General features: G+C 70.2%; 37 protein-coding genes, 1 tRNA gene and 1 rRNA gene. 14 read left to right on the forward strand and 25 right to left on the reverse strand.

Features of this window, described 5'->3' with window-relative positions:
- Positions 1-163 precede the first annotated feature (163 nt).
- The 3 genes from ACFXC1_RS36845 to ACFXC1_RS36855 form a co-directional block, all read right to left on the reverse strand.
- The gene (locus tag ACFXC1_RS36845; protein ID WP_381251243.1) at positions 164-877 is read right to left on the reverse strand and encodes a class III extradiol dioxygenase subunit B-like domain-containing protein; all 714 of its coding nucleotides are present in this window, start codon (positions 875-877) and stop codon (positions 164-166) included.
- Positions 878-977: 100 nt separating this feature from the next.
- The gene (gene miaB / locus ACFXC1_RS36850; protein ID WP_381251245.1) at positions 978-2,495 is read right to left on the reverse strand and encodes a tRNA (N6-isopentenyl adenosine(37)-C2)-methylthiotransferase MiaB; all 1,518 of its coding nucleotides are present in this window, start codon (positions 2,493-2,495) and stop codon (positions 978-980) included.
- 63 nt (positions 2,496-2,558) lie between these two features.
- Positions 2,559-2,984 carry a pyrophosphohydrolase domain-containing protein gene (locus ACFXC1_RS36855; RefSeq protein ID WP_381251247.1) on the reverse strand — a complete coding sequence of 142 codons (426 nt, stop codon included), beginning with the start codon at positions 2,982-2,984 and terminating at the stop codon, positions 2,559-2,561.
- Between the two features lie 88 nt (positions 2,985-3,072).
- On the opposite strand from ACFXC1_RS36855, the gene ACFXC1_RS36860 reads away from it, so the two are divergent.
- The gene (locus ACFXC1_RS36860; RefSeq protein ID WP_381251249.1) at positions 3,073-4,071 is read left to right on the forward strand and encodes a TAXI family TRAP transporter solute-binding subunit; all 999 of its coding nucleotides are present in this window, start codon (positions 3,073-3,075) and stop codon (positions 4,069-4,071) included.
- Positions 4,072-4,096: 25 nt separating this feature from the next.
- On the opposite strand, the gene ACFXC1_RS36865 is transcribed toward ACFXC1_RS36860, so the two are convergent.
- Positions 4,097-5,509, reverse strand: a complete 1,413-nt coding sequence (locus tag ACFXC1_RS36865; protein WP_381251251.1) for a sensor histidine kinase — start codon at positions 5,507-5,509, stop codon at positions 4,097-4,099.
- Between the two features lie 9 nt (positions 5,510-5,518).
- The gene (locus ACFXC1_RS36870; RefSeq protein ID WP_381251252.1) at positions 5,519-6,205 is read right to left on the reverse strand and encodes a response regulator transcription factor; all 687 of its coding nucleotides are present in this window, start codon (positions 6,203-6,205) and stop codon (positions 5,519-5,521) included.
- 288 nt (positions 6,206-6,493) lie between these two features.
- Between ACFXC1_RS36870 and ACFXC1_RS36875 the strand changes: the two genes are divergently transcribed.
- From ACFXC1_RS36875 to ACFXC1_RS36905, 7 genes are all read left to right on the forward strand, one after another.
- A complete protein-coding gene (locus ACFXC1_RS36875) occupies positions 6,494-7,270 on the forward strand; it encodes an amino acid ABC transporter ATP-binding protein (RefSeq protein WP_019072880.1) in 777 nt (258 codons plus the stop codon).
- Between the two features lie 199 nt (positions 7,271-7,469).
- Entirely contained in the window at positions 7,470-8,312 is an 843-nt protein-coding gene (locus ACFXC1_RS36880) for a glutamate ABC transporter substrate-binding protein (protein WP_381251254.1), read from the forward strand.
- 51 nt (positions 8,313-8,363) lie between these two features.
- A complete protein-coding gene (locus ACFXC1_RS36885; RefSeq protein ID WP_381251256.1) occupies positions 8,364-9,032 on the forward strand; it encodes an amino acid ABC transporter permease in 669 nt (222 codons plus the stop codon).
- On the forward strand, positions 9,029-9,937 hold the full coding sequence (locus tag ACFXC1_RS36890) for an amino acid ABC transporter permease (protein ID WP_381251258.1): 909 nt from the start codon (positions 9,029-9,031) through the stop codon (positions 9,935-9,937). The genes ACFXC1_RS36885 and ACFXC1_RS36890 overlap by 4 nt, the downstream gene beginning before the upstream one ends.
- 175 nt (positions 9,938-10,112) lie before the next feature.
- Positions 10,113-11,708, forward strand: a complete 1,596-nt coding sequence (locus ACFXC1_RS36895) for an FAD-dependent monooxygenase (RefSeq protein ID WP_381251260.1) — start codon at positions 10,113-10,115, stop codon at positions 11,706-11,708.
- Positions 11,709-11,948: 240 nt separating this feature from the next.
- Positions 11,949-12,488, forward strand: coding sequence for a cupin domain-containing protein (locus tag ACFXC1_RS36900; RefSeq protein WP_381251262.1), 540 nt, complete (start codon positions 11,949-11,951; stop codon positions 12,486-12,488).
- The gene (locus tag ACFXC1_RS36905; RefSeq protein WP_381251264.1) at positions 12,485-12,886 is read left to right on the forward strand and encodes a rhodanese-like domain-containing protein; all 402 of its coding nucleotides are present in this window, start codon (positions 12,485-12,487) and stop codon (positions 12,884-12,886) included. The genes ACFXC1_RS36900 and ACFXC1_RS36905 overlap by 4 nt, the downstream gene beginning before the upstream one ends.
- Positions 12,887-12,924: 38 nt before the next feature.
- Here ACFXC1_RS36905 and ACFXC1_RS36910 read toward each other — a convergent pair whose 3' ends face one another.
- The 3 genes from ACFXC1_RS36910 to recA all read right to left on the reverse strand — a co-directional run bounded on the left by ACFXC1_RS36910 (position 12,925) and on the right by recA (position 16,533).
- Complete coding sequence (locus ACFXC1_RS36910; RefSeq protein WP_381251302.1) at positions 12,925-13,854, reverse strand: sugar ABC transporter substrate-binding protein; 930 nt, start codon at positions 13,852-13,854, stop codon at positions 12,925-12,927.
- Between the two features lie 552 nt (positions 13,855-14,406).
- Positions 14,407-15,393: a recombination regulator RecX gene (gene recX / locus ACFXC1_RS36915; protein ID WP_381251265.1), complete on the reverse strand. Its 987-nt coding sequence runs from the start codon at positions 15,391-15,393 to the stop codon at positions 14,407-14,409.
- A 3-nt stretch (positions 15,394-15,396) separates the two neighbouring features.
- A complete protein-coding gene (gene recA / locus ACFXC1_RS36920; RefSeq protein ID WP_381251267.1) occupies positions 15,397-16,533 on the reverse strand; it encodes a recombinase RecA in 1,137 nt (378 codons plus the stop codon).
- 549 nt (positions 16,534-17,082) lie between these two features.
- Between recA and ACFXC1_RS36925 the strand changes: the two genes are divergently transcribed.
- Positions 17,083-17,841: a hypothetical protein gene (locus tag ACFXC1_RS36925; protein ID WP_381251269.1), complete on the forward strand. Its 759-nt coding sequence runs from the start codon at positions 17,083-17,085 to the stop codon at positions 17,839-17,841.
- A 32-nt stretch (positions 17,842-17,873) separates the two neighbouring features.
- Here ACFXC1_RS36925 and ACFXC1_RS36930 read toward each other — a convergent pair whose 3' ends face one another.
- A complete protein-coding gene (locus tag ACFXC1_RS36930) occupies positions 17,874-19,280 on the reverse strand; it encodes an AI-2E family transporter (protein WP_381251270.1) in 1,407 nt (468 codons plus the stop codon).
- Positions 19,281-19,339: 59 nt separating this feature from the next.
- Positions 19,340-19,534, reverse strand: coding sequence for a DUF3046 domain-containing protein (locus ACFXC1_RS36935; RefSeq protein ID WP_019075591.1), 195 nt, complete (start codon positions 19,532-19,534; stop codon positions 19,340-19,342).
- A gap of 80 nt (positions 19,535-19,614) precedes the next feature.
- Between ACFXC1_RS36935 and ACFXC1_RS36940 the strand changes: the two genes are divergently transcribed.
- Positions 19,615-20,550 carry a hypothetical protein gene (locus ACFXC1_RS36940; RefSeq protein WP_381251272.1) on the forward strand — a complete coding sequence of 312 codons (936 nt, stop codon included), beginning with the start codon at positions 19,615-19,617 and terminating at the stop codon, positions 20,548-20,550.
- A 13-nt stretch (positions 20,551-20,563) separates the two neighbouring features.
- Here the strand turns inward: ACFXC1_RS36940 and ACFXC1_RS36945 are convergent, their stop codons facing one another.
- Genes ACFXC1_RS36945 through ACFXC1_RS36955 form a run of 3 tightly spaced genes read right to left on the reverse strand, consistent with a single transcriptional unit; the run spans position 20,564 to position 22,502 of the window.
- Positions 20,564-20,872 carry an AzlD domain-containing protein gene (locus ACFXC1_RS36945; protein WP_381251274.1) on the reverse strand — a complete coding sequence of 103 codons (309 nt, stop codon included), beginning with the start codon at positions 20,870-20,872 and terminating at the stop codon, positions 20,564-20,566.
- The gene (locus tag ACFXC1_RS36950) at positions 20,869-21,612 is read right to left on the reverse strand and encodes an AzlC family ABC transporter permease (RefSeq protein WP_381251303.1); all 744 of its coding nucleotides are present in this window, start codon (positions 21,610-21,612) and stop codon (positions 20,869-20,871) included. The genes ACFXC1_RS36945 and ACFXC1_RS36950 overlap by 4 nt, the downstream gene beginning before the upstream one ends.
- Positions 21,516-22,502, reverse strand: a complete 987-nt coding sequence (locus tag ACFXC1_RS36955) for an AraC family transcriptional regulator (protein ID WP_381251276.1) — start codon at positions 22,500-22,502, stop codon at positions 21,516-21,518. Before ACFXC1_RS36955 ends, ACFXC1_RS36950 begins: the two co-directional genes overlap by 97 nt.
- Before the next feature lie 113 nt (positions 22,503-22,615).
- Here ACFXC1_RS36955 and ACFXC1_RS36960 point away from each other — a divergent pair, with 113 nt between their 5' ends.
- From ACFXC1_RS36960 to ACFXC1_RS36970, 3 genes are read left to right on the forward strand one after another with little or no spacing between them, the layout of a single operon-like run.
- Complete coding sequence (locus ACFXC1_RS36960) at positions 22,616-27,607, forward strand: ATP-dependent helicase (protein ID WP_381251278.1); 4,992 nt, start codon at positions 22,616-22,618, stop codon at positions 27,605-27,607.
- Positions 27,608-27,646: 39 nt separating this feature from the next.
- Complete coding sequence (locus ACFXC1_RS36965; RefSeq protein ID WP_381251280.1) at positions 27,647-28,525, forward strand: Fpg/Nei family DNA glycosylase; 879 nt, start codon at positions 27,647-27,649, stop codon at positions 28,523-28,525.
- 32 nt (positions 28,526-28,557) lie between these two features.
- Positions 28,558-29,322 (forward strand): SDR family NAD(P)-dependent oxidoreductase, encoded by a 765-nt coding sequence (locus ACFXC1_RS36970; RefSeq protein ID WP_381251282.1) that lies wholly within the window; start codon positions 28,558-28,560, stop codon positions 29,320-29,322.
- Here ACFXC1_RS36970 and ACFXC1_RS36975 read toward each other — a convergent pair.
- From ACFXC1_RS36975 to ACFXC1_RS37015, 9 genes are all read right to left on the reverse strand, one after another.
- Positions 29,270-29,548 carry a hypothetical protein gene (locus tag ACFXC1_RS36975; RefSeq protein WP_381251284.1) on the reverse strand — a complete coding sequence of 93 codons (279 nt, stop codon included), beginning with the start codon at positions 29,546-29,548 and terminating at the stop codon, positions 29,270-29,272. The two genes, ACFXC1_RS36970 and ACFXC1_RS36975, sit on opposite strands and share 53 nt — an antisense overlap.
- Positions 29,549-29,826: 278 nt before the next feature.
- Complete coding sequence (locus tag ACFXC1_RS36980; RefSeq protein WP_019075583.1) at positions 29,827-30,201, reverse strand: helix-turn-helix domain-containing protein; 375 nt, start codon at positions 30,199-30,201, stop codon at positions 29,827-29,829.
- Between the two features lie 109 nt (positions 30,202-30,310).
- Positions 30,311-30,856 (reverse strand): CinA family protein, encoded by a 546-nt coding sequence (locus ACFXC1_RS36985; RefSeq protein WP_381251286.1) that lies wholly within the window; start codon positions 30,854-30,856, stop codon positions 30,311-30,313.
- The gene (gene pgsA, locus ACFXC1_RS36990; RefSeq protein ID WP_381251288.1) at positions 30,853-31,680 is read right to left on the reverse strand and encodes a CDP-diacylglycerol--glycerol-3-phosphate 3-phosphatidyltransferase; all 828 of its coding nucleotides are present in this window, start codon (positions 31,678-31,680) and stop codon (positions 30,853-30,855) included. The genes ACFXC1_RS36985 and pgsA overlap by 4 nt, the downstream gene beginning before the upstream one ends.
- Positions 31,677-33,149, reverse strand: coding sequence for a 30S ribosomal protein S12 methylthiotransferase RimO (gene rimO, locus ACFXC1_RS36995; RefSeq protein ID WP_381251290.1), 1,473 nt, complete (start codon positions 33,147-33,149; stop codon positions 31,677-31,679). The genes pgsA and rimO overlap by 4 nt, the downstream gene beginning before the upstream one ends.
- 91 nt (positions 33,150-33,240) lie before the next feature.
- A complete protein-coding gene (locus tag ACFXC1_RS37000) occupies positions 33,241-34,101 on the reverse strand; it encodes a helix-turn-helix domain-containing protein (protein ID WP_381251292.1) in 861 nt (286 codons plus the stop codon).
- A gap of 266 nt (positions 34,102-34,367) precedes the next feature.
- Positions 34,368-37,073 (reverse strand): DNA translocase FtsK, encoded by a 2,706-nt coding sequence (locus ACFXC1_RS37005; RefSeq protein ID WP_381251294.1) that lies wholly within the window; start codon positions 37,071-37,073, stop codon positions 34,368-34,370.
- 123 nt (positions 37,074-37,196) lie between these two features.
- Complete coding sequence (locus ACFXC1_RS37010) at positions 37,197-37,880, reverse strand: response regulator (RefSeq protein ID WP_200714639.1); 684 nt, start codon at positions 37,878-37,880, stop codon at positions 37,197-37,199.
- A 286-nt stretch (positions 37,881-38,166) separates the two neighbouring features.
- On the reverse strand, positions 38,167-43,635 hold the full coding sequence (locus tag ACFXC1_RS37015; protein WP_381251296.1) for a HAMP domain-containing protein: 5,469 nt from the start codon (positions 43,633-43,635) through the stop codon (positions 38,167-38,169).
- Positions 43,636-44,015: 380 nt separating this feature from the next.
- Here ACFXC1_RS37015 and ACFXC1_RS37020 point away from each other — a divergent pair, with 380 nt between their 5' ends.
- A complete protein-coding gene (locus ACFXC1_RS37020; protein ID WP_381251298.1) occupies positions 44,016-46,766 on the forward strand; it encodes a SpoIIE family protein phosphatase in 2,751 nt (916 codons plus the stop codon).
- 51 nt (positions 46,767-46,817) lie between these two features.
- On the opposite strand, the gene ACFXC1_RS37025 is transcribed toward ACFXC1_RS37020, so the two are convergent.
- From ACFXC1_RS37025 to rrf, 3 genes are all read right to left on the reverse strand, one after another.
- Positions 46,818-46,893: transfer RNA gene (locus ACFXC1_RS37025), tRNA-Thr, on the reverse strand.
- 95 nt (positions 46,894-46,988) lie between these two features.
- Complete coding sequence (locus tag ACFXC1_RS37030) at positions 46,989-47,651, reverse strand: DegT/DnrJ/EryC1/StrS family aminotransferase (RefSeq protein WP_381251305.1); 663 nt, start codon at positions 47,649-47,651, stop codon at positions 46,989-46,991.
- 113 nt (positions 47,652-47,764) lie between these two features.
- Positions 47,765-47,851 (reverse strand): 5S ribosomal RNA (rrf, locus tag ACFXC1_RS37035); the annotation flags it as partial.

A 47,851-nucleotide genomic window follows, 5' to 3' on the forward strand; every position in this document is an offset into this window, starting at 1 on the left:
GGCGCCCCCCCCGGGCGGCCGCCCTCGCCCCGGCCGGCCACCCCCCCCCCCCCCCCCCCCCGGGGGGCGGGGGCGGCCGGCCCCCGCGCCCCCCCGCCCCCCCCCCGTTTCGCGGCGGCACCAGGTTCATGGCTGCACCACGATCAGGAGTGCACCACCGCGCCTACGACCAGGCCGCGACCACGTATCCGACGCCGTACGGCGCGTCCTCGTACAGCAGCGCGCCGCCGAGATCCGCGCCCTCCGCCGCGCCCGCGAGGACCTGCCAGGGGGCACGGCCGGAGGCCTTCAGCTCGTACGCCAGCTCGGCGTCCAGCGCCTTGAGGGCGGCCACGTCCGCCGCTCCCAGCGCACGCGCGACCTCGGCGTCGAAGGGTGCCGCGCGCTCGTCGAGATAGCCCGGCGCCTTCAGCGTCCGGCACGCGCTGGCGTCGCCCATCACCAGAAGGGCCACCCGCTCGGCGTGCGCGACGATGTCCCTCCCTACTTCGATACACCGCTCGGCCGCGAGAGGTTCCCCCACACCGAGTCCCTCGATCGGGGCGTCGGACCAGCCGGTCCGCTCCAGCAGCCACGCGGCGACGGCGAGCGAGGGGGGAAGCGCCCCCTCCGGGACGGCGGCCGTGTCCCTCCCGAGTCGTACGTCGAGGTTCACTCCGAAGCCGCGGAAGGAACCCCGGGTGCCTTCGGGATGCGGTCCGCGCCCGCTCTGCTCGGCGGGCCCGACGACCACCAGACGGTCGGGCCGGGCGGCGGCGAGCACCCCGAGCGCGTCGCTGCACGCGGCACGCGCGGCGTCCATCTCGGAGGCGGCACCGGCGGCGACGTCGGGGACGAGCAGCGGGGGGCAGGGGCAGACGGCGGCGGCTACGAGCATGGCCGGAACACTAACAAGGAGCACCGACAGTCCACTTGACCACGCCGTCGGGCGTGCTGACAGCCGTGCGGCGCGGGAGCCTCGCCCCCGCGCCCTCGGCTCAGTCGCAGCCGCAGCCGCTCCCCGTGGCGACCGGCAGCGGCGCCGGGGCGCCGATCTTCGGGAGGCCCAGCATCACGCCGGCCGGCTTGGCGGCCTCGGCCGCGTTCCGCTTCTCCCAGGCGTCGCCCGCGCGCGTGGGACGCACGTTCAGGGTGGGGCCCTCGGCGAGGAGGTGGTGCGGGGCGGCGTAGGTGATGTCGACGGTCACCACGTCACCGGGGCGGACCTCCTGGTCCGGCTTGGTGAAGTGGACGAGGCGGTTGTCGGGGGCGCGGCCGGAGAGGCGGTGGGTGGCGCCGTCCTTACGGCCCTCGCCCTCGGCGACCATCAGCTCCAGGGTGCGGCCGACCTGCTTCTTGTTCTCGTCCCAGGAGATCTCCTCCTGGAGGGCGACCAGACGCATGTAGCGCTCCTGGACGACCTCCTTGGGGATCTGGTTCTCCATGGTCGCGGCCGGGGTACCGGGCCGCTTGGAGTACTGGAACGTAAACGCTTGCGCGAAGCGGGCCTCGCGGACCGCGTGCATCGTCTGCTCGAAGTCCTCCTCGGTCTCCCCGGGGAAGCCCACGATGATGTCGGTGGTGATGGCGGCGTGCGGGATGGCCGCGCGGACCTTCTCGATGATCCCCAGGTAGCGCTCCTGGCGGTAGGAGCGGCGCATGGCCTTGAGGATCGGGTCGGAGCCGGACTGCATCGGCATGTGCAGCTGCGGCATCACGTTCGGCGTCTCGGCCATCGCGGCGATGACGTCGTCGGTGAAGTCACGGGGGTGCGGGGACGTGAACCGGACGCGCTCCAGGCCGTCGATGGTCCCGCAGGCCCGCAGCAGCTTGCTGAAGGCCTCGCGGTCGCCGATGTCGGAGCCGTACGCGTTGACGTTCTGGCCGAGCAGGGTGATCTCGGAGACGCCCTCGCCGACCAGGGCCTCGATCTCGGCGAGGATGTCGCCGGTGCGGCGGTCCTTCTCCTTGCCGCGCAGCGCCGGGACGATGCAGAAGGTGCAGGTGTTGTTGCAGCCGACGGAGATCGACACCCAGGCCGCATAGGCGCTCTCGCGCCGGGTCGGCAGCGTCGAGGGGAAGGCCTCCAGGGACTCCGCGATCTCGACCTGCGCCTCTTCCTGGACGCGCGCGCGTTCCAGCAGGACGGGCAGCTTGCCGATGTTGTGCGTGCCGAAGACGACGTCCACCCAGGGCGCCTTCTTCACGATGGTGTCGCGGTCCTTCTGGGCAAGGCAGCCGCCCACGGCGATCTGCATCCCGGGGCGCTTGGTCTTCATCGGGGCAAGGCGGCCGAGGTTGCCGTAGAGCCGGTTGTCGGCGTTCTCGCGCACGGCGCAGGTGTTGAAGACGACGACGTCGGCGTCGCCGTCCGACCCTTCGGGCGCGCGGACGTAACCGGCGCCCTCCAGGAGCCCGGAGAGCCGCTCGGAATCGTGGACGTTCATCTGGCACCCGTAGGTGCGCACTTCGTACGTTTTGACGTCCACTGCCTCGCTCCGGTCACCGCTGCTCATGCGACAAGGGTAGGCGGTGCCGGGAGTGACTCCTTCTGCGGCTGAGAACCGCCGTGGCTCAGGTCACCCGGAGCGACGGCCGGAATCCGGGGTTCCGCCGCTCCACCCCTGCTTGCGCAGCACCCCATGCACATCCGGCGTCTCGTAGTGCTCGCCCTTGAGGACCTTGCCGTCGGCCCGGCGGGCGATCTCGCCGTCGGGACCGATCTTGGTCATGTTGGAACGGTGGACCTCGGCGATCACCGCGTCGAGGTCTATGCCGTGGACGAGGGCCGTGCCGTAGGCGACGTAGACGACGTCGGCCAGTTCGTGCGCCAGTCGGTCGAGGGGGCCGCTCACCGAGACCTCGGCGACCTCCGCGGCCTCCTCGGCGAGCAGTTCGCCGCGGTGGGCGGCGAGGGCGGGGGCGACCTCGGTGGGTGTGCTGCGGGCGTCGAGCCCGAAGGCGAGGTGGAATTCGCGGACCAGGTCGGCGGGCGAAGAACTCATGCCACGACCCTAACGGCCGCCACTGACACCACCGGCCCGCGAGCCCCGCCCTGGTCAGTACCGCTCAACGGCTGGCAGGATCGCGCGCATGCTCAAGGTGTTCTCCCGAATCAGCAGGCGCCGGGCCCTGGAGGGCGCGGCGGCCGGCTTCGTCGTGTTCGGGCTGCTGCTGTGGTGGCTGCTGCCCCTGGGCGACGACCCGCCGACCGGGACGATCACCTTCAGCACCGGGACACCGCTCGGGGTCTACCAGGAGTACGGCAAGCTGCTGCGCGCCGAGCTCGACAAGGACATGCCGGGCCTCACGGTGAAGCTGGTGAATAGCGACGGGTCGCAGGAGAACGTCGCGCGCGTGGCGACCGGGCACGCCGACTTCACCATCGCAGCGGCCGACGCGGTGGAGACGTACGAGGCGGACGGCAAGCCCGGTGCCGCCGGACTGCGCGGGATCGCGCGGCTGTACGACGACTACGTCCAGCTCATCGTCCCGCGCGACTCGGACATCAACTCGGTCGCCGATCTGCGGAACAAGCGGGTGGCCATAGGGCCGGACCGCTCGGGTGTGCGACTGATCGCGAACCGGGTGCTCACGGCGGCCGGCATCGACCCGAAGACGGGCGTCGAGCCGGTGGCGGCCGGCATCGACACCGGACCGGACCTGCTCAAGAAGGGCAAGCTCGACGCCTTCTTCTGGTCCGGCGGGCTGCCGACGGACGGCCTGAAGGACCTGGCCGCCCACTACGCGTTCCGGTTCGTACCGATAGAGGCAAGCCTTGTCGCGAAGATGCACGAGGAGGGCGACTCCACCCGCTACTACCGCGCCACCAACATGCCGGAGTCGGCCTACCCCGACATCCAGCGGGGGTCCACGGTGCCCACCATCGCCGTCTCCAACCTGCTGATGACCCGCAAGGACCTGAACCCCCGGCTCACGGAGTGGATCACCAGGACCGTGATCAAGAGCCGGGACGGCATCGGCGCGCATGTGCACTCCGCGCAGCTCGTGGACCTGCGCACGGCGATCTACACCGACCCCCTGGTGCTGCACGAGGGCGCCCGGCGCTACTACCGCTCCGTCAAACCGTAGGCGCGCAGAGGCCGTTGACGCCCGCTCAGGCCGCCGGCGCGCTCCTGGGCACCGTCACGGTCACCTCGAGGCCGTGCGGCTCGTGGTGGGCGTACGTGAGGGAGCCGCCGCCCGCGGCCAGCAGGACCTGGGAGATGGACAGGCCGAGGCCGGAGCCCTTGATGTTCTGGTGCCGGCCGCTGCGCCAGAAGCGGTCGCCGACGCGGGCGAGTTCCTCCTCTGTGAGACCCGGGCCGTGGTCCGTGACGACGACCGTGGAGGTCTCGCCGTTCGACGCGACCGTCACCTCGACGCACTGGTCCTCGGGCGTGAACTTCACCGCGTTGTCGATCACCGCGTCCAGGGCGCTGGAGAGCGTGACCGGGTCGGCCCAGGCGGTGGTGGGCGGACAACTGCCCACCAGGCGCACGCCCTTGGCCTCGGCGGTCGGTGACCAGGCGGCGACGCGCTCGGCGGTCAGTGCGCCGATGTCGGTGATCCTGAGGTCGGCTTCCGCGTGTTCGGCCAGGGCCAGGTCGAGCAGGTCGTCCAGAACCTGGGTCAGGCGTTTGCCCTCGGTGCGGACCGAGGCGATCTCGTCATTGTCCTCCGGCAGTTCGAGCGCGAGCAGTTCGATGCGCAGCAGCAGCGCCGAGAGCGGGTTGCGCAACTGGTGCGAGGCGTCGGCGACGAAGGCGCGCTGCTGCTCCAGCACGTCCTCGACGTTGTCCGCCATCTCGTTGAACGATCGGGCCAGGCGTCGGAGTTCCGGCGGGCCGCCGGCCGCGGCGACCCGGGACTTGAGGCGTCCGGTGGCGATGTCGTGGGTGGTGGCGTCGAGCACGCGTACGGGCCGCAGGACCCAGCCGGTCAGCCGCAGGGCCGCGCCGACGGCCAGCAGCATGGCGCCGATCTCCCCTGCGCCGATCGTCAGCCAGCCGCGCAGGGTCCGTGAACGCATCGGCCCGGTGGGCGAGTCGGTGACCACGACCGCTATGACGTCGCCGTCCCGGATGACCGGCGAGGCGACGACCAGGCGGTGGCGCTGCCAGGGCCAGACCTGTTCCGGGTCGTGGCTGCGGCGGCTGAGCAGGGCCTCGTCGAAGGCGTCGCGGACCTCGCCGGTCTTGGGGAGCAGGAAGTCGTCCGGCGCGTTCGCCATGGAGGTGTCGGTGCGGTAGAAGACGCCCGCGCGGATGCCGTAGACCTCGTAGTAGCTGGCGAGTTCGCGGTCCAGGGTCTGCTGGCGTTCGTCCGGGACCATGTCGGCGGGGCGGCTGCCCGTGGGCGCGTCGGTGACGAACTGGGCGAGCGCCGCGAACCGCGCGGTGTCGTCGATACGGTCGACGATCACCTTCTGCTGCTGGGCCGCGGCGACGCTGACGGCGAGCGGGACGCCCAGGGCGAGCAGAACGGCCGCCATCAGGACGATGAGCAGCGGGAGGAGACGTGTGCGCACCCGTGCCCGCTACGTGGCCGGGGCGACGAGCCGGTAGCCGACGCCTCGTACGGTCTCGATCAGCGCGGGCATCCGCAGTTTGGCGCGCAGGGACGCGACATGCACCTCCAGGGTGCGTCCCGTGCCCTCCCAACTGGTGCGCCACACCTCGCTGATGATCTGCTCCCGTCGGAACACCACCCCGGGACGCTGTGCCAGCAGGGCCAGCAGGTCGAACTCCTTGCGGGTCAGCTGGACGACCGAACCGTCCACGCTGACCTGGCGGGTGGGCAGTTCGATGCGCACCGGGCCGAGCCGCAGCGCGGTGTCGCCGCCCGCGGTCGCGTCCTCGTGGACGCTGCGCCGGCTGACGGCGTGGATGCGGGCCAACAGCTCCCCGGTGTCGTAGGGCTTCACCACGTAGTCGTCGGCTCCGAGGTTGAGGCCGTGGATGCGGGAGCGTACGTCGGACCGCGCGGTCACCATGATCACCGGGGTGCCGGTGCGCTTGCGGATCTTGCCGCAGACCTCGTAGCCGTCCTGGTCGGGCAGGCCGAGGTCGAGGAGGACGACTCCGAAGACATCGCCCTCGGGGACGAGCGCCTGGAGGGCCTCCTCGCCGCTGCGGGCATGGGTGACCTCGAAGCCGTGCCGCGCCAGGACCGCGGACAGAGCGGCGGCGACATGGTTGTCGTCCTCGACGAGGAGCAGTCTCATCCCGGCCCCCTCCGGTTCATCGTTCGTATGGTCTCGGCCTGTACGAAAGCACGTCTCACGCGCGCGTGCACCCAGGCAGTCACGCTGATGGACGAAGACGCCGTCAAGGGGGTTCCGGTTGCGGGCGGTTTCCGTTACGCAGCCGGTACGCGGCCTTACGACAAGTGCTACAAGACGTGTCCGATTGCTATCCGATCGTGATGCTCAGATCTCGCTCAGATGTGATGACGCTGGTCGCGAGGCCTCACTACTGTCCTCCGCAACCGACGAGGACGGAGCCAGCAAGCGATGACCAAGGTATCGGTGGCCAAGGAAGACGCGGTCCCGACGGGCGAACTGGTCGTCCTGAAGAGCGTCAACAAGCACTTCGGCGCGTTGCACGTACTCCAGGACATCGATCTGTCGATCGCCCGCGGTGAGGTCGTCGTGGTGATCGGCCCCTCCGGGTCCGGAAAGTCCACGCTGTGCCGCACCATCAACCGCCTGGAGACGATCGATTCGGGCGCCATCGCGATCGACGGCAAGCCCTTGCCCCAGGAGGGCAGGGAGCTGGCCCGGCTGCGTGCCGACGTCGGGATGGTCTTCCAGTCCTTCAACCTCTTCGCGCACAAGACCGTGCTCGAGAACGTGATGCTGGGCCAGGTCAAGGTCCGCAAGGCCGACAAGAAGCAGGCCGAGGAGAAGGCCCGGGCGCTGCTCGACAGAGTCGGAGTGGCCACCCAGGCGGACAAGTACCCGGCGCAGCTGTCCGGCGGTCAGCAACAGCGTGTCGCCATCGCGCGGGCGCTGGCCATGGACCCCAAGGTGATGCTCTTCGACGAGCCCACCTCGGCGCTCGACCCGGAGATGATCAACGAGGTCCTCGAGGTCATGCAGCAGCTGGCCCGGGACGGGATGACGATGATCGTCGTCACCCATGAGATGGGCTTCGCGCGTTCGGCCGCCAACCGCGTGGTGTTCATGGCCGACGGCCGCATCGTCGAAGAGGCCGTGCCCGACCAGTTCTTCAGCAACCCGCGCAGCGACCGGGCCAAGGACTTCCTGTCGAAGATCCTGCACCACTGACGACCACCCGAGAACGCCCAAGAGCCCCGAAGAACAACGGCAGAACCCAAGAAGACCGAAGAACGGCGCCAGCCGGCCGCTGACGGCCCGTCGACGACGGGCGGCCGCCGACTGCCGCCGGTGATCCCGCACGCCCTCAGAGCCACCGCCACGCGCCCTGACGGGTCCTCATCTCCCCACCACCCAAAGGATGTTCATCATGAAGCTTCGCAAGGTCACCGCCGTCGCAGCCACCGCGCTCGTCCTCTCGCTCGCCGCGACGGCCTGCGGCAGCAGCGACAAGGACGACTCCGGTTCGGGTTCCGGTGGCGGCGGCAAGATCAAGGTCGGCATCAAGTTCGATCAGCCGGGCCTCGGCCTGAAGCAGCCGGACGGGAGCTTCGCCGGCTTCGACGTGGACGTGGCGACCTATGTGGCCGGGCAGCTCGGCTACAAGCCCGCCCAGATCGAGTGGGTCGAGACCAAGAGCGCCGACCGCGAGAACGCGCTGGCGCGTGGTGACGTCAAGTTCATCGCGGCCTCGTACTCCATCAACGACGAACGCAAGCAGAAGGTCGACTTCGCCGGCCCCTACCTGCTGGCCCACCAGGACCTGCTGATCAAGAAGGACTCGACGATCGCCAAGGGCACGGACCTCAACGGCAAGAAGCTGTGTTCCGTGACCGGCTCGACCTCGGCGCAGAACATCCACGACACGATCGCCCCGAAGGCCAACCTCCGTGAGTACAGCGGCTACTCGGAGTGCATCGCGGGCCTGCAGAGCGGCGCCGTGGACGCGGTGACCACCGACGACTCGATCCTCGCGGGCTTCGCCTCGCAGGACAAGTACAAGGGTCAGTTCAAGCTCGCCGGCCTCAAGCTCAGCAACGAGAACTACGGCATCGGCGTCAAGAAGGGCGACTCCGCGACCGTCACCAAGATCAACACCGCGCTGGAGAAGATGGTCAGCAGCGGCGCCTGGCAGACGGCGGTCACCAAGAACTTCGGCCCGGCCGGCTACAAGAACGAGCCCGCCCCGAAGATCGGCAACATCGTCAAGTAGCCCTGGAAACCGCCCGTAAGGCAGGCCCCATACCCGGAAGCGCGGGAGATCGTGTTCGACTTTCTTCAAGGTTATGACGTCCTAGGGGCGTTCTGGATGACGGTGAAACTCACCGTCATCTCCGCCCTCGGCTCCCTGGTCTGGGGCACTCTGCTGGCCGGAATGCGGGTCAGCCCCGTCCCCCTGATGCGTGGCTTCGCCACCTTCTACGTCAACACCGTCCGGAACATCCCCCTGACGGTCATCATCGTCTTCACCTCGCTCGGTCTCGCCGACATCTTCGGCGTGACGATGGGCGCGTCCGACGACTTCAAGGTGCAGGGTTTCCGACTCGCACTGCTGGGTCTCATCGCCTACCACGCGGCCTTCGTCTGCGAAGCGGTGCGCTCCGGTATAAACACCGTGCCCGTCGGACAGGCCGAGGCGGCCCGCGCCATCGGGCTGAGCTTCAGTCAGGTACTGCGGATCATCATCCTTCCGCAGGCGTTCCGCGCGGTCATCACACCGCTGGCCAACGTACTGATCGCCCTCACCAAGAACACGACCGTGGCGGCGGCGATCGGTGTCGCCGAGGCGGCCGCCCTGATGAAGACGATGATCGAGAACGAGGCCCAGACGGTCGCCATCGGTGCGGTCTTCGCGTTCGGCTTCGTGGTACTGACCCTGCCCACCGGCCTCTTCCTCGGCTGGCTGGGCAAGCGAATGGCGGTGAAGCGATGACCTCCGTCCTCTACGACGCGCCCGGCCCCCGCGCCAAGCGGCGCAACGTGCTCCTGACCGTCGTCTTCGTGGTCCTGCTCGCCGCGTTCCTGTGGTGGATCTGGCGGACGATGGACGACAAGGGGCAGCTGAAGTGGGCCCTGTGGCAGCCGTTCACCACGTCGGACGCCTGGACGACGTATCTGCTGCCCGGCCTGGGCACCACCCTGAAGGCCGCCGCGCTCTCCATGGTGATCGCCCTCCCCCTGGGCGCGCTGTTCGGCATCGCCCGGCTGTCCGACCACCGGTGGGTGCGCATACCGGCCGGCGTGGTGGTCGAGTTCTTCCGGTCGATCCCGGTCCTGCTGATGATGCTGTTCGCGAACGAGTTCTACGTCCGCTCCACGAACATCGGCAGCGAGGACCGGCCCCTGTACGCCGTCGTCACCGGCCTGGTGCTCTACAACGCCTCGGTGCTCGCCGAGATCGTCAGGGCGGGCATCCTGTCCCTTCCCAAGGGGCAGACGGAGGCCGCGTACGCGGTCGGACTGCGCAAGGGCCAGACGATGACGAGCATCCTGCTCCCGCAGTCCGTCACCGTCATGCTGCCGGCGATCGTCAGCCAGCTCGTGGTGATCGTGAAGGACACCGCCCTGGGCGGCGTGATGCTGGGCCTCACCGAGCTGCTCAACTCGCGCAGCACCCTCGCGGCCAACTACGCCAACGTGGTGGCGAGTTTCATCGTCGTCGGGATCATCTACATCCTGCTGAACCTCGTTCTCACCACCTTCGCGAGCTGGTTGGAGCGCAGGCTGCGGCGCAGCAAGAAGAGCACGGGCGCGACCGTCGCCCTCGAAGACGCCACCGGGCTCAACCCCGCGCAGGTGGCGGGCGGCTTCGGGACCGGCGCGGGCGGGACGATCTGATGATCGGTCATATGGCATGAACGACACGGAGGCAGTGGCATGATCGCCACTGCCTCCGTCACTTGACGCAAGCACCGGCAATGGGTTGCATACGTTCTGTGATCGTGCACCCTGCTCCAACTTCCTGTTCACATGCGTCCCTGAGGACACCGTCACGGGCAGGGGGCGCCGCACCGTGGACCCGGTGATCATCGTCGGCGCGGGGCCCGTGGGGCTCACGCTCGCCCTGGCGCTGGCGCGGCAGGAGGTGCCCTCCGTCGTCCTCGACGAGGGCCCGGGCAAGGACGAACCGCGTCCCGCGCGGACCGTCGTCCTGCGCGAGGACACCGAGGCGCTGCTGGAGCGGCTGACCGGTGTTCCGCTCGCCAAGGGCGGTGCGCACTGGGCCGGATGGCGGTCGATGCGGCGCAAGCAGGTGATGCGCGAGATCACGTTCGACGACACCGAGCCCGCCCCCCTGCACATCGCCCAGCACGTGCTGACCGGCGCCCTGCGCCAGGCCCTCGCGGGCGAGCGCCTGGTGAAGCTCGCCGTGGACAACCGCCTCGACGCGATCGAACAGGAACCCTCGGGCGTCACCGCCCACACCCGCGGCCCCAAGGGCACCTGGTGGCGCGGCAGTTACCTGGTCGGCTGCGACGGCCCGCGCTCCACCGTGCGCAAGCTCCTGGACATCCGCTTCCCCGGCCGTACGGCGGTGGAACGACACGCCGTGGCCGCGCTGCGCACGGAACTTCCGTGGCCCGACCAGGCGTTGTTGCACCGGGTGCCGCCGTGGCGGACGTCCGGACCCTCGGCCGGGGAGGTCACCGGACGCCCCCTCCCGGACGGCGTGTGGCGCCTGGACTGGCTGCTGCCCCCGGGCAAGGACCTGGTCACGCCCGAGCTGCTGCTCACCCGTATCCGGGAGACCCTCGCGGGCTGGACCGAGGGCCCGACACCGCCGTACGAGCTGCTCGACACCGGCGTGCACACCGTGCACCACCGGCTCGCGCGCCGGTGGCGGGTGGGGCGGGTGTTCCTCGCCGGGGACGCGGCACATCTGCTGGGGGCGCTCGGGACGCAGGGACTGGACGAGGGGCTGCGCGACGCCGACAACCTCGCCTGGAAGCTGGCACCCGCCTGGCACCACGGGCCGCACGAGGCGCTGCTCGACAGCTACCAGGCGGAGCGGAGGGCGGTCGTCGCGGCCCGGCTGCGCGCCGCCGACCAGGCGCTGCCGTTGGTACGCGGCGGCGCCGGGCTGCGCGCGGTCGTGCCCGGCTCGGCCCGCGGCCACGACTCGCTGCTCACGGACGGTCACTTGGGGCGCGGCCCGCTCGGTGCGCCGGGGGCGTACGCCGACTCGCCGCTCGCGCCCCGGCACATCGAGGGCGAGGTCGACGTCGACACCCCGCCCGGTGCGCCCGTCACCGATGTCCGGGTGACCGCCGAGGACGGCTCCTTCGTACGGCTGCGGGACCGCCTCGGGCGCGGTGCCCTGCTGGTGGTACTGGTCGCACCGGGGACGGGCGTGTGGGAGCGCAAACACTGGGTGACCGCCGGTGTCATGCCACGTCTGGCGGCCGCGGTGACGGCACTGCCGCACCCGGCCGAGCTGCTGGTCGCCGAGAGCTACCCGGGCGCCGCCGCCCACACGGTCCTGCTCGTACGGCCCGACGGACACCTGGTCACCGCCCTGAGCGGGGTGCGGCCGGCCGATCTGTACGCGGCGGCCGAGGCGACCCTGGGCGGCCCGGCGAAGACGGAGGCCACGGCCGGCTCACGCTGAGGCCCCCATATCCGAACTGTCCACATAGTGACGCTGAGTTGACCGGCCCGCACCGTCGTGCTGTACTCCGGATCATGACCGACACCTCTGTCCACCTCTGGCGGAAGGTCCATCTGGACCTCGTCCGCTACGTGGGCTGCGTCTGTCACGTCTCCTGCTGAATTCGCATCTCTCTCACTCGCGCGCGCCCTTTCTGTGGGCCCGTGCGCGCCCTCGCGAACACTCATCAGGACGGTGCACGTGTCTGTATCCCCCTCTGCCTCCGTGTCCCCCGCCGCGCCCGCCCAGGCTCCGACACAGGCGGACCTGCTCGACTTCGTACGGCGTACGGCCGCCGACGCCGAACTCATCGCCTCGCTCCCCCTCGATCCCGAGGGCCGCACCTGGGTGCGGCTCGAAGGCCCCGGCGGCAGCGAGGCCTGGCTGATCGGTTGGCCGCCCGGCAGCGGCACGGGCTGGCACGACCACGCCGACTCGGTGGGCGCCTTCCTCACCGCCGCCGGCGAACTCAAGGAGAACTCCCTCGCCGCCCGGCTCCCGAGCCACGGCTGGAAGACCCTCGAACTGGAGGAGGGCGTGGACCGCGAGCGACGGCTGCCGACCGGCAAGGGCCGCGCCTTCGGTCATCACCACGTCCACGAAGTGCTCAACGAGTCCACCGAAGAGCACGCGATCTCCGTCCACGCCTACTACCCGCCGCTGCCGCAGATCCGCCGCTACAGCCGCACCGGCCCGGTGCTGCGCCTGGAGCAGGTCGAGCGCCCGGAGGACTGGCAGTGAGTGCCGTACGCGAACAGCCGCCCGGTATAGACGAGTTGCTGGAGCGGGTCCGCGCGGACTACCGGCGGATCGAGGCCAGGGAGGCGTACGACGGCGCCCGCGAAGGTACGGCCCTCCTCGTCGACATCCGCTACGCCGCCCTGCGCGACCGGGACGGCCTCGTCCCCGGCGCCCTGGTCGTCGAGCGCAACGAACTGGAGTGGCGCCTCGACCCTCAGGGCAGCCACCGCGTCCCCGAGGCCACCGGCCACGACCTGCGCGTCGTGGTGATCTGCAACGAGGGCTACGCCTCCAGCCTGGCCGCCGAGTCCCTGCACCGACTGGGCCTGCACCGCGCGACGGACCTGGTCGGCGGCTTCCAGGCCTGGAAGGCGGCGGGACTGCCCGTCACGTCGTAGACACGGTGTCGGCGACGTGACAGTGCGGCTCGCTGCGCTCACAGTCCGTCGGAGGGGCAGTAGAGCGGGGCGGTGTCCGCGTTGGCCTTCGTGACCAGGCGGGCCGGGGTCGTGGCGATCTTCTCCACCTTCTCCTTACGGAGAAGGCTGATGGCTTTGGTGACGGCCAGTTCGCCGGTGTCCTTGGCCGAGTTGGAGACGGTGGCGGCGAAGCGCCCGTCCTTCAGGGCGGCGAGGGCCTCGTCGGTGCCGTTGACCGTCACGATCCTGACCTTCTTGCCGCCGGCCGCGTCGAACGCCTTTCGGGCGGCGAACGCCATCTCCTCGTTGGCCACGAAGGCGTAGTCCAGGCCGGGGTGCGCCTTGATCATGTCCGCGGCGACGATCTTCGCCTTCGCGGCGACGAACATGGCGGGCTGGTTCGCGACCACCTTCGCGTTCGCCGGCAGCCCCTTGGTGAAACCGCCGACCAGGAGGTCGGAGGCGGCGCCCGGCGCACCCGCGATGACGGCCACCTGCACCTCGCGACCGGCCGCGTCGTCCTCGATCCAGTCGGCGTCGAGCTTGCCCACCGTCTTCAGGTCGACGACGACGGCGCCGAGGATGTCGGACGGATCGGCACTGACCGAGGTCAGGAAGATCGGAATGTGCGCCTTGTTGGCCTTGGCGATATCGCTCTTGAGCGCGTCGGTGTTGACGGTCTGGACGATGATCGCGTCGACATGGCGCGCGATCATGGACTGGATGTTGGAGAGTTCCTGCGCGGCGTCCTGATGCGAGTTGGCCGTGACGAGCCTCGCGAAGTTGCTCTTGGCCGTGTTCGCGATCGACTCCTGCAGACAGGTGTGGAACTCGGTACTGCCACCGTTGACGAACCCGAGCGTGATCGGCCCGTCGTCGGCGGGCGCGGCACTCGATTCGAGTCCGCAGCCACTCAGTAAGAGGCCGACACCGACCAGGGAGGCCACCAGCGGTCTTCGGTGGCGCGCGGGCGGGAACGCGTACGGGAACAAGGGGGCCGCCTTTCGTGACATGCGAAGGATCGGCCGGCGGAACGGCCTGAGGACGCTCAGGCGGGCCTGACTGCGGCTCAGCAGGCGGGAGGGCCGGGAGTGACGGCAGCAGAAGTTACTCCCGCACCAAACATGCGAACCCTTCACGGAACGCACACTTAGCGTGTGGAACACGCACCCTCGGCGAACCGGGAACGGTAGGTCGCCCCCGTAGCTACTCCTCGTGGCTACAGGTGCGAGCGCAGTGGCGAGCAGCACCACCGGCAGCGCCTCGATCCGCAGCACCTGACGGCAGGTCGCCCCCAGGAGCCGCAGCAGCGCGAACTCCCGGATCCGCTCGGCGAACATGGCGAGCGTGTTGACCTCGGCGTTCGCCTGCTGCCGCTCGACCGGTGTTCGCCTGAACGCGGTCGGCGCCCCCGCGCGTCCACCGTGTTCAGGCCGTGTGCACCACCGAGCATCCGGAGCCGGACAGGATCCGGACGGGACCCCGGACAGGAACCCGGATCAGTACCCCTCGTCCCCGGGGAACTCCGTGTCCTCGCCCTCTTCTTCCAGTGCCTGCCGGACCACTCTGAGGGCCATGCCCTGGGAGTAGCCCTTGCGGGCCAGCATGCCCGCGAGGCGCCGTAGCCTCTTGTCGCGGTCGAGGCCTTGAGTGGACCGCAGCTTGCGGTCGACCAGTTCGCGTGCCGTCGTCTCTTCCTGCTCGGAGTCGAGCTGGGAGACGGCCTCGTCGATCAGCGTGGAGTCGACGCCCTTGGTGCGCAGTTCCTGGGCGAGCGCGCGTCGCGCCAGTCCCCGGCCGTGGTGCCGGGACTCCACCCAGGCATCCGCGAACGCACCGTCGTTGATCAGTCCCACCTCCTCGAACCGCGACAGCACCTCGTCGGCCACCTCGTCCGGGATCTCCCGCTTGCGCAGGGCGTCCGCGAGTTGCTTACGGGTGCGCGGGTTCCCGGTGAGCAGGCGCAGACAGATGCCCCGCGCCCGCTCGGCCGGGTCCGCCGGCGGCTCCTCCTTCTCGGCCCTCGACGAGGAGAAGTCACCCCCGTCCTCTCCTGACGACTCTCCGAAACCGCGACCACGGCGCCCACGCCTACCGCGTGAGCCACTCTCCCGTGAGCCGCCTTCCCATGAACCGCCCCCGCCGCGCGCTCCGCGGCTGCGGCGCGAGCCGCGGCCGGGTGCGCCGTCGTCGGTCGATCCCCCGTCGGTCGAAATGCCGTCGGGCGCCGAGCTCCTGAAAGGCCGGCCGCTGCCCGCCGAGCCATCGTCGGACTCCGGGCCGCCGAACGGCGGACCGGACTCACCGGCGAAGCCGAAGCCACCGGGCGACCACTCGCCGCCCGGCTCACCGCCGTACGACCCGTCCGTGCCGTACGGCTCATCGAGTACGCCGTCCGCACCGTAGGCCAGGCCGTCGCCGCCTCCCCCGCGCCCCTGCGGGGCGTCGGGATACGCGTACTCGGCCCAGTCCGTTCGTCGTGTCACGGGTCAGCTCTTGGCTGCCGTGGCCTTGGCCTTGGTGGTCTTGGCCGCAGCCGCCGGAGCGGGCACCGCCTTGGCGGGGTCGTCCGTGGCGGTGGTGACCGCCGCGTCCGCGGCCGGCTCGGCGGCGGGCTTGTCCTTCTCCGGACGGACGCCCACGCCCAGCTTCTCCAGGATCTTCTTCTCGATCTCGTTGGCCAGGTCGGGGTTGTCCTTCAGGAAGTTGCGCGCGTTCTCCTTGCCCTGGCCGAGCTGGTCGCCCTCGTACGTGTACCAGGCGCCGGCCTTGCGGACGAAGCCGTTCTCCACGCCCATGTCGATCAGGCCGCCCTCGCGGCTGATGCCGTGGCCGTAGAGGATGTCGAACTCGGCCTGCTTGAAGGGCGGGGCGACCTTGTTCTTGACGACCTTGACGCGGGTGCGGTTGCCGACCGCGTCCGTGCCGTCCTTCAGGGTCTCGATACGGCGGATGTCGAGTCGCACCGAGGCGTAGAACTTCAGCGCGCGGCCACCGGTCGTGGTCTCCGGGGAGCCGAACATCACGCCGATCTTCTCGCGGAGCTGGTTGATGAAGATGGCGGTGGTCTTGGACTGGTTGAGCGCGCTGGTGATCTTCCGCAGGGCCTGGCTCATCAGACGGGCCTGCAGACCGACGTGGCTGTCACCCATCTCTCCCTCGATCTCCGCGCGCGGGACGAGTGCCGCGACGGAGTCGATGACGATGAGGTCGAGGGCGCCGGAGCGGACCAGCATGTCCACGATCTCCAGGGCCTGCTCGCCGTTGTCCGGCTGGGACAGGATCAGGTTGTCGATGTCGACGCCGAGCTTCTTCGCGTACTCGGGGTCGAGGGCGTGCTCCGCGTCCACGAACGCGACCTGGCCGCCGGCCCGCTGTGCGTTCGCCACCGCGTGCAGGGTCAGGGTCGTCTTGCCGGAGGACTCCGGGCCGTAGACCTCCACCACTCGGCCGCGCGGCAGGCCGCCGACACCGAGGGCGACGTCGAGTGCGGTCGACCCGGTGGGGATGACCTCGATGGGCTCGTTCGGCCGCTCGCCCAGGCGCATCACCGCGCCCTTGCCGAATTGCCGTTCAATCTGTGCGAGTGCGGCGTCCAACGCCTTCTCGCGGTCGGTTCCTGCCATGGGTTCCACCCGGTTTGCTTGAGTCGATCGCTTCACGTCAAAGACGCTAACGCCTGCCACTGACAATGCGCCCCGACGCCCGTCCGGCCTGTGGATAACTCGGGCACTTCGCCATCAAAAGCCTGCCGAAATGCCCGTCATGGCCTCGCCGGAGCTTCCATAAGAATGGATGTTCGATTTTCGTGTCAAGCGCACCACGCGGCACTCACGTCATCTACGCCGTCCGGCGACACTGTCTCGACCGACAGCCGGGATTGACCTTGTCTCAGGGGCAGGCCCGACCCTTCCGGCCACGAACAGTGACGACGATGTCCTCCTCGCAGAGCAGCCGGCCTGCGGAACGGGGCAATGGACCGTGAGACTCGTCGCTGGGGCCCGGTCGGTGACGGCCGGCGACGCGGCAGCCGAGGCGCTGCCCATCTCTCGTGCGCGCCCCTTCCCCCACGTCCGGTTCCTTCAGGTCGACGTCTTCGTCTACTTCCGTCGGCGTACGGCTGGTGTCTTCGGTCGTACGACGACTGCCCGGCGAGTTCCCGCGAAGCTCGGGCCATGATTCGGGCCCTGAAGAGCCATGTACGCCCCGCCGAGCGTCTCTGCCATGCGACCGGCGCCTTGCTGATCCTCTCCGGGCTGGTGCACCTGATGGTGTTCGCGGTCGACGGCGGCCCCTGGTACGGGCCCGTCTCCTGGCGCAAGCCCGTCACGTTCGGGCTCTCCTTCGGGGCGACGCTGATCGCGGTCACCTGGGTGACGTCGTATCTGCGGGTCGGGGCCCGGCTGCGCACCGTCCTGCTCGTCGTGTTCGCCGCCGACTGTGTGGTGGAGGTCGGCGGCATCACTCTTCAGGCATGGCGCCGGGTGCCGTCGCACCTCGACATGGAGACGCCCTTCGACACGGCGGTGTCCATGACGCTCGCGGTGGGCGGCGGTGTCCTCGTGGTGCTGCTCACCGTGTTCGCGGTGGCGTCCTTCCGGCATCGGCCGACGGGTCCCACGGGGATGGCGCTCGCGGTGCGTTCCGGGTTCGCGATCCTGCTCGTCGCGCTGGCCTCGGGCGCCGCGATGATCGCGCGCGGGGTCGTCCTCGCCCGGACCGGTCACCAGGAGGCGGCGTACCACTCGACGGCCCCGCTCAAGCCGTTGCACGGGGTGAGCCTGCACGCCGTCCTGGTCCTGCCGGCCCTGGCCTGGCTGCTGTCCCGCACGTCCTGGAGCGAGGCGGCACGGCTGCGGACCGTGGCAGTCGCCGTCGGCTGCTACGCCGTCGTGGTGACCGGGGCGGGAGTGTGGGCGGTGGTGACGTACTGACCGCGCCCCCGGTGTTCTCGCCGGATCATCCCTCAGGAGGAGCCGTCTCCGGAGTCTCGCGGTTCGGAATCCGCAGAACCGGAGTTCCTTCGGCCGGAGTCGGTCGCCCCGGAATCAGTGGGTTCGGAATCAGCAGGTCCGGGGTCGGTCGGCCCGGAGTCGGTGGCCTCGGCATCGGCGGTCCCGGCGGAGTCGGCCGCCGTGTGCTCCGTAGTCCCCGGCCGCCGCTCCCACAGCCCCCGCGCGCGGGTCAGCAGACCGGGCCCACCGGCCCCCCGGGTGGTCCGATGCCCGTGCACCCGGGGATCGTCCGTGACGGCGTACCGCTTCACGTACGCCCCGAGGAACGCCTGCAGCGTGGCCACGGCCGGAATGGAGATCAGCGCGCCCACGGCGCCCAGGAGCGCGGTGCCCGCGATGACCGAGCCGAAGGCGACCGCGGGGTGGATGTCGACGGTCTTCGCGGTCAGCTTGGGCTGCAGCATGTAGTTCTCGAACTGCTGGTAGACCACGACGAAGATCAGCACCCACAGGGCGTACCAGGGGTCCACGGTGAAGGCGATCAGCATGGGCAGGGCGCCCGCGAGATAGGTGCCGATGGTCGGGATGAACTGGGAGACCAGGCCCACCCAGACGGCGAGCACGGGCGCGTACGGGATGCCCAGCGCCTGCAGCAGGATGTAGTGCGCCACCCCGGAGATCAGCGCCATCAGACCGCGGGAGTATATGTAGCCGCCGGTCTTGTCGACTGCGATCTCCCACGCGCGGAGCACCTCGACCTGCCGGGCGGGCGGCAGCACGGAGCACAGCGCGCGCCGCAGGCGCGGTCCGTCGGCGGCGAAGTAGAACGAGAACAGGCCGATCGTCAGCAGCTGGAAGAGGCCGCCGAGGACCTGGGTGGACACGTCCAGCACGCCGGTGGCGCTGTTCTGCACGTACTTGCGCAGCCAGTCGGAGTGGAGCAGCCCCTCCTGGATGTCGACCCGTTTCAGGTCGGTCTGGAAGTGCGTGTTGACCCAATTGATGACGGAGTCGAGGTAGTTCGGGAAGTCCTCGATCATCTTGATGATCTGGCCGGCGAGCATCGAGCCGAGCAGGGTGACGAACCCGGCGCTCACGATCAGCAGGCCGAGGAAGACCAGGAAGGTGGCCAGCCCCCGGCGCATGCCGTAGGCGGACATCCGGCTCACCGCGGGCTCGATGGCGAGGGCCAGGAAGAACGCGATGAGGATGTTGATCAGCAGCCCGATGAGCTGGTGGAAGGCCCAACTGCCCAGCTGGAACACGGCGACGAGGGCGAGCGCCAGCACCATGGCGCGCGGCAGCCAGCGGGGCATGCGGGCAGCCGACGCGGCGCCGTCGGCCGGGGGCCGGGTCGGCGTCGTACCGAACGGGGGTGCCTGCGGGGCGTCGTGCCCGGTCTCGTCAGTGGATGCCACGGAGCAAGTCTCGCCTACGCCGCTGACAACCGGTCACCGCCGTCGATCTTCGTGACCGATCAGCGACTTTCCTGCGGAACGTTCATGACCGCGCAGACCACGCGCCACACGTCCTTGGCCTCCCAGCCCGCGTCCAGCGCCTCGTGCACCGTCCGCCCGCCGAGCTCTGTCATCACGTGATCGCGCGCGAAGCTCTCGGCGTATCCCGCGCCGAAGTGCTCCGTCATCCGCTGCCAGAAGACCGTCAACCGCATGACACCAGTATCCCGCCCCTGAGGGTGGGCCCTGGCCGGGACCGCTTGCCGAGACCGCTTTCCGTCCTACGGTCTGACGCATGGCCGAAACAGGAGCATCCACACTCCCCCCGGCGCACTCCCCGCTCTTCCGCGCCGAGCACTTCGTCTGGCTCACCGCGCGCGTGCTGGAGCAGCGCCTCTTCGCGTACCACTTCCTCAACGGCGAACCCGATCCGGTGGAGACCGCGCTGGACGCGTACCGCAACGAGGACGGCGGGTACGGGCACGCGCTGGAACCCGATCTGCGCGGCCCGGTGAGCCAGCCGCTGCACACCGGTCACGCGCTGCGCGTCCTGGACTCCATCGGGCGCTGCGGCGGGCAGCGGGTGGAACGCGTGGGCCGCTATCTGACCTCGGTCTCCACGGCCGACGGCGCCCTGCCGGCGATCCTTCCCGGCCAGCGCGGCTATCCGACGGCGCCGTTCGTGCCGATCGTGGACGACCCGCCGAGCGAACTCCTCGCCACCGGGCCGGTGGTGGGCCTGCTGCACCGCAACGAGGTGTGGCACGCCTGGCTGTTCCGGGCCACCGACTTCTGCTGGCAGGCCGTCGACTCCCTGGAGAAGTCGCACCCCTACGAGATCGAGGCCGCCGTCGCCTTCCTGGACTCGGCGCCCGACCGCCCGCGCGCGGAGGCCGCCGCCGACCGGCTCGGCCGCCTGGTGCGCGAACACCGGCTCGCCGCCCTGGACCCGGAGCACCTGGAGGCCTACCCGGTCGCCCCGGGGTACGCGCCGGGCGAACACCACTTCCCGTACGACTACGCGAAGACGCCGAGTTCCCTCGCGCGCGCGTGGTTCACGGACGACGAGATGGCACGCTCCCTGGACCATCTGTCGGCCGGCCAGCAGGAGGACGGCGGCTGGCCGATCCGCTGGCGCCAGTGGGCGCCGGGCATCGCCCTGGAGGCACGCCCCATGGTGACGATCCAGGCACTGCGCACCCTGAAGGCTTACGGCCGCTCCATCGGCTGACTTGGGGGCCGTCTCAGCCGCCCATGGCCCGCACGCCCGCCGTCACCAGCACGGCCGCCGCGACGACGAGGAGGAAGGGTGCCCGCAGTACCAGCACCACGGCGGCCGCCGCGAGCCCAACAGCCCGGGCGTCGAGCACGAGCGCGTGCCCGTCGGCGAAGGTCTGCTGCGCCGTGAGCGCGGCGAGGAGGGCGACGGGCAGCAGGGCGGCGAGCCGCCTCACCAGCGGTCGCTCGAGGGCACCCGCGGGCACGAGAAGTCCGGCGAGCTTGACGACGTAGCAGCCGAGGGCGGTCGCCGCGATCGCGATCCAGACGGTCAACGGTCTTCCTCCTGTGCGTCGTTGGGTGCGCCGGTCTGCCGACGGCCCGCTACGTAGAGGGCGATCGGTGCCGCGAGAGCGGCCGCAAGGACCGGCACGCCGGCCGGTAGTACGGGCAGCAGACCCAGTCCCAGCAGGACCGCGAGTGCGGCGACGGCCCGCTCGATGGTGGTCCTGAGCATGGGCGCGAGCAGCGCCAGGAAGACGGCGGGCCCGGCCGCGTCGAGACCCCAGGCGTCCGTGTCCCCGATGGCCTTGGCACCCAGCGCGCCCAGCAGCGTGGTGAGGTTCCACAGCAGGTACAGGGTGAGCCCGGTGACGGTGAACCCGATCCGCGCGGCACGTCGCGTGGGCTGCGCGAGGGTGACGGCCGTCGTCTCGTCGATGACCCACTGTGCGGCGAAAGGACGCACCGCGCGCGGGAGGGCCAGCAACTGCGAGAGGCGCAGCCCGTAGAAGGTGTTGCGCACGCCGAGGAAGAAGGCTCCCGCCGCCGCGGTGAGCGGATTGCCGCCGGCCGCGAGTGCTCCCACGAGCGCGAACTGGGAGGCGCCGGTGAACACCAGGAGGCTGAGGGCGCAGGTCTGCAGCAGGGTGAGCCCACCACCGGCCGAGGTCACCCCGAAGGCGAACCCCGACAGCCCTACGGCGACCCCGACTCCGAGGGCGTCCCGTACGACGGCGGAGTCCGGCTTTCCCCCAGCGTCGGAGTCCGGTTCTCCTCCCGTTCCGGCGCGTATGTCTTCTGAAGCGATCTGTTCTGCCACGTGTCGGACGTTAGGAGCAGTCGCGGCCCCGCGTCTTGTACGTTCTTGCGCTCCCGCTGGTACGCGCCCGGGGGCACGCCGACGATCCGGGCGAAGTGGCGGTTGAGGTGCGGCTGGTCCGTGAACCCGACGGCGACGGCGGCCTGCGCGGGGGCCGTACCCGAGTCCAGGAGTTGCCGTGCCCTGCGCACCCGGGCGTCGGTCAGCCAGGGGTGGGGCGGCATCCCGTAGGCACCCCGGAACGCGCGCAGCAGCGCGAACGGACTGGTTCCCAGATCCCCGGCGAGCTGCTCCAGGGTGGGCGGGTCCACCATCCGCTCCTCCAGCACGGCACGCGCGCGTGCCGCCACCCGGCTGCCCGCCGTGGGCACGGCGCGCTGCGGCAGCGGGCCACCGTTCAGCCGGAGCAGCCTGGTGACGGCGACCCGCAGCAGGGTGTCGGCGGCGAGCGCGTTGCCCTCGTCGGCCGCGCGCAGCACCTGGTGGACGAGCCCGACGGTGTAAGGGTCGTCGAGCACGGGATCGACGAACCCGGGCGTGCCGCGGATCGAGGTGGTCTCGGCGGCTATCGCGGCCACCACCTCGGGCGACGGGTAGACCGCGCCGTACCGCCAGCCCTCGGGCACGCCCGCCCTGCCGGTGTGCGGAGTGTCCGGGTTCACCAGCGCGAGCGTCCCGGCCCCGGCGTAGACATCGCTCCCGCCGTGGTGGAAGACCTCGGCGCCGTCCGCGATGGCTGCGATGACGAAGTTCTCGTGGGTGTGCCGTACGAACGTCTTGCGGATGTACCGGGCCCTGAGCAGGTCGACTCCGGGCAGCTCCGTGTACCGCCAGTGCCTCGCCCGCTCGCCCGAACCCGCCATACGGCCATTCTCCGCCACGGCGGCTCGCGGGCGCCGAACCGTTCATTCGAGCCATCGCCGGAGAATCCCCGCAGGTCAAACGCATTGTCAGTGGTCGGGTGCAGGATGGACGCATGGTCAGCTCCGCACACCGAGCCCTCGATGGCTTCTCCCCCGCGACCCGCGGCTGGTTCACGGGGGCGTTCTCCGCGCCCACCGCGGCCCAGGCCGGCGCGTGGCGGGCCATCGGCGAGGGCTCGGACGTGCTGGTGGTCGCCCCGACCGGTTCCGGCAAGACCCTGGCCGCCTTCCTCGCCGCGCTGGACCAGCTCGCGGCGACACCGCCTCCCGCCGACCCGAAGAAGCGCTGCCGGGTCCTGTACGTGTCTCCGCTGAAGGCCCTCGCGGTCGACGTGGAGCGCAACCTCCGTTCCCCGCTCACCGGCATCCGCCAGGAATCCGTCCGCCTGGGCCTGCCGGAGCCCGAGGTCAAGGTCGGCATCCGCTCCGGCGACACCCCGCCCGCCGAGCGCCGCGCACTGTCCACGCGCCCGCCGGACATCCTGATCACCACCCCGGAGTCCCTGTTCCTGATGCTGACGTCGGCCACGCGCGACGCGCTGACCGGCATCGAGACGGTGATCCTGGACGAGGTGCACGCGGTCGCGGGCACCAAGCGGGGCGCGCATCTCGCCCTGTCCCTGGAGCGGCTGGACGAGCTGCTGCCGAGGCCGGCCCGCCGTATCGGCCTCTCGGCGACCGTCCGCCCAGTGGACGAGGTCGCCCGCTATCTCTCCCCGCGCGGCAAGGTGGAGATCGTCCAGCCGAAGTCGGGCAAGGAGTTCGACCTCTCCGTGGTCGTCCCGGTCGAGGACCTGGGCGAGTTGGGCGGCTCCCCGGTGGCCGACGGCAGCGAGGGCAAGGAGAAGCCCTCGATCTGGCCGCATGTCGAGGAGCGCATCACCGACCTCGTGCAGGCCCATCGTTCAACGATCGTGTTCGCCAACTCCCGCCGCCTCGCGGAGCGTCTGTGCAACCGGCTCAACGAGATCGCCTACGAGCGCGCCACCGGCGAGCCCCTGGACGAACACCACGCACCGGCCGAGCTGATGGGCGGTTCCGGCGCGGCCCAGGGCGCGCCCCCGGTCATCGCCCGCGCCCACCACGGCTCGGTCTCCAAGGAGCAGCGGGCCCAGGTCGAAGAGGACCTCAAGGCGGGCCGACTCCCCGCCGTGGTCGCCACGTCCAGCCTGGAGCTGGGCATCGACATGGGAGCCGTCGATCTCGTCATCCAGGTCGAGTCCCCGCCGTCCGTGGCCTCCGGCCTCCAGCGCGTGGGCCGCGCGGGACACCAGGTCGGCGCGGTCTCCACGGGCGTGGTCTTCCCGAAGTACCGGGGCGACCTCGTCCAGGCCGCCGTGGTCACCGAGCGGATGCGCACCGGCTCCATCGAGTCCCTTAGGGTCCCCTCCAACCCTCTGGACGTGCTGGCCCAGCAGCTTGTCGCGATGACGGCGCTTGACACCTGGCAGGTCGACGACCTGCTCGCCACCGTCCGCCGTGCCGCGCCCTTCGCCTCGCTCCCGGAGTCGGCGTTCACGGCCGTGCTGGACATGCTCGCGGGCCGCTATCCGTCCGACGCCTTCGCGGAGTTGCGCCCGCGCGTGGTGTGGGACCGCATCGCCGGCACGATCACCGGCCGCCCCGGCGCGCAGCGTCTCGCCGTCACCTCCGGGGGCACGATCCCCGACCGCGGTCTCTTCGGGGTCTTCCTCGCGGGCGCCGACCCCAAGAAGGGCGGCGGCCGGGTCGGCGAGCTGGACGAGGAGATGGTCTACGAGTCCCGGGTGGGGGACGTCTTCACCCTCGGCACCAGCTCCTGGCGGATCGAGGACATCACCCGCGACCGCGTCCTGGTCTCCCCCGCGCCCGGCGTCCCGGGCCGGCTCCCCTTCTGGAAGGGCGACCAGCTGGGCCGCCCGCTCGAACTGGGCCGCGCGGTGGGCGCGTTCCTCCGCGAGGTCGGCTCCCAGTCCAAGGAGGACGCGCGGCTGCGCCTCCTCGCCGCGGGCCTCGACGCCTGGGCCGCGGAGAACGTGCTGTCGTACCTGGCCGAACAGCGCGAGGCCTGCGGCCACATCCCGGACGACCGCACGATCGTCGTGGAGCGCTTCCGCGACGAACTCGGCGACTGGCGCGTGGTCATCCACTCCCCCTTCGGCGCCCAGGTCCACGCCCCCTGGGCCCTCGCGCTCGGTGCCCGCCTCTCCGAGCGCTACGGCATGGACGCCCAGGTGATGCACGCCGACGACGGCATCGTCCTGAGGCTCCCCGACGCCGACCTGATGGGCCTGGACCTGCTCGACCAGGAACCCATGAAGGCCGGCACGGAGTACGACGCCGACCAAGCCCCCGTAGGCGCGGCGGACGTCGCCTTCGACAAGGGCGAGGTCGATCAGATCGTCACCGACCAGGTCGGCGGCTCGGCCCTGTTCGCGGCCCGCTTCCGCGAGTGCGCCGCCCGCGCGCTGCTGCTGCCGCGCCGCAACCCCGGCAAGCGCACCCCGCTGTGGCAGCAGCGCCAGCGGGCCGCCCAACTGCTCCAGGTGGCCAGCGAGTTCGGCTCGTTCCCGATCGTCCTGGAGGCGGTCCGCGAGTGCCTCCAGGACGTCTTCGACGTCCCGGGCCTCACCGAGCTGATGGGCGACCTGGAGTCCCGCAAGGTGCGCCTCGTCGAGGTCACCACCCCCGAGCCGTCCCCCTTCGCCCGCTCCCTCCTCTTCGGGTACGTCGCCCAGTTCCTCTACGAGGGAGACTCGCCGCTCGCCGAGCGCCGCGCCGCCGCCCTGTCCCTGGACTCCCGGCTGCTGGCCGAGCTGCTCGGCCAGGCGGAGCTGCGCGAACTCCTCGACGCCGAGGTGCTGACCGAGCTGGAGCGCGAGCTCCAGTGGCTCACCGAGGACCGCCGCATCAAGGACGTCGAGGGCGTCGCCGACCTGCTGCGGATGCTCGGCCCGCTCACCGACGCCGAGTTGGCCGAGCGGGGCGCCGCACCGCAGTGGGCCCACGACCTCGCTTCCGCGCGGCGCGCGATCCGGGTCCGTATCGGCGGCACCGACCACTGGGCGGCGATCGAGGACGCGGGCCGTCTGCGCGACGCGCTCGGCACGGCGCTGCCCGTCGGTGTCCCGGAGGCGTTCACCGAACCGGTCAAGGACCCGCTCGGCGACCTCCTCGCGCGTCACGCCCGCACCCACGGCCCGTTCACGTCGGCCACGGCAGCAGCCCGTTTCGGCCTGGGCGTGGCCGTCACCGAGGGCGCGTTGCAGCGGCTCGCAGCGAACGGCCGTGTCGTACAGGGGGAGTTCCACCCGGCCGGCATCGGTCAGGAGTGGTGTGACGCGACGGTGCTGCGTCGGCTGCGCCGCCGCTCCCTGGCCGCGCTGCGACACGAGCTGGAGCCGGTGCCGCCGGCCGCGCTCGCGCAGTTCCTCCCCCAGTGGCAGCACATCGGCAAGGGCCACGGCCTGCGCGGCATCGACGGACTGGTGCGCGCCGTCGAGCAGTTGCAGGGAGCCTCCGTGCCAGCGTCGGCTCTGGAGAAGCTGGTCCTGCCGTCCCGCGTGGCGAACTACGCGCCCGCCATGCTCGACGAACTCACCGCGTCCGGCGAGCTGGTGTGGGCAGGCGCGGGCTCCCTACCCGGCAAGGACGGCTGGATCTCCCTCTACCTGGCGGACGCGGCCCCCCTACTCCTCCCGCCACCGCACCCCCTCGAACTCACCGCACTGCACCAGTCCGTCCTGGACACCCTCTCCGGCGGCTACGGCCTCTTTTTCCGCCAGATCGCCGACCAGGTCCGCGCGACCACCCACCCCGACGCCACCGACCCCCAACTGGCCGACGCCGTCTGGGACCTGGCCTGGTCCGGCCGGCTCACGAACGACACGCTCACCCCCATGCGCTCCCTGCTGGGCTCCGGCCGTACGGCGGGTTCCACGGCCCACCGCGCGAAACGCACGGTCCCGCGCGGGCGCTACGGCTCCCTCACCGCCGCCGCCCGCCCCACCTCACGCACCGGTCCGCCGACCGTCGCCGGCCGCTGGTCCCTGCTCCCCGCCCACGAACCGGACCCCACCGTGCGCGCCCACGCCCTGGCCCGCACCCTGCTCGACCGGCACGGCGTGGTGACCCGGGGAGCCGTCGCCGCGGAGGGTGTGGAGGGCGGATTCTCGGCGACGTACCGCATCCTGTCCGTCTTCGAGGAGAGCGGCCAGGCGCGGCGCGGCTATGTCGTGGAGGGGCTCGGCGCCGCCCAGTTCGCGATGGACGGCGCGGTGGACCGCCTCCGCGCGGTCGCCAACGCCCGCGACCGGGGCGACGACCTGCCCACACCGGACACCACGGACAACGACCCCTACGGCTTCGGGGCCCTCGGTGGCTCCAGCACACCGCCCTCCGGTTCCGTCAACCGCTTCGACAACTCTCCCGCCCCCCACGGCCGACACAACACACCTGACTCCCCCGGAGTCCACGACTTCGCCGACGCCTTCGGCCCGTTCACCGACTTCGACGACCTCGACGACACGGGCACACCGGCCGGACCCACCTCACGACTCGACGGCTCCCCCGCCTCCCATCCCCCGTCCCCGGGCGACTACATCTCGCCCCGCGACTTCCCCGCCCCGGCACCCCGGACCAACAGCACGTTCTCCTACCACCGACCCTCCCTCGCCACCCGGGCCGTGGTCCTCGCCGCCGCCGACCCGGCGAACGCGTACGGCGCCGCCCTCCCGTGGCCCGAGCCGCCGACGGGCGCCGGGCACAAGCCGGGGCGGAAGGCCGGCTCGCTCGTCGTACTCGTCGACGGTGAGCTGACGCTGTACATGGAGCGCGGCGGCAAGACCCTGCTCGCCTGGCCCTCCGCACCGGACACCACGGCCACCGAGGACCCACGCCTGCAAGGGGCCGCCGAAGCCCTCGCGGCAGCGGCCCGAGCCGGTTCGCTCGGCACGGTCACGGTGGAGCGCGTCAACGGTGCCTCGGCCCTCACCTCCCCCATCGGCACCCTTCTGGAAGGAGCGGGCTTCATCGCGACACCGCGCGGCCTGCGCCTGCGCGCATGAACCGAACCGACCCTCACCACCGCATGCCACCCTTGACCCATGCCTGAAGGCGACACCGTCTGGCAGACCGCGAAGCGCCTCCACACGGCCCTCGCGGGCAAGGTGCTGACCCGCAGCGACCTCAGGGTGCCCAAGTACGCCACGGCGGACCTCACCGGGCGCACCGTCCTGGACGTCACACCCCGGGGCAAGCACCTGCTGACCCGCGTCGAGGGCGGCCTCACCCTCCACTCGCACCTGCGAATGGACGGCACCTGGCGCGTGTACGCCAACGGTCAGCGCTGGAGCGGTGGCGGCCCGGCCCACCAGATCCGTGCGATCCTCGGCACCGCCGACCGCACGGCCGTCGGCTACCGCCTCCCCGTCCTGGAACTCCTCCGCACCACCGACGAACACCGCACCGTCGGCCACCTGGGCCCGGATCTCCTGGGCCCCGACTGGAACCCCCAGCAGGCGCTGGCCAACCTCCTCGCCGACCCCGCCCGCCCCCTCGGCGAGGCCCTGCTCGACCAGCGGAACCTGGCCGGTATCGGCAACATCTACAAAAGCGAACTCTGCTTCCTCCTCGGCGCCACCCCCTGGCTCCCCGTCGGCGCCCTCCCGGCCGACCGCGCCGCGAAGCTCCCCGCCATCGCGAAGCGCCTACTGGAAGCCAACCGCGACCGCCCGGTCCGCAGTACCACGAGCAACATCACGAACGGTTCGGCGCACCGCACCACAGGTGGCCCCCACACCCCCGACCTGTTCGTCTACGGCCGCGCGCCCCGCCCCTGCCTGCGCTGCGGCACCCAGATCCGCACGGCCGACCAGGGCGACGGCTCGCGCGAGCGCCCCACCTACTGGTGCCCGACCTGCCAGGTGGGTCCGGCGCCGGGCACCTCCCCACCTCGTGGAACTCAGCACCGTACGACTAATTGACGACCCGTCAGAAACCCTCGTACCGTCGCTGCATGCCCGTCAAGGCGTACGACCTCACCGGACGCACCGCTTTCGTCACCGGCGCCGCCAGCGGTATCGGCCGCGCGTCGGCGGTGCTGCTCGCCGAGGCGGGTGCCACCGTGCACTGCGCCGACCGTGACCCGCAGGGTCTGCATGAGACGGCGACCCTGATCAAGGACAAGGGCGGCACCGTCCGCACCCATCACCTCGACGTCACCGATCGCGCGCAGGTCCGGCAGGCCGTCGAGTCCTGCGAGGAACTGCATGTGATGGCCGCGGTCGCCGGGATCATGCACAGCAGCACGGTGCTGGAGACCCGGGACGAGGATCTCGACCGGGTGCTGAACGTCAACTTCAAGGGGGTGCTGTACGCCTGCCAGGAGGCGGCCCGGCTGATGCTCGACCGCGGCACGAGGGGCAGCATCGTCACCATGGCCTCGGGCGCGATCGACACCGGAGGGTCCGGGCTGCTCTGCTACAGCGCCGCGAAGGCGGCCGTCGTCCAGCTGACGAAGACGCTGGCGACGGAGGCTGGCCGGCACGGCATCCGCGTCAACGCCGTCGCACCGGGCTGGATACGCACGCCCATGACCGATCACCACGAGGGCGAGGCGCAGGCCCGTACCGAGGCGCTGATGGCCCGGCTGTCGCCGCTGGGCCGGGTAGGTGAGCCGGAGGACATCGCCCACGCCGTGCTGTATCTGGCGTCCGACGCGTCGTCGTTCACGACGGGTCAGATCCTCCGTCCGAACGGGGGCGTGGCGATGCCGTGGTAGCGAGGGACACCGACCAGGCCTCCCTCCAGCGTCCCTGCCCCACAGCTCCGGCCGCCCTGGCCTTCGGCACACAGTGCACCGGCAGCAGGCTCAGCCCCCACCCCCCGGCCGCGACCGCCCCTTCCAGGACCCCGGCGTCGGCCGCCAGCGCGAGCCGCAGCACGGCCCACCACCACAGCGCCCCGAGTCCCAGGACAGCCCCCCAGCGCGCTATCCGCCCCGCCATGGCACCACCTCCAGCCGGACGCCAGACCGCCGCGGTCACCCGCGAGGAGGGCGCGTCGACGGCACACGCACGCACCACCCGCCTCAACCATGACCGCACCGGACCACACCGGCAAACGGACCACCGCGGACCGACAAAGCTCCCGGCCGTACAAGGCGCCCGGAACGCGAAAGACCCCGACCGCACCTCTCCAGCTCTCACTGGAGAAGCCCCGGCCGGGGCCCTCAGTACATCCTCAGTGCCGGTCAGCGCCGCATCGGCTCAGACCGGCGTCGGCGTCACGCGGCGACCACGTCCACCGCCTCGGCGGGGGCCTTGATGGTCACCCGTTCCGGTGGCACACCGGTCACCGACACGGAACCCAGCATCGGACGTACCGACGTGGGCACGGAATCGGTGGCCGCAGCAGACTGGGCCAGCTCGGCGAGAGCGAGCTCGTCACTCACTTCCCGCATGAGCTCGGACATCCGTACGTCCAACGCGTCGCAGATGGCGGAGAGCAGTTCAGAGGAAGCCTCCTTCTGCCCCCGCTCCACCTCGGAGAGATAGCCGAGTGAGACTCGGGCGGACGAGGAGACTTCGCGCAGAGTACGGCCCTGGCGCTGGCGCTGCCGACGCAGCACGTCACCCAGCAGGCGACGGAGCAGAATCATCGGTGGCTCCCTCCTCGGACCGCGTAGCCGCATCCTTCTCGCCCCACCGTACCGCCTTGCGCCGCGGCCGTGCGGGGAGCGATGTCGTGTTCACTCAGGGCTGCAAACATCAAAACCCCCCGTTCTGTTCCGTATCCTGTGCCCGCTCATTCCCGGTCTGTTCGCTCACGAGCCGCTCCAGAAGCAGCGCGAGTACGCTCCGTACACTCTCTCTACGAATTTCCGCCCGGCCGCCGTTCAACCGCAGGGCGGCCACTTTCCCGCCACCGGCTCCATCCGAATCCGGACCAAAGTGCCCGTCCACGGCCACGAAAACGGTGCCCACGGGCTGCCCGTCCTGCGGCTCCGGGCCCGCCACGCCGGTCGTCGCGATACCCCAGTCGGCGCCCAGCGCCTTCCGCACACCGGCCGCCATCTGGGCCGCGACCTGCGCATCCACGGCCCCGCACTCGGCCAGCAGGGCGGCGTCGACACCGAGCAGCTGGTGCTTCAGCTCGGTGGCGTAGGCGGTGACCGAACCGCGGAAGGCCTTGGAGGCTCCGGGCACCGATGTGATCTCCGCCGCAACCAGACCACCGGTGAGCGACTCGGCGACAGCGAGCGTCGCACCGCTCACGGTCAGTAGTCGCACCACTTCAGTGGCCGTGGAACTCACGCTTCCGTCTCCTCCGACGCCGCCATGCGCTCGGCGATTCCCTGCCTGCGCAGCACAATGGCCTGTCTCACATAGTCGAGTCCGGTCAGCACGGTCAGAATGACCGCCGCAGCCATCACCCAGAACCTCAGGGTCGCCAGCCATCCCGTGAGCGCCAGCACATACATTCCTACGGCCACGCCCTGCGTGAGCGTCTTCAGCTTGCCGCCGCGCGACGCGGGAATGACGCCGTACCGGATGACAAGAAAACGCAGCAGCGTGATCCCGAGTTCCCGGCCGAGGATGACCACGGTCACCCACCACGGGAGATCACCGAGCGAGGACAGACAGATCAGCGCCGCGCCCATGATCGCCTTGTCGGCGATGGGGTCGGCGATCTTCCCGAAGTCGGTGACGAGGTCGTAGGTGCGCGCCAGGTGGCCGTCGAACAGGTCGGTGATCATGGCGATGGCGAACGCCGCCCAGGCGAACGACCGCATCGCCGGGTCGTACCCGCCGTCGGCCAGCATCAGGGCGACGAAGCCGGGGACGAGCAGCAGCCGGAGCATGGTCAGGAAGTTGGCGATGTTCCAGACGCTCGCCTGGTTGACGGCGGCGGCGACGACCTTCGCGCGTGCCGGCCTCGGGCCACCGGGCACGCCGGACTCGACAGCACCGGAAGAGGCACCACCGGCCGGGACTCCCCCGGAGGGGACACCGCCGGAGGCACTGCCCGACATCGCGCCGGAAGGGGCGCCACCGGAGGCCGCACCGGAACCCGCGCTCGCGGGCGCGCCGTTCGCGCTGGAGGTGCCGCCCGCCGCCGATGCCGGGACTCCGGTCATCTGCCCGCCTCCTCACTACACGCGAGCGAGCCCAGGAGCGGCTCGGCCACCAGGTCGACACCTTCCGTACCGACCACCTTCGCCTCGACCATACGGCCGACGCTCAGGCCTTCGCCGCTCGTGAGGAGCACCTGGCCGTCCGTCTCCGGCGCCTGGTGCTCGCCGCGGCCGTAGGCGCCGTCCTCGGAGTCCACCGACTCGACCAGCACGTGCACGGTCTCGCCGACGCGCTCCTCGGCGCGCTGCGAGACGAGCTCCTCGGCGAGCCGCGAGATGTGCGCGAGCCGCGCGTCGACGACGTCCTGGTCGAGCTTCTTGTCGTACGTCGCCGCCTCCGTGCCCTCCTCGTCGGAGTACCCGAAGACGCCGATGGCGTCCAGGCGGGCGCCGTTCAGGAAGCGCTCCAGTTCGGCGAGGTCGGCCTCGGTCTCGCCGGGGAAGCCGACGATGAAGTTCGAGCGCACGCCGGCCTGCGGGGCCTTGGAGCGGATGGTGTCGAGCAGTTCGAGGAAGCGGTCGGTGTCGCCGAAGCGGCGCATGGAGCGCAGCACATCGGGCGCGGAGTGCTGGAAGGACAGGTCGAAGTAGGGCGCGATCTTCGGTGTCGAGGTCAGCACGTCGATGAGCCCGGGGCGCATCTCGGCCGGCTGGAGGTAGCTGACGCGCACGCGCTCCAGGCCGTCGATGTCCGCCAGCTCGGGCAGCAGCGACTCCAGGAGACGGATGTCGCCCAGATCCTTGCCGTAGGACGTGTTGTTCTCGGAGACCAGCATGACCTCCTTGACGCCCTGCTCGGCCAGCCAGCGCGTCTCGTTGAGGACGTCGCTGGGGCGGCGGGAGATGAAGGAGCCGCGGAAGGACGGAATGGCGCAGAAGGAGCAGCGCCGGTCGCAGCCGGAGGCGAGCTTCACCGAGGCGACCGGGGAGCCGTCCAGGCGGCGGCGCAGGGGCGCGCGGGGGCCCGAGGCGGGCGCGAGGCCGTCCGGGAGGTCGACCGGGCCGTGGCCGGGCAGCGCGACGTCCGCGGCGGACTCCTGCCGCTCGGCGGGGCTGATCGGCAGCAGCTTGCGGCGGTCGCGCGGGGTGTGCGAGGCGTGGATGCCGCCGTTCAGGATGGTCTGCAGGCGGTCGGAGATGTCGGCGTAGTCGTCGAAGCCGAGCACTCCGTCGGCCTCGGGCAGCGCCTCGGCGAGCTCCTTGCCGTACCGCTCGGCCATGCAGCCCACCGCCACGACGGCCTGCGTTCTGCCGTGCCCCTTGAGGTCGTTGGCTTCGAGCAGGGCGTCTACGGAGTCCTTCTTGGCGGCCTCGACGAAGCCACAGGTGTTGACGACGGCGACGTCCGCGTCCTCGGCGTCCTCCACGAGTTGCCAGCCGTCCGCCTCCAAGCGGCCTGCGAGCTCCTCCGAGTCCACCTCGTTACGGGCGCAGCCAAGAGTGACGAGTGCGACGGTACGGCGTTCAGGCATGGGCTCAAGACTACTTCGTCCCACTGACACCCCACGTCGAAGGGGTTGGCCGATCTTGGCCAACCCCTTGAGCAACCACCCGTTGGACGGGTTATCCGACCTCGGGGTCGCCCTTCGTGTACGTGAGGCGCTCCACCGCTCCGGGCTGGAAGTCGTCCTCGATCTTCTTGCCATTGACGTAGAGCTGGATCGCGCCGGCGTCGCCGAGGATCAGGTTGACCTTCGAGCTGTCCTGGAAGGTCTTGGACTCGCCCTTCTTGAGGAGTCCGTCGAAGAGCATCCGGCCGTTGTGGTCCTTGGCGGAGATCCAGCTGCGGCCGTCGACCGCGGTCACCTGGACCGTCACCTTGTCCTGCGGAGCGGCGGCGATGGCGCTGTCGGAGGGGTCGGACTTGGGCGTGGCGGAATCGGTGTTCGAGGGTGTCGGCTTGGCGGGTTTGCTGGCGCTGGGCGTGGCTCCCTGGGCGACCTGCGACTTGGCGTCGCTGTTGCTGTCGCCGCCCTTGAAGGCGGTGAATCCGACGAAGCCGACCACCGCGACGATCGCTGCGACCATGGCGGCTGTCCAGTTGGGCCCGCGCCGCTCGGGACGGATGCGTTCCGCCTCGAAGAGAGGTGCCGCCGGCGTCGGGGCCGGGCGTCCGCCGTGATCGTCGTCGTAGCGGGCGAGGAGCGGGGCGGGATCGATGTGGACGGCCTTGGCGAGGGTCCGGATGTGCCCGCGCGCGTAGACGTCACCGCCGCAGGGCGTGAAGTCGTCGGCTTCGATGGCGTGCACGATGGCGATGCGGACCCGGGTGACGCTGCTGACGTCGTCGACGGTCAGCCCGGCGGCGATACGTGCCTGCTGCAGGGCTCGGCCGACGGAAGGGCGGGCTGCTTCCTCATGACCGTCTTCGGAGCGATCGTCTTCGAACGGAGGCTCGTCTTGAGGGGAGTTGCCGATGGACACGGGGGCGCCTTTCGAGCGTGTAGCCGCCTGTGCTGGAAGTTCAGTCTAGGGGGGGTATGAAAGGGTGGGGCAACCGGGCGGTGGGACTTTGTACGCCATCGGTATGGCCGGACAGGCCGATGGCGGGCCAGACACGGACCCCGTGGTGGGAGCCCCATCTGTCCTCTCGCTCAACTTGACGTACGGCAAAGGGAAACGGTTGCCCGACGATCTCTAACGGGTGAGTCACGGCCGGTCGCCACCCTCCCGGAACCGCCTACCCACTCCTAGCCCTCGGACTCCCCGCGGATCACCGCGAGCACGCCGTCCAGCTCGTCGCCCTTCAGCAGAACGTCACGCGCCTTGGACCCCTCGCTGGGTCCGACGATGCCGCGGGACTCCATGAGGTCCATGAGCCGCCCGGCCTTGGCGAAGCCGACGCGCAGCTTGCGCTGGAGCATCGAGGTGGACCCGAACTGCGTGGACACGACCAGCTCGGCCGCCTGGCACAGCAGGTCGAGGTCGTCGCCGATGTCCTCGTCGATCTCCTTCTTCTGCTTGGTGCCGACGGTGACGTCCTCCCGGAAGACCGGGGTCATCTGGTCCTTGCAGTGCTGCACGACGGCGTGGATCTCGTCCTCGGTGACGAAGGCGCCCTGCATACGGGTGGGCTTGTTCTGACCCATCGGCAGGTACAGCCCGTCGCCCTTGCCGATCAGCTTCTCCGCGCCGGGCTGGTCGAGGATGACCCGGGAGTCGGCGAGCGAGGAGGTGGCGAACGCGAGCCTGGAGGGCACGTTCGCCTTGATCAGACCGGTGACGACGTCCACGGAGGGGCGCTGTGTCGCGAGCACCAGGTGGATGCCGGCCGCGCGCGCGAGCTGCGTGATGCGCACGATGGAGTCCTCGACGTCCCTCGGGGCGACCATCATCAGGTCGGCCAGCTCGTCGACGATCACCAAGAGGTACGGATAGGTCTTGAGCTCCCGCTCGCTGCCCTCCGGAGTCTTCAGCTTGCCGTCGCGGATCGCCTGGTTGAAGTCGTCGATGTGCCGGTACCCGAAGGCAGCGAGGTCGTCATACCTGAGGTCCATCTCGCGTACGACCCACTGGAGCGCCTCGGCGGCCCGCTTCGGGTTGGTGATGATGGGCGTGATCAGGTGCGGGATGCCTTCGTAGGCGGTCAGTTCGACGCGCTTGGGGTCGACGAGGACCATGCGGACGTCCTCGGGGGTCGCGCGGCACATGATCGACGTGATCAGACAGTTGATGCAGGACGACTTGCCGGAGCCGGTGGCACCGGCCACCAGGATGTGCGGCATCTTCGCCATGTTGGCCATGACGTAGCCGCCCTCGACGTCCTTGCCGAGCGCCACGAGCATCGGGTGGTCGTCCTCGGCCGCGTCCGCGAGGCGCAGGACGTCTCCTACGTTGACCATCTCCCGGTCCGTGTTCGGGATCTCGATGCCGACCGCGGACTTGCCGGGGATCGGGCTGATGATCCGCACATCGGGGCTGGCGACGGCGTAGGCGATGTTCTTCGTGAGAGCGGTGATCCGCTCCACCTTGACGGCCGGGCCGAGCTCCACCTCGTAACGCGTGACCGTGGGCCCGCGCGTGAAGCCGGTGACGGCGGCGTCGACCTTGAACTCGGAGAAGACGTTCGTCAGGGAGGCGACCACGGCGTCGTTCGCTGCGCTGCGCGCCTTGCCGGGGCCCCCGCGCGTGAGGAGGTCGAGCGAGGGCAGGGCGTATGTGATGTCGCCGGAGAGCTGGAGCTGCTCGGCGCGCGGCGGGAGGTCCCGGACCTCCTCCGGGGGCGCCTTCGTGAGGTCCATGACCTCGGCCTTGAGCTTCTCCTGCTTGGGGCGCGCGGCGGGGGCCGGGACGGGCGTGGGTGTGGTGTCCTCGCGGTCGCCTCCCACCCGTACGCCCTGGGTGAGGTCGGCGACGATCGGCGAGGGCGGCATGCCGTGCAGGACGGCCCCGTCGAGAGCGGCTGCGGCGGCCGCTGCGACGTCCACGGCGTCCATGGGGCGGTGCATCTCGGGCTGGGGCACCGCGGAGCGCCTGGGGCGGCTCCGGCGCCGCGTGAGGGCCTCCTGCTCCGCGCTGTCGGGGTCGTACACCTCCGGGTCGCTCCCGCGCTTGCGGGAGCGCGCGGGCAGCGCCTCGCGCCACTGCTCGTCGTAGCGCTCGTCGTCCTCGCCGAACTCGTCCTCGTCCTCCGGGTCGTGGACGATGCCCAGCTTCACCCCGAGCAGCCTGAGGCGCTGCGGGATGGCGTTGACGGGCGTGGCTGTGACGACCAGCAGCCCGAAGATCGTGAGCAGCACGAGCAGAGGTACGGCGAGCACCTCGCCCATGGTGTACGTCAGCGGGGTCGCCACACCCCAGCCGATGAGGCCGCCGGCGTCCCTTATCGCCTGCATGCCGTCGCTGCGGGCGGGCGCGCCGCAGGCGATGTGGACCTGGCCGAGGACGCCGATGACGAGCGCGGACAGGCCGATCACGATGCGGCCGTTGGCCTCGGGCTTCTCCGGGTGGCGGATGAAGCGTACGGCGATCACCGCGAGCAGTATCGGCACGAGCAGGTCGAGGCGGCCGAAGGCGCCCGTCACCAGGATCTCGACGAGGTCGCCGACCGGGCCGCGCAGATCGGCCCAGGTGCCGGCGGCGACGATCAGTGCGAGACCGAACAGGAGCAATGCGACGCCGTCCTTGCGGTGGGCCGGGTCGAGGTTCTTCGCGCCCTGCCCTATGCCGCGGAACACGGCGCCGACGGCGTGCGCGGTGCCGAGCCAGATGGCGCGCACGAGCTTGACGATGCCACCGGTGGGGCTGGGCGCGGGCTTGGGCGCCGGGCGGGCGGTCTTCTTGGCGACCGCCTTCTTCGCCGGGGCCCTTTTCGCGGCGGCCTTCTTCGCCGGAGCCTTCGCCGGAGCAGCCCTCTTGGCGGGCTGCTTCTTGGCTGCGGAGGGACGTGAGGCCATAGGTGTGAGGTTACCTGTGGAGAGCGCAGGGGACACGTGTGCCCACTGCTTCACCCGTTCGTGTCGCCCGTACGGGACGGGGAACTGACGCGCGCTCACGCACAACTGCGCCCGCGGCGGACGTCAGTTCTGGGACGGGAGCGATGGTGCTCCGGTGCCGGTGCCCGGCTCCAGGGCGTCGAGTGCCCTGCGCAGTCCGGTGAGTTTGCGTTCGAGATGAGCCGCGGTGGCCACGGCCGCCGCGTCCGCCGACTCGTCGTCGAGCTGCTTGGACAGCGCCTCGGCCTGCTCCTCGACGGCCGCGAGCCGCGCGGACAGCTCGGCGAGCAGTCCGGCCGGTTCCTTGGCCGCGCCGACCGCGGGCTTGCCGCCGCCCTCCAGCTGAAGACGCAACAGCGCCGCCTGCTCCCGCAGTTGGCAGTTCTTCATGTACAGCTCGACGAAGACCGAGACCTTCGCACGCAGCACCCACGGGTCGAACGGCTTGGAGATGTAGTCGACCGCGCCCGCCGCGTACCCCCGGAAGGTGTGGTGCGGGCCGTGGTTAATCGCGGTGAGGAAGATGATCGGGATGTCCCGGGTCCGCTCCCGTCGCTTGATGTGCGCGGCGGTTTCGAAACCGTCCATGCCCGGCATCTGAACGTCCAGCAGAATGACCGCGAAGTCGTCCGTGAGCAGTGCTTTGAGCGCTTCCTCACCGGACGATGCCCGAACCAGTGTCTGATCGAGCGCAGAGAGGATGGCCTCCAGCGCAAGCAGATTCTCCGGCCGGTCATCGACCAGAAGGATCTTGGCCTTCTGCACCATGGCCCGCCCTCCTCGCCCCGGATGTGCACCGGGCGCCGCCCCAGAGGACGACTCTCTTGCGCCGCCCGTCCTTGTGCCGGTCATGGTAGCCGCACCCCGCCTGTCGCCACACCCTGTCACCGCGATGTCACTGTGCACGAAGCAGAAACGTAGCGGGAGACCAGAAGGTTCCCCGAATCCCGTACTTCTACACGGCTTCGGACACACTGAGTCAGCAACTCCGTGTGCACACCGGACGTTCCCCGCACCGTTCCCACCGCTTTCCCGTCAGGCCCGGTCGTTTCCCTCACTCCGGGCGCATCCACTGCTCCATCACCGACAGCAGATGATCGGGATCGACCGGCTTGGTGACGTAGTCCGACGCGCCGGACTCGATCGCCTTCTCCCGGTCGCCCTTCATCGCCTTCGCGGTCAGCGCGATGATCGGCAGCCCGGCGAACTGCGGCATCCTGCGGATCGCCGTCGTCGTCGCGTACCCATCCATCTCGGGCATCATGATGTCCATCAGAACGACCGTCACATCGTCGTGCTGCTCCAGGACTTCGATGCCCTCGCGGCCGTTCTCCGCGTACAGCACGGACAGCCCGTGCTGCTCCAGGACGCTCGTCAGCGCGAAGACGTTGCGGATGTCGTCGTCGACGATCAGCACCTTCTCCCCGCCGAACCGGATGCCCCGGCGCGGCGCCGGCGCCGCCTCCTCGGCGGCCCACTGGTCCCGCACCGTCTGCCCGAGTTGCATGGACTGCTCGACGGCCCTGCGACGCCTCCTGAAGAGCGCGGCGGCACCGTTCTGCGTCTCGTGGTACGACTTCACCTCGGCCGGCGTCTCGATGTCCACCTCGCTCCGCTCGGACAACTCGGCGAGCTCCGCCGCGGACGACGCCAGGAGGTCGCCCGCCTCCAGCGCGGGCAGCTGCTGGTAGCCCTGCGGGGGCAGTTCGCTCGGGTACAGCGGCAAATACAGCGTGAACGTCGAACCGCGTCCCGGTTCGCTCTGCGCGAAGATCTCACCGCCGAGCAGCTGCGCGATCTCCCGGGAGATCGACAGCCCGAGACCCGTACCGCCGTACTTGCGGCTGGTCGTACCGTCCGCCTGCTTGAACGCCTCGAAGATGACCCGCATCTTGCTGCCCGCGATCCCGATCCCGGTGTCGGTCACCGAGAACGCGATCAGGTCGGCGTCCGCGTCCCGCAGCGAACCTGCCTCCAGGAGCTGCTCCCTGATGGCCACCGGCACATCCGCGCCGGCCGGCCGGATGACCAGTTCGACCGCTCCGGAGTCGGTGAACTTCACCGCGTTGGACAGCAGGTTGCGCAGCACCTGGAGCAGCCGCTGCTCGTCGGTGTGGAGCGTGGCGGGCAGTTCCGGCGACACCCGGACGGACAGGTCGAGGCCCTTCTCCGCGGTCAGCGGGCGGAAAGTGGCCTCTACGTAGTCGACGAGTTGGACAAGCGCGATGCGGGTCGGCGAGACGTCCATCTTGCCCGCCTCGACCTTCGACAGGTCCAGGATGTCGTTGATCAGCTGGAGCAGGTCGGACCCGGCGCCGTGGATCGTCTCGGCGAACTCGACCTGCTTCGGGGAGAGGTTCCCCTCCGCGTTGTCGGCGAGCAGCTTGGCGAGGATCAGCAGCGAGTTGAGCGGTGTGCGCAGCTCGTGCGACATGTTGGCGAGGAACTCGCTCTTGTAGCGCATCGACACGGCGAGTTGCTCGGCGCGCTCCTCCAGGACCTGCCGGGCCTCTTCGATCTCGGTGTTCTTGACCTCGATGTCGCGGTTCTGCTGGGCCAGCAGCTCGGCCTTCTCCTCCAGTTCGGCGTTGGACGACTGGAGGGCCTTCTGCCGGTTCTCCAACTCGGCCGACCGCTCCTGGAGTTGCTCGGTCAGCTCCTGGGACTGCTTCAGCAGCAGCTCCGTCTTGGTGTTGACGGAGATGGTGTTGACGCTGGTCGCGATCATCTCGGCGATCTGGTTGAGAAAGTCCTTCTGGATGTGCGTGAAGGGCGTGAAGGAGGCCAGCTCGATGACGCCGAGCACCTTCCCCTCGAAGAGCACCGGAAGCACGATCACCTGCGCGGGCGGCGCCTCCCCGAGCCCCGAGGAGATCTTCAGATAGCCGCTGGGGGCGTTCTCCACGAGGATCGTGCGTCGTTCCTGGGCGGCCGTCCCGATCAGCGCCTCACCGGGCCTGAACGACGTCGGCATGGAGCCCATCGAGTAGCCGTAGGACCCGAGCATGCGCAGTTCGTACGCCTCGTCGCCCTCGGCGTCCGCCAGGGGCAGCGCGAGGAAGAACGCGCCGTGCTGCGCGGAGACCACCGGTGTCAGCTCGCTCATGATCAGCGAGGCGACGTCGTCCAGGTCGCGGCGGCCCTGCATCAACGCCGAGATACGGGCGAGGTTGCCCTTGAGCCAGTCCTGCTCCTTGTTGGCGATCGTGGTGTCGCGCAGGTTGGCGATCATCTTGTTGATGTAGTCCTGGAGTTCCTGGATCTCCCCGGACGCGTCCACGTCGATCTTCAGGTTCAGGTCGCCCCGGGTCACCGCGGTCGCCACGCGCGCGATGGCACGCACCTGGCGGGTCAGGTTCCCGGCCATCTCGTTCACCGACTCGGTGAGGTCGCGCCAGGTACCGTCGACGTCACGCACGCGTGCCTGACCGCCCAACTGGCCTTCCGTGCCCACCTCGCGGGCCACCCGGGTGACCTCCTCGGCGAAACTGGACAGCTGGTCAACCATGGTGTTGATCGTCGTCTTGAGTTCCAGGATCTCGCCGCGGGCGTCAATGTCGATCTTCTTGGTCAAGTCGCCCTTGGCGATGGCCGTGGTGACCATCGCGATGTTGCGCACCTGACCGGTCAGGTTGGACGCCATGCCGTTCACCGAGTCGGTGAGGTCCTTCCAGGTGCCCGCCACACCCGGCACATGCGCCTGGCCGCCCAGGATGCCGTCCGTGCCCACCTCACGGGCCACCTTGGTGACCTGGTCGGCGAACGAACTCAGCGTCTTCACCATGGTGTTGAAGGTGTCGGCGAGCTGCTGGACTTCGCCGCGCGCCTCGATCGTCACCGTCCGGGTCAGGTCGCCGTTTGCGACGGCCGCCGCGACCTGGGAGATGTTCCGCACCTGCATGGTCAGGTTGTTGGCCATCAGGTTGACGTTGCCACTGAGGTCCTTCCAGATGCCCGTGATGCCCGGCACGTGGGCCTGGCCGCCCAGGATGCCCTCGGTGCCCACCTCACGGGCCACCCGGGTCACCTGCTCGGCGAACGACGACAGTTGATCAACCATGGTGTTGACCGTCGTGACGAGCTCAAGGATCTCGCCCTTCGCGTCAACAGTGATCTTCTTGGACAGGTCGCCCTTGGCGACGGCGGTCGTGACCTCGGCGATCTGGCGCACCTGGATGGTCAGGTTGTTCGCCATGAAGTTCACCGACTGCGTGAGGTCCTTCCAGGTGCCGGAGACACCCTGCACCTCGGCCTGACCGCCCAACTGCCCCTCGGTGCCCACCTCGCGGGCCACGCGCGTGACCTCCTCGGCGAACGAGGACAGCTGGTCGACCATCGTGTTCAGGGTGTTCTTCAGCTCCAGGATCTCCCCGCGCGCGTCCACGGTGATCTTCTGGGACAGGTCACCCCGGGCCACCGCGGTCGCGACCTGCGCGATGTTGCGCACCTGGGCGGTGAGGTTGCCGGCCATGCCGTTCACGGAGTCGGTCAGGTCGCGCCACACACCGGCGACACCGGGTACCTGCGCCTGCCCGCCCAGCCGGCCCTCGGTGCCCACGTCGCGGGCCACCCGGGTCACCTGGTCGGCGAACGCGGAGAGTTGATCGACCATCGTGTTGATGGTGTTCTTCAGCTCCAGGATCTCGCCGCGCGCGTCCACGTCGATCTTCTGGGACAGGTCGCCCTGGGCCACGGCCGTCGTCACCTGGGCGATGTTGCGCACCTGGGAGGTCAGGTTCCCGGCCATCGAGTTCACGGAGTCGGTGAGTTCCTTCCAGGTGCCCGAGACGCCGTCCACGCGCGCCTGGCCGCCGAGCCGGCCCTCCGTGCCCACGTCCCGGGCCATGCGGGTCACCTGGTCGGCGAACGACGACAGTTGGTCGACCATCGTGTTGACGGTGTTCTTCAACTGAAGCATCTCGCCGGACACATCGACGGTGACCTTCTGGGAGAGGTCTCCGTTGGCCACGGCCGTCGTCACCTGCGCGATGTTGCGCACCTGGCCGGTGAGGTTGCGGAACGCGGTGTTGACCGAGTCGGTCAAGTCCTTCCATGTACCGGCCGCGCCCGGCACCTGCGCCTGGCCGCCCAGTTCACCCTCGACACCGATCTCGCGCGCCACGCGCGTGACCTCGGCACCGAACGAGGACAGCTGATCGACCATCCCGTTGACGGTGTTCTTCAGCTCCAGCATCTCGCCGGCCACGTTCACCGTGACCTTCTGGGACAGGTCACCGCTGGCCACGGCGGTGGTCACGGCGGCGATGTCCCGCACCTGGATCGTCAGGTTCCGGAAGACCGTGTTCACCGAGTCGGTGAGGTCCTTCCACGTCCCCGCCGCACCGGGCACGTTCGCCTGCCCGCCGAGCTGCCCCTCGGCACCGACCTCGTTGGCCACGCGTGTGACCTCGTCGGCGAAGGTGCGCAGTGTCTCGGTCATCTGGTTGATCGTCTCGGCGAGCTGGGCGACCTCGCCCCGCGCCGACACGGTCACCTTCTGCGACAGGTCACCGTTGGCGACGGCCGTCGTCACCTGGGCGATCCCGCGTACCTGGGCCGTCAGGTTGCCGGCCATGATGTTCACCGAGTCGGTGAGGTCCTTCCACACCCCGGCCACACCCGGCACCTGCGCCTGGCCGCCCAGCTCGCCCTCGGTGCCCACCTCGCGGGCGACTCGCGTCACCTCGGAGGAGAACGACGACAGCTGGTCGACCATCGTGTTGACGGTGTTCTTCAGCTCCAGCATCTCGCCGGCGACATGAACGGTGACCTTCCGGGACAGGTCGCCCTTGGCGACCGCCGTGGTCACCAGCGCGATGTCCCGCACCTGGGCCGTCAGCCGGTACGCCATCGTGTTGACGGACTCCGTGAGGTCCTTCCAGGAGCCGGACATGCCACGCACGCGTGCCTGCCCGCCGAGCTTGCCCTCGGTGCCCACCTCGCTGGCCACGCGCGTGACCTCGTCGGTGAACGTCGACAGCTGGTCGACCAGATTGTTGACAGTCCGCCCGACCTTCAGGAACTCACCGCGCAGCGGATGCCCGTTGCCGTCGTCGTGCGCCTGCGTCCGCAGTTCCATGCGCGGCGACAGATCACCCTCCGCCACCGCGGAGAGCACCCGTCCGACCTCGGAGACGGGCCGTACGAGGTCGTCCACGAGCGCGTTGGAGGCATCGATGGCCGAGGCCCAGGAACCCTCGCAGGCGGCCGTCTCGAGCCGCTCCGTGAGCTTTCCCTCACGGCCGACCACGCGCCGTACCCGCGACAGCTCACCCGTGAGGTGCAGATTGCGGTCGGCCACCTCGTTGAACACGGCGGCGATCTCCGACATCACGCCGTCGCCTGACACCGTGAGCCGCTTGCGGAAGTTCCCGTCCCGCATGGCGACCAGAGCGGTCAGCAGCCGGTCCAAGGAGGCCGCGTCCACTTCCGTGGTCCCATTGCGCGGTTTGCGCTGGTTCTTCAGGGACTGTCCGCCTTTCGCGCGCGTCTTGGTGGCCCGCGTCGCTGCGCCAGACTCCACTGTGTCCCTCCCGCAGGGGTCGACCATTGCTACTGCTGTGCTGGGTGCTGCTGCTCGGCGTTTCGGTCACTGCCGCGTATCTCTGCCCGGTTTACCGGCCTTCAACAAGGCCCGCTGCCCGCAGTACACAGAAGACACCCGGTCTGCCCGGACCTTCACCAGAATCCTGCCCAGTGTTTCACCCTGCCTGAACCAGGCCATAACAGTTCGGCAGCTTCGCACATCGTCCGCACACCCTCCGGACGGAAACACCGCGACCGGCATCCGCATGGACGGTGAAGGTAAGTAACCTTGCATGCGGCTGTCCAGCCGCGCCGGTTCCGTCCGGCCTGGGCGGTGGCACGAGCACGAGCGGGCAGGCATCGGAGGGGCACCGCACCATGACCACCGGACTGCATCCTGGAGGAACGCCCCAGGATCCCCCGCCGACCGGGAACCAGCCGTTGCCCCGGCAGGCGCCGATCGGCCATGGGCCCCTGCCCACCGACAACAGGCCGAGGAGTTCTGTGATCACCGCGCGCGCGGCAGCCAGCTTCGAGCCCGTCGGACGATCGGTCGCCACCGCGCGGTCCTTCGTCCGCGACACCCTGCAGGGCTGGGGCTTCGCCGACATCGTCGACGACGCCGTGGTCCTCACCAGCGAACTGGTGACCAACGCCGTGGTCCACGCGGGCACGGCCGCGGATGTTCTGTGTCTACGGAGCGACGACGGCGCACGGATCGAGGTCGCCGACCACTACCCCGAACGCGAAATCCCCCTCCAGGGGGCCGCGATCACCATGAGCAGCCCCGACCGCGAGGGCGGCCGCGGCCTCCAGCTGTGCGCGGCCCTCGCCAGCCGCTGGGGCGTGGACTACACCCCCACACAGAAGCTGGTCTGGTTCCAACTCGACCTCCCCGCCCGCCCGGTGGGCACCCGCGCGGCCGGCCCGTCCCTGCCCGCCGCCCTGCTCCCGCTCGCCGACGGCAGGGTCCGCGTCGCGGTCGTCCAGATCGACCGTACGGGCTCCATCGCGTCCTGGAACGAGGACGCGGAGGAACTCTTCGGCTACGCCGCCGAGCAGGTCACCGGCAAGCCCCTGACCGACCTCGCGGCCTGGCCGCACACCCCGGGCACCAGCACCGGCATCGCCGAGGCCCTCCGCCTCTCCCGCTGGGAGGGCAGTTACGGCATCCGCGGCGCCGACGGCCGCGTGATCCCCGTGTACGCCTCCCACCTCCGCGTCCGCGACACCGGAGGCGAGCCGTCAACCGTGTGCCTCCTGGTGAGGGACCACGAACGCGCGGTTCTGCAGACCCCGATGCGGGGCCCCGCCCCCGACGCGGCGTCCACCCCGGACGGCCAGAACACCGACCCCTTCGAGGTGTTCATCGGCTCCCCGGCGCCGGACGACCTCGACGGCCTCCTCCAGCGCACGGTCGAGCGCGCCCGGGACATGCTCGACGGGGACTCCGCCTTCCTCCTCCTCGCGACGGACGACGAAACGGAGTTGGAGGTCCGCGCGTCCACGGGCCTGCCCTCCGCCCGCCAACGCTTCGCGCGCGTGCCCGTCGAGGCGGGCCCCGGCCGCTACGGCTCCGCCCGCATGCCGGCCGTCCACGAGGACCTCCAGGCCGTCCCGGGCGCCGTACCGCTCCTCAGCGGCACCGGAATGCGCTCGGTCGTCACCGTCCCCCTCAAGGTGGAGGGCCGCCTCACAGGCTCCCTGGGAGTCGCCGCCGAAGGCCCCAACAAGTACTCGAACGAAGAAGCCCTCCGCCTCCAATTCGCCGCCGACCGCATCGCGTTGGCGGTCGAGTCGGCCCGCCTGGGCGAACTCGAACGCCTGCGCCGCGGCTCACTCAGCTTCCTGGTGGAGGCCTCCGACCTCCTCGCCGGCACCCTGGACCGCGACCAGACCCTCGCCCTCATGGCCCAGATGACGGTCCCGACCCTCGCCACCTGGTGCGCGGTCTACACGATCGCCGACCAGGCCTCCGACCCTTACCTCTCGTACGTCCTGCACGAGGACGAGGAACTCATCGACGGCATCAAGTCGTTGCTCTCGAAGATCGCGCCTCCGGACCCGGTACCCACCCCGGGCGCCCGCGTCTGGGCCGCGCCTGCCGAAGCAGCCCACCAGGCCGCCCTGCGCACCTCCATGCGAAACCTTGGCCTCGGCGAACCGACCCGCCGCGTCAGCTCGGGCATCGGACCGACTCTCGCCACGGCTTCGGCAGTCGGCGGCGAAACAGTCGTCCTCCCCCTCGTCGCCCGCAACCGCGTCATCGGCATGCTCACCCTCGGCAAGCCCACCGACGAACACTTCCGCCAGGAAATCCTGGAACTGGCCGAGGACTTGAGCCGCCGAGCCGCCCTCGCCCTCGACAACGCCCGCCTGTACTCGGAGCGCACGGCCATCAGCCAGTCCCTCCAGCGCAGCCTCCTGCCCCCCGACCTCCCGCACATCGAGGGTGTCGAGGTCGAGGTCATCTACCGCGCGGCCGGCGAGGGCAACGAAGTGGGCGGCGACTTCTACGACTTGTTCCCCATCCGCGACGGCGTCTACGGCTTCGCCATCGGCGACGTCTGCGGCACAGGACCCGAGGCGGCCGCGGTCACCGGCCTGGCCCGCCACGCCCTCCGCCTGCTCGCCAGAGAGGGTTTCGGCGGCCCAGCGGTCCTGGAGCGCCTCAACTCCGCGATCCTCGACGAGGGCGCCCGCAGCCGCTTCCTGACCCTCCTCTACGGCGAGTTGTGGCCCCAGGAGGACGGCAGCGCCAAGCTGAAGGTGGTCTGCGCCGGCCATCCCCTCCCGCTCCGCCTACGCCAGGACGGCACGGTCGAACCGGCCGCCGAACCCCAGCCCCTGCTCGGCGTCATGGACGACTTGGAGCTCTACGAGCAGACGATCACCCTTGACCCGGGTGACGTCCTCCTGTGCGTCACGGACGGCGTCACCGAACGCCGCGAGGGCACCCGCATGCTGGGCGACGACGGCCTCACGGACGTCCTCACCACCTGCACGGGCCTCACGGCCGGTGCGGTCGCGGCCCGCATCATGCGCGCGGTCGAACGCTTCGCGTCGGACGCCCCGTCCGACGACATGGCCATCCTCGCCATGCGGGTCCCGGGCCTCCAGAAGGACTGACACCCGAACACGCAAAAGGCCCCGCCCAATTGGGCGGGGCCTTTCAGTTACTGGAGCCCTCTAACGGAATCGAACCGTTGACCTTCTCCTTACCATGGAGACGCTCTACCGACTGAGCTAAGAGGGCCTGTCGCTTTCGCGAGGTTTCCCTCGCGGCGACGAAAAGAATCATACCCCGAACAGGCCCGTGCGCCCAACCACCGTCACCCGACCCCGACTCGATCAGAAAGCGGGCTGCAGCAGTCCCCCGAGCGCGTTGCACGCAGAAACGATCCGCTGCATCTCTCGCTTCGTCAAGGACGCGTCGACCGGCAGCGCGAGCGTCTCGTCCGCGGCCCGCTCGGTCTCCGGCAGCGACACACAGCGCCGGAACTCCGGCAGCCGGTGCACAGGCGTCTTCACCGGCACCCGGCACTCAACTCCCCTGCCCCGCACAGCGCGAGCGAAGGCATCGCGATCAGGCCGCCCGTTCCCCGGCACCCGCACGATGTACTGCTGGTAGGTGTGGCCGTCCCCACCATCGGGCGTCCGCACCCCACGCAACTTCGCATCAAGATAGGAAGCCCGTTCCCGCCGCTGAGCCACCTCGTCGTACGGCGCCTCGGACTCCCCCTGCTGCAACACCAACAGCCCGTGCCGCTGCCCAACCCCGAGCAGCCGCGCCATATCGGCCGACCGCCCGAATCGATGTACGACAACTATGGCCGCCGTACGGGGAGTTACGGCCGCTTCGACAGCGGACGCGTCCAGGCAGTAGGTCACCGGATCTATGTCGGCGAACACCGGGAGCCCACCCGCGAGAGTGACGGCCTCGGCGACTTCCACGTTCCCGAACGCCGGCACGACGACCTCGTCACCGAGTCCGACGCCTGCGGCCCTGAGCATTGCAGCAGTACCCATGCTCGGATGGTGATTGCGCAACGTGAACTTCAAGTGACGCCCAACAAAAAAGGGTTGGACCCCGAACCGAAGTTCAGGATCCAACCCTTTCAATATTTGTTCGGCGGCGTCCTACTCTCCCACAGGGTCCCCCCTGCAGTACCATCGGCGCTGTAAGGCTTAGCTTCCGGGTTCGGAATGTAACC

It is taken from the genome of Streptomyces hokutonensis (genome assembly GCF_042751305.1).
GTDB classification, from domain to species: Bacteria; Actinomycetota; Actinomycetes; order Streptomycetales; family Streptomycetaceae; genus Streptomyces; species Streptomyces hokutonensis_A.

Coding starts and splice junctions, on each gene's coding strand:
- miaB (WP_381251245.1), bottom strand. CDS start 2,495: ATGAGCAGCGGTGACCGGAGCGAGGCAGTGGACGTCAAAACGTACGAA.
- ACFXC1_RS36970 (WP_381251282.1), top strand. CDS start 28,558: ATGCCCGTCAAGGCGTACGACCTCACCGGACGCACCGCTTTCGTCACC.
- ACFXC1_RS37010 (WP_200714639.1), bottom strand. CDS start 37,880: ATGGTGCAGAAGGCCAAGATCCTTCTGGTCGATGACCGGCCGGAGAAT.
- ACFXC1_RS37020 (WP_381251298.1), top strand. CDS start 44,016: ATGACCACCGGACTGCATCCTGGAGGAACGCCCCAGGATCCCCCGCCG.
- ACFXC1_RS36955 (WP_381251276.1), bottom strand. CDS start 22,502: ATGGCGGGTTCGGGCGAGCGGGCGAGGCACTGGCGGTACACGGAGCTG.
- ACFXC1_RS36975 (WP_381251284.1), bottom strand. CDS start 29,548: ATGGCGGGGCGGATAGCGCGCTGGGGGGCTGTCCTGGGACTCGGGGCG.
- ACFXC1_RS37030 (WP_381251305.1), bottom strand. CDS start 47,651: ATGCTCAGGGCCGCAGGCGTCGGACTCGGTGACGAGGTCGTCGTGCCG.
- ACFXC1_RS36925 (WP_381251269.1), top strand. CDS start 17,083: ATGATTCGGGCCCTGAAGAGCCATGTACGCCCCGCCGAGCGTCTCTGC.
- ACFXC1_RS36875 (WP_019072880.1), top strand. CDS start 6,494: ATGACCAAGGTATCGGTGGCCAAGGAAGACGCGGTCCCGACGGGCGAA.
- ACFXC1_RS37005 (WP_381251294.1), bottom strand. CDS start 37,073: ATGGCCTCACGTCCCTCCGCAGCCAAGAAGCAGCCCGCCAAGAGGGCT.
- ACFXC1_RS36935 (WP_019075591.1), bottom strand. CDS start 19,534: ATGCGGTTGACGGTCTTCTGGCAGCGGATGACGGAGCACTTCGGCGCG.
- rimO (WP_381251290.1), bottom strand. CDS start 33,149: ATGCCTGAACGCCGTACCGTCGCACTCGTCACTCTTGGCTGCGCCCGT.
- ACFXC1_RS36845 (WP_381251243.1), bottom strand. CDS start 877: ATGCTCGTAGCCGCCGCCGTCTGCCCCTGCCCCCCGCTGCTCGTCCCC.
- ACFXC1_RS36965 (WP_381251280.1), top strand. CDS start 27,647: ATGCCTGAAGGCGACACCGTCTGGCAGACCGCGAAGCGCCTCCACACG.
- pgsA (WP_381251288.1), bottom strand. CDS start 31,680: ATGACCGGAGTCCCGGCATCGGCGGCGGGCGGCACCTCCAGCGCGAAC.
- ACFXC1_RS36980 (WP_019075583.1), bottom strand. CDS start 30,201: ATGATTCTGCTCCGTCGCCTGCTGGGTGACGTGCTGCGTCGGCAGCGC.
- ACFXC1_RS36880 (WP_381251254.1), top strand. CDS start 7,470: ATGAAGCTTCGCAAGGTCACCGCCGTCGCAGCCACCGCGCTCGTCCTC.
- ACFXC1_RS36860 (WP_381251249.1), top strand. CDS start 3,073: ATGCTCAAGGTGTTCTCCCGAATCAGCAGGCGCCGGGCCCTGGAGGGC.
- ACFXC1_RS36940 (WP_381251272.1), top strand. CDS start 19,615: ATGGCCGAAACAGGAGCATCCACACTCCCCCCGGCGCACTCCCCGCTC.
- ACFXC1_RS36960 (WP_381251278.1), top strand. CDS start 22,616: ATGGTCAGCTCCGCACACCGAGCCCTCGATGGCTTCTCCCCCGCGACC.
- ACFXC1_RS36890 (WP_381251258.1), top strand. CDS start 9,029: ATGACCTCCGTCCTCTACGACGCGCCCGGCCCCCGCGCCAAGCGGCGC.
- ACFXC1_RS36870 (WP_381251252.1), bottom strand. CDS start 6,205: ATGAGACTGCTCCTCGTCGAGGACGACAACCATGTCGCCGCCGCTCTG.
- ACFXC1_RS36855 (WP_381251247.1), bottom strand. CDS start 2,984: ATGAGTTCTTCGCCCGCCGACCTGGTCCGCGAATTCCACCTCGCCTTC.
- recA (WP_381251267.1), bottom strand. CDS start 16,533: ATGGCAGGAACCGACCGCGAGAAGGCGTTGGACGCCGCACTCGCACAG.